Origin of the sequence: Mesorhizobium sp. CA12 (assembly GCF_020165255.1) — a bacterium.
Classification (GTDB): domain Bacteria; phylum Pseudomonadota; class Alphaproteobacteria; order Rhizobiales; family Rhizobiaceae; genus Mesorhizobium.
On record NZ_JAIUHT010000023.1, the window covers coordinates 1 to 57,671 of the forward strand.

The 57,671-nt window shown below is 60.6% G+C and carries 46 protein-coding genes, 1 tRNA gene, 1 rRNA gene and 4 pseudogenes (1 of these 52 running past the window's edge); 26 read left to right on the plus strand and 26 right to left on the minus strand.

What is annotated here, in order from left to right; translation table 11 throughout:
• Positions 1 to 146 precede the first annotated feature (146 nt).
• The 4 genes from rrf to LB520_RS26770 all read left to right on the plus strand — a co-directional run bounded on the left by rrf (position 147) and on the right by LB520_RS26770 (position 1,842).
• Positions 147 to 261 (plus strand): 5S ribosomal RNA (gene rrf / locus LB520_RS26750).
• A gap of 214 nt (positions 262 to 475) precedes the next feature.
• Positions 476 to 552: transfer RNA gene (locus LB520_RS26755), tRNA-Met, on the plus strand.
• A gap of 202 nt (positions 553 to 754) precedes the next feature.
• The gene (locus LB520_RS26760) at positions 755 to 973 is read left to right on the plus strand and encodes a hypothetical protein (protein WP_224582684.1); all 219 of its coding nucleotides are present in this window, start codon (positions 755 to 757) and stop codon (positions 971 to 973) included.
• Positions 974 to 1,626: 653 nt separating this feature from the next.
• On the plus strand, positions 1,627 to 1,842 hold the full coding sequence (locus LB520_RS26770; RefSeq protein ID WP_224639975.1) for a hypothetical protein: 216 nt from the start codon (positions 1,627 to 1,629) through the stop codon (positions 1,840 to 1,842).
• 198 nt (positions 1,843 to 2,040) lie between these two features.
• On the opposite strand, the gene xth is transcribed toward LB520_RS26770, so the two are convergent.
• The 6 genes from xth to LB520_RS26800 form a co-directional block, all read right to left on the minus strand.
• Positions 2,041 to 2,811, minus strand: a complete 771-nt coding sequence (gene xth / locus LB520_RS26775; RefSeq protein WP_224639940.1) for an exodeoxyribonuclease III — start codon at positions 2,809 to 2,811, stop codon at positions 2,041 to 2,043.
• A 123-nt stretch (positions 2,812 to 2,934) separates the two neighbouring features.
• A complete protein-coding gene (locus LB520_RS26780) occupies positions 2,935 to 3,540 on the minus strand; it encodes a general stress protein (protein WP_224611436.1) in 606 nt (201 codons plus the stop codon).
• Between the two features lie 25 nt (positions 3,541 to 3,565).
• Positions 3,566 to 4,321: a DUF4142 domain-containing protein gene (locus LB520_RS26785; protein ID WP_224606049.1), complete on the minus strand. Its 756-nt coding sequence runs from the start codon at positions 4,319 to 4,321 to the stop codon at positions 3,566 to 3,568.
• A gap of 655 nt (positions 4,322 to 4,976) precedes the next feature.
• Positions 4,977 to 5,309, minus strand: a complete 333-nt coding sequence (locus LB520_RS26790; RefSeq protein WP_224639941.1) for a hypothetical protein — start codon at positions 5,307 to 5,309, stop codon at positions 4,977 to 4,979.
• Positions 5,310 to 5,548: 239 nt separating this feature from the next.
• Positions 5,549 to 5,860 (minus strand): MaoC family dehydratase, encoded by a 312-nt coding sequence (locus LB520_RS26795; protein ID WP_224639942.1) that lies wholly within the window; start codon positions 5,858 to 5,860, stop codon positions 5,549 to 5,551.
• Positions 5,861 to 5,992: 132 nt separating this feature from the next.
• The gene (locus tag LB520_RS26800) at positions 5,993 to 7,009 is read right to left on the minus strand and encodes an aldo/keto reductase (RefSeq protein WP_224639943.1); all 1,017 of its coding nucleotides are present in this window, start codon (positions 7,007 to 7,009) and stop codon (positions 5,993 to 5,995) included.
• Between the two features lie 159 nt (positions 7,010 to 7,168).
• On the opposite strand from LB520_RS26800, the gene LB520_RS26805 reads away from it, so the two are divergent.
• From LB520_RS26805 to LB520_RS26820, 4 genes are read left to right on the plus strand one after another with little or no spacing between them, the layout of a single operon-like run.
• On the plus strand, positions 7,169 to 8,314 hold the full coding sequence (locus tag LB520_RS26805) for an acyl-CoA dehydrogenase family protein (RefSeq protein ID WP_224639944.1): 1,146 nt from the start codon (positions 7,169 to 7,171) through the stop codon (positions 8,312 to 8,314).
• Positions 8,311 to 9,093 carry a 3-ketoacyl-ACP reductase gene (locus tag LB520_RS26810; RefSeq protein ID WP_224639945.1) on the plus strand — a complete coding sequence of 261 codons (783 nt, stop codon included), beginning with the start codon at positions 8,311 to 8,313 and terminating at the stop codon, positions 9,091 to 9,093. Before LB520_RS26805 ends, LB520_RS26810 begins: the two co-directional genes overlap by 4 nt.
• A 27-nt stretch (positions 9,094 to 9,120) precedes the next feature.
• Complete coding sequence (locus LB520_RS26815) at positions 9,121 to 10,269, plus strand: dihydrodipicolinate synthase family protein (protein WP_224639946.1); 1,149 nt, start codon at positions 9,121 to 9,123, stop codon at positions 10,267 to 10,269.
• Between the two features lie 8 nt (positions 10,270 to 10,277).
• Positions 10,278 to 11,138, plus strand: a complete 861-nt coding sequence (locus LB520_RS26820; RefSeq protein ID WP_224639947.1) for a sugar phosphate isomerase/epimerase family protein — start codon at positions 10,278 to 10,280, stop codon at positions 11,136 to 11,138.
• A gap of 109 nt (positions 11,139 to 11,247) precedes the next feature.
• Here the strand turns inward: LB520_RS26820 and LB520_RS26825 are convergent, their stop codons facing one another.
• Complete coding sequence (locus LB520_RS26825; protein ID WP_224639948.1) at positions 11,248 to 12,018, minus strand: enoyl-CoA hydratase/isomerase family protein; 771 nt, start codon at positions 12,016 to 12,018, stop codon at positions 11,248 to 11,250.
• Positions 12,015 to 13,586: an acyl CoA:acetate/3-ketoacid CoA transferase gene (locus LB520_RS26830; RefSeq protein WP_224639949.1), complete on the minus strand. Its 1,572-nt coding sequence runs from the start codon at positions 13,584 to 13,586 to the stop codon at positions 12,015 to 12,017. Before LB520_RS26830 ends, LB520_RS26825 begins: the two co-directional genes overlap by 4 nt.
• Before the next feature lie 114 nt (positions 13,587 to 13,700).
• Here LB520_RS26830 and LB520_RS26835 point away from each other — a divergent pair, with 114 nt between their 5' ends.
• Positions 13,701 to 14,522 (plus strand): aldo/keto reductase, encoded by an 822-nt coding sequence (locus LB520_RS26835; RefSeq protein WP_224639950.1) that lies wholly within the window; start codon positions 13,701 to 13,703, stop codon positions 14,520 to 14,522.
• A 41-nt stretch (positions 14,523 to 14,563) separates the two neighbouring features.
• On the opposite strand, the gene LB520_RS26840 is transcribed toward LB520_RS26835, so the two are convergent.
• From LB520_RS26840 to LB520_RS26870, 7 genes are all read right to left on the minus strand, one after another.
• Positions 14,564 to 16,168 carry a GMC family oxidoreductase gene (locus LB520_RS26840; RefSeq protein ID WP_224639951.1) on the minus strand — a complete coding sequence of 535 codons (1,605 nt, stop codon included), beginning with the start codon at positions 16,166 to 16,168 and terminating at the stop codon, positions 14,564 to 14,566.
• Positions 16,168 to 17,664 (minus strand): aldehyde dehydrogenase family protein, encoded by a 1,497-nt coding sequence (locus tag LB520_RS26845; protein ID WP_224639952.1) that lies wholly within the window; start codon positions 17,662 to 17,664, stop codon positions 16,168 to 16,170. Before LB520_RS26845 ends, LB520_RS26840 begins: the two co-directional genes overlap by 1 nt.
• A gap of 66 nt (positions 17,665 to 17,730) precedes the next feature.
• Positions 17,731 to 18,762 carry a zinc-dependent alcohol dehydrogenase gene (locus tag LB520_RS26850; protein ID WP_224639953.1) on the minus strand — a complete coding sequence of 344 codons (1,032 nt, stop codon included), beginning with the start codon at positions 18,760 to 18,762 and terminating at the stop codon, positions 17,731 to 17,733.
• 1 nt (position 18,763) lies between these two features.
• The gene (locus tag LB520_RS26855) at positions 18,764 to 19,705 is read right to left on the minus strand and encodes an ABC transporter permease (RefSeq protein ID WP_224639954.1); all 942 of its coding nucleotides are present in this window, start codon (positions 19,703 to 19,705) and stop codon (positions 18,764 to 18,766) included.
• A 9-nt stretch (positions 19,706 to 19,714) separates the two neighbouring features.
• The gene (locus tag LB520_RS26860; RefSeq protein ID WP_224639955.1) at positions 19,715 to 21,220 is read right to left on the minus strand and encodes a sugar ABC transporter ATP-binding protein; all 1,506 of its coding nucleotides are present in this window, start codon (positions 21,218 to 21,220) and stop codon (positions 19,715 to 19,717) included.
• Positions 21,221 to 21,227: 7 nt separating this feature from the next.
• Positions 21,228 to 22,193 carry an ABC transporter permease gene (locus LB520_RS26865; RefSeq protein ID WP_224639956.1) on the minus strand — a complete coding sequence of 322 codons (966 nt, stop codon included), beginning with the start codon at positions 22,191 to 22,193 and terminating at the stop codon, positions 21,228 to 21,230.
• A gap of 72 nt (positions 22,194 to 22,265) precedes the next feature.
• Positions 22,266 to 23,291: a sugar ABC transporter substrate-binding protein gene (locus LB520_RS26870; RefSeq protein ID WP_224639957.1), complete on the minus strand. Its 1,026-nt coding sequence runs from the start codon at positions 23,289 to 23,291 to the stop codon at positions 22,266 to 22,268.
• A gap of 276 nt (positions 23,292 to 23,567) precedes the next feature.
• On the opposite strand from LB520_RS26870, the gene LB520_RS26875 reads away from it, so the two are divergent.
• On the plus strand, positions 23,568 to 24,278 hold the full coding sequence (locus LB520_RS26875) for a TetR/AcrR family transcriptional regulator (RefSeq protein WP_224639958.1): 711 nt from the start codon (positions 23,568 to 23,570) through the stop codon (positions 24,276 to 24,278).
• A 1,021-nt stretch (positions 24,279 to 25,299) separates the two neighbouring features.
• On the opposite strand, the gene LB520_RS26880 is transcribed toward LB520_RS26875, so the two are convergent.
• Positions 25,300 to 26,748 (minus strand): hypothetical protein, encoded by a 1,449-nt coding sequence (locus LB520_RS26880; RefSeq protein ID WP_224639959.1) that lies wholly within the window; start codon positions 26,746 to 26,748, stop codon positions 25,300 to 25,302.
• 75 nt (positions 26,749 to 26,823) lie between these two features.
• Here LB520_RS26880 and LB520_RS26885 point away from each other — a divergent pair, with 75 nt between their 5' ends.
• On the plus strand, positions 26,824 to 27,696 hold the full coding sequence (locus tag LB520_RS26885; protein WP_224639960.1) for a DUF4238 domain-containing protein: 873 nt from the start codon (positions 26,824 to 26,826) through the stop codon (positions 27,694 to 27,696).
• Between the two features lie 1,161 nt (positions 27,697 to 28,857).
• On the opposite strand, the gene LB520_RS26890 is transcribed toward LB520_RS26885, so the two are convergent.
• The 3 genes from LB520_RS26890 to LB520_RS26900 form a co-directional block, all read right to left on the minus strand.
• Positions 28,858 to 29,316 carry a MucR family transcriptional regulator gene (locus tag LB520_RS26890; RefSeq protein ID WP_224639961.1) on the minus strand — a complete coding sequence of 153 codons (459 nt, stop codon included), beginning with the start codon at positions 29,314 to 29,316 and terminating at the stop codon, positions 28,858 to 28,860.
• A gap of 333 nt (positions 29,317 to 29,649) precedes the next feature.
• Complete coding sequence (locus LB520_RS26895) at positions 29,650 to 31,833, minus strand: P-loop NTPase fold protein (RefSeq protein WP_224639962.1); 2,184 nt, start codon at positions 31,831 to 31,833, stop codon at positions 29,650 to 29,652.
• A 167-nt stretch (positions 31,834 to 32,000) separates the two neighbouring features.
• Positions 32,001 to 36,062 (minus strand): HigA family addiction module antitoxin, encoded by a 4,062-nt coding sequence (locus LB520_RS26900; RefSeq protein WP_224639963.1) that lies wholly within the window; start codon positions 36,060 to 36,062, stop codon positions 32,001 to 32,003.
• A 98-nt stretch (positions 36,063 to 36,160) separates the two neighbouring features.
• Between LB520_RS26900 and LB520_RS26905 the strand changes: the two are divergent.
• A pseudogene (locus LB520_RS26905) lies at positions 36,161 to 36,958 on the plus strand (IS110 family transposase); the annotation flags it as partial.
• 124 nt (positions 36,959 to 37,082) lie between these two features.
• On the opposite strand, the gene LB520_RS26910 reads toward LB520_RS26905, so the two are convergent.
• Both LB520_RS26910 and LB520_RS26915 read right to left on the minus strand, forming a co-directional pair.
• Positions 37,083 to 37,328: a DUF6894 family protein gene (locus LB520_RS26910; RefSeq protein ID WP_224639964.1), complete on the minus strand. Its 246-nt coding sequence runs from the start codon at positions 37,326 to 37,328 to the stop codon at positions 37,083 to 37,085.
• Between the two features lie 59 nt (positions 37,329 to 37,387).
• Positions 37,388 to 37,930, minus strand: coding sequence for a phosphatase PAP2 family protein (locus LB520_RS26915; protein WP_224639965.1), 543 nt, complete (start codon positions 37,928 to 37,930; stop codon positions 37,388 to 37,390).
• 39 nt (positions 37,931 to 37,969) lie between these two features.
• Here LB520_RS26915 and LB520_RS26920 point away from each other — a divergent pair, with 39 nt between their 5' ends.
• Positions 37,970 to 38,452, plus strand: coding sequence for a DUF2127 domain-containing protein (locus LB520_RS26920; RefSeq protein ID WP_224639966.1), 483 nt, complete (start codon positions 37,970 to 37,972; stop codon positions 38,450 to 38,452).
• Positions 38,453 to 38,460: 8 nt separating this feature from the next.
• Here the strand turns inward: LB520_RS26920 and LB520_RS26925 are convergent.
• Positions 38,461 to 38,592: pseudogene (locus tag LB520_RS26925) on the minus strand (phosphatase PAP2 family protein); the annotation flags it as partial.
• Between LB520_RS26925 and LB520_RS26930 the strand changes: the two are divergent.
• From LB520_RS26930 to LB520_RS26965, 8 genes and pseudogenes are all read left to right on the plus strand, one after another.
• A pseudogene (locus LB520_RS26930) lies at positions 38,588 to 38,764 on the plus strand (IS110 family transposase); the annotation flags it as partial. The pseudogenes LB520_RS26925 and LB520_RS26930 overlap by 5 nt on opposite strands.
• 963 nt (positions 38,765 to 39,727) lie before the next feature.
• Entirely contained in the window at positions 39,728 to 40,873 is a 1,146-nt protein-coding gene (locus LB520_RS26935; protein WP_224611180.1) for an ROK family transcriptional regulator, read from the plus strand.
• A gap of 136 nt (positions 40,874 to 41,009) precedes the next feature.
• A complete protein-coding gene (locus tag LB520_RS26940; RefSeq protein ID WP_224530424.1) occupies positions 41,010 to 42,284 on the plus strand; it encodes an ABC transporter substrate-binding protein in 1,275 nt (424 codons plus the stop codon).
• 65 nt (positions 42,285 to 42,349) lie between these two features.
• Positions 42,350 to 43,237: a carbohydrate ABC transporter permease gene (locus tag LB520_RS26945; protein ID WP_224530427.1), complete on the plus strand. Its 888-nt coding sequence runs from the start codon at positions 42,350 to 42,352 to the stop codon at positions 43,235 to 43,237.
• Positions 43,234 to 44,082, plus strand: a complete 849-nt coding sequence (locus LB520_RS26950; RefSeq protein ID WP_224530431.1) for a carbohydrate ABC transporter permease — start codon at positions 43,234 to 43,236, stop codon at positions 44,080 to 44,082. Before LB520_RS26945 ends, LB520_RS26950 begins: the two co-directional genes overlap by 4 nt.
• A gap of 14 nt (positions 44,083 to 44,096) precedes the next feature.
• Entirely contained in the window at positions 44,097 to 45,203 is a 1,107-nt protein-coding gene (locus tag LB520_RS26955) for an ABC transporter ATP-binding protein (RefSeq protein WP_224530434.1), read from the plus strand.
• Positions 45,200 to 46,156: an N-acetylglucosamine kinase gene (locus LB520_RS26960; RefSeq protein WP_224611181.1), complete on the plus strand. Its 957-nt coding sequence runs from the start codon at positions 45,200 to 45,202 to the stop codon at positions 46,154 to 46,156. The genes LB520_RS26955 and LB520_RS26960 overlap by 4 nt, the downstream gene beginning before the upstream one ends.
• A 17-nt stretch (positions 46,157 to 46,173) precedes the next feature.
• Positions 46,174 to 47,172: an SIS domain-containing protein gene (locus LB520_RS26965; protein WP_224611182.1), complete on the plus strand. Its 999-nt coding sequence runs from the start codon at positions 46,174 to 46,176 to the stop codon at positions 47,170 to 47,172.
• Between the two features lie 427 nt (positions 47,173 to 47,599).
• On the opposite strand, the gene LB520_RS26970 is transcribed toward LB520_RS26965, so the two are convergent.
• Positions 47,600 to 48,628, minus strand: a complete 1,029-nt coding sequence (locus LB520_RS26970; RefSeq protein ID WP_224633713.1) for a hypothetical protein — start codon at positions 48,626 to 48,628, stop codon at positions 47,600 to 47,602.
• Positions 48,629 to 49,172: 544 nt separating this feature from the next.
• Positions 49,173 to 49,805 carry a tyrosine-type recombinase/integrase gene (locus LB520_RS26975; protein ID WP_224611184.1) on the minus strand — a complete coding sequence of 211 codons (633 nt, stop codon included), beginning with the start codon at positions 49,803 to 49,805 and terminating at the stop codon, positions 49,173 to 49,175.
• Positions 49,806 to 49,998: 193 nt separating this feature from the next.
• On the opposite strand from LB520_RS26975, the pseudogene LB520_RS26980 reads away from it, so the two are divergent.
• From LB520_RS26980 to LB520_RS27000, 5 genes and pseudogenes are all read left to right on the plus strand, one after another.
• A pseudogene (locus LB520_RS26980) lies at positions 49,999 to 50,894 on the plus strand (tyrosine-type recombinase/integrase).
• A gap of 3 nt (positions 50,895 to 50,897) precedes the next feature.
• Entirely contained in the window at positions 50,898 to 51,302 is a 405-nt protein-coding gene (locus tag LB520_RS26985; RefSeq protein ID WP_224633712.1) for a hypothetical protein, read from the plus strand.
• A gap of 308 nt (positions 51,303 to 51,610) precedes the next feature.
• The gene (locus LB520_RS26990) at positions 51,611 to 52,138 is read left to right on the plus strand and encodes a beta-class carbonic anhydrase (RefSeq protein WP_224530453.1); all 528 of its coding nucleotides are present in this window, start codon (positions 51,611 to 51,613) and stop codon (positions 52,136 to 52,138) included.
• A 441-nt stretch (positions 52,139 to 52,579) separates the two neighbouring features.
• A complete protein-coding gene (locus LB520_RS26995; protein WP_224611186.1) occupies positions 52,580 to 54,988 on the plus strand; it encodes a PAS domain-containing protein in 2,409 nt (802 codons plus the stop codon).
• A gap of 171 nt (positions 54,989 to 55,159) precedes the next feature.
• Positions 55,160 to 55,300, plus strand: coding sequence for a hypothetical protein (locus LB520_RS27000; protein ID WP_263481804.1), 141 nt, complete (start codon positions 55,160 to 55,162; stop codon positions 55,298 to 55,300).
• Between the two features lie 154 nt (positions 55,301 to 55,454).
• Here the strand turns inward: LB520_RS27000 and LB520_RS27005 are convergent, their stop codons facing one another.
• Both LB520_RS27005 and LB520_RS27010 read right to left on the minus strand, forming a co-directional pair.
• Positions 55,455 to 57,074, minus strand: coding sequence for an MFS transporter (locus tag LB520_RS27005; RefSeq protein ID WP_224611188.1), 1,620 nt, complete (start codon positions 57,072 to 57,074; stop codon positions 55,455 to 55,457).
• A protein-coding gene (locus LB520_RS27010) for an HlyD family secretion protein (protein ID WP_224639967.1) crosses the window boundary here: on the minus strand, positions 57,071 to 57,671 show its 3' portion. It continues 494 nt past the right edge of the window; the window shows 601 of its 1,095 coding nt (coding positions 495-1,095); the start codon falls outside the window, past its right edge — the gene reads right to left on this strand; it ends in the stop codon at positions 57,071 to 57,073. Before LB520_RS27010 ends, LB520_RS27005 begins: the two co-directional genes overlap by 4 nt.

Consider the following 57,671-nt stretch of genomic DNA (forward strand, 5'->3'; position numbering starts at 1 on the left):
GGAAGAGCGGCAACGCTTGAAGCTTACCGGTACTAATAGTTCGATAGGCTTGATCGTTCTCATTACTTATATCCATCAAGGCGCAATCCGAAGGATTGTCGCCGGCACAGAAAACAGCTTCTCGATTTGAACATGCGTTTTGCCGACCTGGTGGTTATGGCGGAGCGGCTGCACCCGATCCCATTCCGAACTCGGCCGTGAAACGCTCCAGCGCTGATGGTACTTCGTCTCAAGACGCGGGAGAGTAGGTCGCTGCCAGGTCTGCAAAGCGCACGTTCACCTCACTTCCAGATCCACAGGATCCGGATGAAGACAATCTTCTCTCTACGATCTTAAGGCCCGCCAAACGGGAGCCTGGGCCGCGCAAGCGGCCCTTTCATTTGGCGGCTCTTGAATCAGGTAAGATCAAACTTACCTCCAAGGACGCAAGCAAACGCTTGCTCGTAGTCGCAAGCAAACGCTTGCTCGTGGTTGACGCGGGGTGGAGCAGCCCGGTAGCTCGTCAGGCTCATAACCTGAAGGTCACAGGTTCAAATCCTGTCCCCGCAACCAATTTTATCATAAATCAATTACCGTCCCGGTCTAACCGGGACGGCTTTTTGCGTTTGAAGGGGCAAGCAATTGCCGCGGCGCGCCTGGCGCCGTGTGCTCATTTTTCCATAAGTGGGAGCCGCATATTAGGTTCCGCTGATCTTAATTGGACCTTGAACCTTCTCTTTCGGGGAGCGTTGCCATTGGATTCAGGAGGTTTCCGATGGCGCGCTTTCAAATCGAAGAGATCTATGGCGAACGCATCGTTGCCACGACATCTGCAGAGGCACCTGATGCGCTCAGCGCCGCAGAGACCCTGACGGGAAAGGCGATCTCCACCAAGGCGTTGCAAGAGCACTGGTTTCGGGTTGTCGACGAACGCGAAGGCACCGTCCACGAATTCAGCATTGCGGAGGAGCCGCCAAAGGATTTTGCCAAATGATGAACTGCTTCGGCGCAAAGCCCGGCTCGCAGATCGAGGGTGACACAGGATTATGCGAGCCGGGCCTAGCCGCCGACACCTATTCCGGGGGGACGTGGTTTCAAACTCGGCGGTAAGTAAAAGCTGTTCGATAATCGCTCGTGCTGCAATGAGGACTGAGGTCCCATTATCCTACCTGCTATGGTCCATTCGGAGCTCGCGAATGCGCCTGTCCCGATACGATCGTACGACCGTCTCCGAAGGTGGCGTGGCGTCGCAGCCCACAGGTCTGCCAGTGCGGATATATCCCAGCTTGGGCGCACTGGACCAGGCGATCGCCCAGTCGGCGGGCGATGATCGGACCAAATATCGCCACCATCAGCCGGCGTGCTCCGACACGGGGCAGGTTGCCCCTATGCAACGATGGAGCGGAACCCGCATGGCTCTCGAGCGCAGAATTAGTTGCCGCGAGCCATGACCACATTGAGCGATCAAACGATCAACGTGGTTTTGCGACCGTTTTTGCCCGGAGCGGTGTCGGCGCCCAAGGGCTGCAGCCAAACACCTTCCCCCGGTGGGGCTGCTGTGACCACGGCTGCGCCGGACCGTCGCAGGAACAAAACGCCCTGGCGCCGATTGGTTTTTGAAGGGACCAAACCCGCGGAGGAAACGGGATGACGGTCGAACTTGTGGTTCTCGAAATGGCGGCTGCCCGGCAGCACGCAAAGCGAGCTGACCAGTCGCTGAAGCAAGCGACGGCCATGCTCGACGACAACCATGGAATCGCTGTGGGCATTGCGCTATGCTGCCGCATCCGAAACGGGCAAGCGCGCGCGAAGGCGGCCAAGCGTCGCCTGCTGAAGATCGGCCCACCAACAACCGCGCACTGACGAGCAACAACACTCATGCGGATAAGAGTATCGTTAGTCCGCTGATATCGATGCAATGCGCCCACTACCGCGCCATGGGTGATCTACACGAAGCCCTCTTGAAGGCGGTGAAGGAAATCACCGGGAAGGATGCAGAGTTCATCCGCTGGTTGGGGGCGGGTTCGCGTTAGGCCTTGGGGAACGATTGGGCAAACGGTCTTAACCGACGTCGATCCAGGCGGGTGCGTGATCGCTCGGCTTTTCCCATCCACGGGTCTCGACATCGACACCCGCGGCCAGAATGCTCTCCGCAAGGCATGGGCTTACGAGCAGATGGTCCATCCGCAGGCCTGAGCTTCGGTCGTAGCCGCCGCGATAGAAAAAGTTCCAGTAGGTGTATATGCCCTTGTCTGGATTGATCCGACGGATCGCATCCACCCAGCCCAAGCTCAGCATGCGGGCATAGGCTTTCCTGCTTTCGGGGAAGAAGACGGCGTCGCCCAACCAGCGGCGAGGTACTACGGCGTCTATCTCGGTGGGGACGACGTTGTAGTCACCACAAAGCACCGTGCGCTCGCCTAGTAGCGATTTGCTGTAGTCGACGAGACGCTCGAACCAACGAAGCTTGTAATCGAATTTGGGCCCTGGCGCCGGATTGCCGTTAGGGAGGTATATGCAGCCGACGATGAGACCGTCGATCTCCGCCTCGAGATAGCGGCTGTGGGTATCGTCAGGATCGCCCGGTAAGCCGCGACGGCGCTCGACCGGATCCCTGCCACGCGCCAGTATAGCCACGCCATTGTAGGATTTCTGGCCATGCCAGATCGCACTGTAGCCGAGGTCCCGAATCGCCTCGAAGGGAAATTTGTCGTCCGACGTTTTCAGTTCCTGAAGGCAGACCACGTCATAGTCGGTCTCGCCAAGCCATTTCAAAAGCACCGGCAGGCGGCCATTGACCCTGTTGACGTTGAAGGTCGCGATCCGGGTCATCCCCTCGATTCCTGCTGGCGTCGCCTGAATATTGCTCTAGCCGGTCCGATAATCACAAATGCTTAGGTGCCCGCTCCTGCCGCGAAGAAATGGCCCCGTCGAGACTTCGACGGGGCCGTATCTTTAGAGCGGTGTGGTTCGGCGAACGCGATCGCGTTCCGCTTCGATGTCATCATAGGGCTCTGCGTTGGCGTCGAACCCTGTCCAGCCGCCGGCCTCGTAAGCGCTACGCCTCTCGTCGAGATTGACGGAACGCTCTCCTCGCAGGATCCGTTCAGCCTCGCCGGCAAGCCGATCATCCACTCTGGCAGTCACCAGACTGCCTCCGCGGCGCACGCCCTCGGCGTAGACATGTGCATCACGTTCCGAAACGCCAGATTCAGTCAGCGCCCCTACTATGCCGCCTGCGGCGCCGCCCACCACAGCGCCGCCAACCGCGCCGACAGCCGTAGCAGCGAGCCAGCCTGCGGCCACAACGGGCCCGACACCGGGGATCGCCATGATCCCGAGCCCCGTGAGCAGGCCGCCCGCGCCGCCGACGAGCGCTCCCAGGCCGGCACCAGCGGCGGCATCTTCGCCGGCTTCTGAAGTCTCGTCCTGTCGATACCAATTGTCGGAATTGTTGGCCACGATGCTGATGTCGTCTCGCGGCACGCCAATGGCTTCCAATTCGCTCACGGCGTCGGAGGCGTCCTGATAGTCATCGAAAAGTCCGGTGACAGTGGTCATTGTTTCACTCCATTTCTGAGTTCGGTTATTGAGCGCCGGCAACCACGTTGCCTTGGAAATCGAGCGCTACGGTCACCTGCTTTCCGTCTTTCTGGGCGGTGCCGCGCCAGATGCCTTGGTCGTCCTTCGTCAGCGCGCTGACATTGGAGAAGCCGGCATCCTGAATCCGCGATTTCGCCTGCGCTTCGGTGAAGCTGTTGGCGCCAGGCACGGGCGCGGCCGGATTATTGGTGTCGCTCGTGGACACCGCGGGCGTCGTCGAGCTCGTCGTGGAAGACTTGTCGCTGGTGCCGGATGCGATCTTTTCGATCATTTCCTGATGCATCTTGAGCGTCGGCAACGTCTGCTGCGCGAATGTCTTGAGCTGAGCATTGTCGCCGTCCTTGGCGTAGCCTTCGAACAGCTTCACAGCGTCAGCATGTGCGTCGCGCTGCATCTGCACGTAAGACTTGTCGAATGCGTCCTTGCCGGTGTTCAGGGTGTCGAGTTCGCTCTTGTGCGCGGCGTCCGTCTGGGCAGGCACCTTCAGTTTCTGCTCGCCGGCGATCGTCTCCAGCTTGGCGTTTGCCGCGCCGTGATCGTCGATCATCTTCTGCGCGAAATCTTTGACTGCCTCATCCTGAGCCTTGCCTTGTGCGATCTTGCTCGACTCGACCTCGAACATGCCTCCGGCGGCGGCCTTGTCGACGAAGTCCTGAGCTTTATCGGCGGCATAGGACGGCACGGCAAATGTCAGGACCGCGCAGGTGGACAGCGCTGTCATTAGAAGGCGGTGTTTCATCGATAAGTTCCTTGCTGAATGGGTGTCACTCAACAAGCGCCAGACCCCTTTGTTCCGGCCGCCACACGATTTCGGGTTGGTGGCGAGAGCGCCTCTTTCACCGGCGGCGACATTCGGACCGGCTGTGTGGAAGAGGCAGGTTCCTCGCGGCGGGCCCGTCTGCCGCGCGTCTGAGGAAGCTGCTGCGCTCTGCATCATGCTGTCGCCGGTATCGACAGGCTCTTGCTGATCCGGTGCAACTGCTCGCGATGCTGGCGATCCGATTGCCGGCTGCGGCTCTGGCTTCCCTGATCACGGCCTATTGGTCCGATATCTGGCGCGTGCTGCGGGGCGGCTAAGCACGCCCCGAAGCTAGGTGATCTCGTAATAGAAATCGCAAATCAAATCGGCGACTTTCGCCGCTTCGAAGTCGGTCATGTGCGCCGCGTTCTCTACGGCGACCTGACACTCTGATGACAAGAGCAAGATTCGCGACAGCTGTATGCTTGGTTTTTACATGCCTTGCGCCCGCCTTTGGGGCGGCGGATCTGATGGAAGAATTTAGCTACGAGGCCCAGATCACGGCATGGGAAATGCGAACCGGCGAGGTGGTGGCGCCGTCAGCACGCAAGGCGGTCCTGAGGGCTATCGCGACGAACTTCAGTGCGACAGCGACCTACGCCGGTATGGATGTGAACAGCACTTCGAAGGTCGCGGAAGCAATCCAGAATGCTGGCGACTTTTCCGTAAAGCCGCGGGGAATGATAGCGAAGGCGAAGTGCGATTTGCCTGGTACGATTCCAACCAATTCGCCACTGTCGCCAGCACACTCAAACCAGAGCTCGTCTCGTTGCAGATCGAAAGGATGCCCTCCATAACGATCGTAGTCGACCCGGTTCCACCGGTTGACTACCTTGTCCAGATCAACGGGGACCCCGTTCGGGTCAATAATGAGGGCCGATACAGGGTCGACGCCGGCGACGTGGTCGTTCGGGTAGGTGGCGTGCAAGCTTTGAGTCCGAGCGATGCTCGCGCCGGGTGTGCGTGTCCCCGCAACCAATTCTATCATAAATCTATAACCGTCTAGGTCTAACCCCGGGGCGGTACTTGCGTTTAAGGGCGATCCGGCGTTCAGAATGGCTTAGTTACCGCCCGACCACCCGGCCTCGGCGTGAAAGCAGACAGCGTGCCTCGCCTCTCTGGGAGGCAGGAGCGAATTCTCTCAAGCCATGTCACGTCGATAAATCATTAAATCGTTCTCGCCTTCCTGTACGGTCCGTCCCGCTGATTGCAAACGACGAACCGCAGACGAACAATCGCGCGGGCCGGGTTGCGAATGGTCCGCTTTTCGGCGACCGTCACCTCGGCTTTGATGATGTCACCGGCGAGCACCGGGGCTGAAAACCTCCAGCTCCAGCCGAGCGAGGCCACGACTCGGAATCGGGCGACGGCATTGTTCCCGTCGACAAGAGACAGCACAAGCAGGCCATGCGCCACACGCGCCGGGAAGCCGTGCCGATGTGCCGCCTCGTCGCTCATATGGATTTTCGAACCGGTCACCGGTCATTTCCGCGAACGCTTCTATGACGGCCGCGGTCACTTCTGTGGAAGGCGTTTCGAAATGGTCGCCGATCTCCACGTCCTCGTAGCTCAACCCGAGGCCTGCGAGCGATTTCCCTCGGACGTCGACACTCATGCCGGCACCGGCGCGTCGTCCCGCAACAGCCCGTTCTTCTTCAGGTCTTGCCAGAACTCGCCGGGGATCGGGTAACTGAACCAGGCAAGGTTCTGCTCGAGTTGCTGGACGGTGCGAGTGCCGGCGCAGAAGGACGGGATGGCCGGATGCGCCACCACGAACTGCAAGGCGGCGGCCGGCAGCGGCACGCCATGCGCGCGGCAGACCTCCTCGATCTTCGCCACTTTCTCCATGACGGGCTTTGGCGCCGGTGAATAATTGTACTTGGCGCCGGGAACGGCGCCCGTCGCCAGGATGCCGGAATTGAAGCCCCCGCCGACCAGCACCGCCGCGCCGCGCTCGACGCAAAGCGGCAGGAACTCGTCGAGGGCTTCCTGTTCGAGCAGCGTATAGCGGCCCGCCAGCAGGAAGCAGTCGAAGTCGCGCTGCTTCAGCGCCTCGTGGCAAACCTGCCATTCGTTGACCCCGACGCCGATCGCCTTCACGACGCCTTCGGAGCGCAGTTTCTCCAATGCCCGCCAACAGCCATCCATCGCCTGCCGGAAAATTTCCGGCTGCTCGTCGCCACGGGTGAACCGATCTATGTCATGGATGAACAGCATATCGATGTGTTCAAGCGCCAGGCGCTGCAGCGAATCTTCGAACGACCGCATGGTGCCGTCGTAGGAATAATCGAAATTCATGGTGTTCGGCGCGGCATTCGACCACGGCGCGAAGTCGATCTCGGAGCGCTTCGCGGGCTTCAGCACCCGGCCCACCTTGCTGGCGAGGACGAACTCGTCGCGCTTCTTCCAGCGCAACGAATGCCCGGCCCGCAGTTCCGAAAGGCCGTGGCCGTACATCGGCGCCGTGTCGTAGAAACGTATGCCTGCGTCCCACGCGGTCTGAACCATGGCATCCGCGGTCTGCTCGTCTATGGGCTGAAGGAAATTGCCGATAGGAGCGGTTCCGAACGCGAAGGCCGTAACGTTGAGGCCGGACCGGCCGAATACGCGCTTGTCAGACGGCTTCATGATATCCTCCCTGAGTAACCAACTAGTTATTTATATTTAAGATCATGTGATGCGGCAAGCACTTGTAACGGCAACGCATAGCGCTGCGAAGTCCGCCGCTTGACGCCGCCGACGATTCCAGCGTAGGAGTAACCAGATAGTTACATAGGGAGGTCGGCCGTGCCGCTGAGCGAAACGCAGCAGCAGGTGCGCGAGATGGCGCGCCAGTTTGCCGAGGATGTCATTCGTCCAGTTGCCGAGGCGCTTGATCGAGATGAGCGCTTTCCTGGCGAGATATATGAGCAGATGGGCGAGCTCGGTCTCTTCGGCATCGGCGTTCCGGAGGCCATGGGCGGTCCCGGCTTCGATACGCTTACCTATGCGCTGGTGATGGAAGAACTGTCGCGCGGCTATGCGTCCGTCGCCGATCAATGCGGCCTTGTCGAGCTGATCAGCACCTTGCTTGTTCAGCATGGCAGCGAGGCGCAGCGGCAGCAGTGGCTGGGCCCGGCCATGCGCGCCGAGAAGAAGGCGGCCTACTGCATCACCGAGCCGGAAGCTGGGACCGACGTTTCCGGGATACGCACCACCGCGACGCGCGACGGGAATGGATGGCGGCTGAACGGCGGCAAGATCTGGATCCACAACGCGCCGGTTGCCGACGTCGGTTTCGTGCTGGCGCGCACCGACAAGGATGCGGGCAATCGCGGCATGTCGATCTTCATCGTCGACCTGCACGCCAGGGGAATAGAGCGCGGGCCGAAGGAACATAAGATGGGGCAGCGGGCCAGCCAGGTGGGTGCGCTCAATTTCAACGATGTCGTCCTGGGTCCCGACGCGCTGCTGGGCGAAGAGGGGCGCGGCTTCCACATGATGATGAGTGTGCTCGACAAGGGGCGTGTCGGTATCGCCTCGCTGGCCGTCGGCATCGCGCAGGCGGGGCTCGAGGCGGCGGTCGACTATGCCCAGCAGCGGCGTCAGTTCGGAAAGCCGATTGTCGATTTCCAAGGCGTGCAATGGCTGCTTGCCGACATGGCGAAGGACATCGAAGCGGCCCGCCTGCTCGTGCGCAGCGCCGCCGAGAAGATCGACGCGGGGGAGAATGCAACCAAGGCTTGCTCGATCGCCAAATGCTTCGCGGGAGACATAGCCGTGGCGCGCACCGCCGATGCCGTGCAGGTCTTCGGCGGTTCCGGCTACATACGCGGCTTCGAAGTCGAGCGCCTCTATCGGGACGCCAAGATCACCCAGATCTATGAAGGCACCAACCAGATCCAGCGCATGATCATCGCGCGCGAGCTCCTCAAGCATGGAGCCCGGGCGTGAGTGCCGGATCGCGTCATGCGGCCTTCGTCACCGGATCGAGCCGCGGCATCGGGCTTGCGGTGGCATTGGAGCTCGCCCGGCGCGGGTTCGGCGTGGCGCTCAACGGCCCGGCCGACGATGAGGAATTGAAAGTCGCCGGAGCCGCCGTCGCTGCGCTCGGCGTTCCGGTCGCGCGTGTCGCGGGCGACGTTGCCGATCTCGGCGGCCACGAAAGCATGCTCGAAGCCGCCGAGACCGCCATCGGTCCTCTGTCGACGTTGATCAATAATGCCGGCGTGTCGGTCATCTCGCGCGGCGACCCGCTCGACGTCACGGAGGAGAGCTACGACCGCTGCCAGGCAATCAACACGAAGGCGCAGTTCTTCCTGTCGCAGCGTTGGGCCAGGCGGCTGCTCGCCCGCAAGCGCGATGACGGCCGCTTCTACAGCCTGATCAATGTCTCTTCCTCCAATGCCACCGCGGTGGCGGAGCCGCGCGCCGAATATTGCGTGTCCAAGGCCGGGTCCGCGATGGTCAGCCAGGTCTTCGCCGTCCGCCTCGGCCGCGAGAACATCGCCGTCTACGACATCAGGCCTGGCCTGATCGAAACGGCCATGACCAAACCGGTCAGCGAGACTTACCAGCGCCGCATCGACGAGGAGGGGCTGACATTGATCCGCCGCCTCGGCAAGCCGGAAGATGTCGGCCGCGTCATGGCGACGCTCGCCACTGGCGAGCTGCCCTATACGACCGGCCATGTCATTGCCGTCGACGCGGGCATGCTGGTGCCGCGGTTCTGACCGCGGGCGTATCGTCAGGAGAACGCCATGATCATCCAACTGCCGGATAACACGGGCAGACTTTCCGACTACCGGCTTCAGGGCAAGACGATTCCGGCCGCGCGATTGTCCCTCGATGCGCCACGTACCGTGCTGTCGGCCGCCCATGTTGTGGCGGATCCTTTCAGCTTCAGCGATCCCGGCGGCCCCGCCACCATCGACTGGAAGGCCACGATGGCATTCAGACGTCACCTCAACGGCCTCGGCCTTGGCATCGCCGAGGCGATGGACACCGCGCAGCGTGGCATGGCCCTTGACTGGCCTTCGGCCTTGGAGCTGATCCGCAGGACCAGGAGCGAGCTGCCCGACGCGCTCGTCTTCAACGGCGCCGGCACCGATCAGCTCGGACCGGCCGATGCACGCACGCTCGACGATGTTCGCCGAGCCTATTTCGAGCAGATCGAGGCCATCCAGAAGGTCGGCGGCAGATTGATCGTCATGGCCAGCCGGGCATTGGCGGCAGTGGCGCGTTCGCCCGAGGACTATGTTTCGGTCTATGGCGATGTGCTCGCGCGCTGCGACAGGCCGGTGATCCTGCACTGGCTGGGAGAGATGTTCGATCCGGCGCTCAAGGGTTATTGGGGAGCCGACCGGTTCGAGGACGCGCTCGAGACGGTCTTGGCTATTATCGGAAACAACACCGCTAGGATCGACGGCATCAAGATTTCGCTCCTCGACAACGAGAAGGAAATCGCAATGCGCCGCCGTCTGCCCGCCGGCGTGAAGATGTATACCGGCGACGACTTCAATTATCCGGAGCTGATCGCGGGCGACGGGCAGGGGTTCTCGCACGCTCTGCTTGGTATCTTCGATCCCTTGGCGCCGGCCGCCGCCTACGCCATCGATCGGCTCGGCCGAGGCGATACCCAAGGCTTCCACGCCGCGCTGGATCCAACCGTGCCGCTCGCGCGCCTAATCTTTCGTGCGCCCACCCAATATTACAAGACGGGAGTCGTATTCCTCGCCTGGCTGAACGGGTTCCAGGATCATTTCATCATGCTGGGAGGCGCCCAGTCGATGCGGCCGCTGCCCTATTTCGTGGAGGTGTTCAAGCTGGCCGACGGATGCGGCCTCCTGGCGAATCCCGAGCTGGCGGCCGCACGCATGCGCAAGCTGCTTGCCCTTTATGGGCTCTGACCGGAAACATGCGCGACTTCACGACGAACCATTCCGCGCTGGCGCTCAATACGGCGACGCTCGGCCATAATCTGGACGGGCACGGGGCGGGCTGGCCTATCGAGCGAGTCGTCGATGCATGCGCGGAGCGCGGCATACGCGGCATTGTCTTTTGGCGTCGCGAAATCGGCGGCCGTGCCGTCGAAATCGGCGAGCGGGTTCGCGCGGCCGGCCTGAGTGTCGTCGGCCTGTGCCGCGCGCCTTACCTCACCGGCCCGCTGGCGCTGCCTGGCCGCGCGGCGATCATGGACGATTTCCGCGACGCAATCGACATGGCCGCCGGTCTCGGCGCGCCTGTCCTGACCATCGTTTGCGGCGGGGTCGAGCCGGGAACGAAAGGCATCGGCGAGAGCCTCAAGCTGGTCGCGGATCGTGTCGCCGAAGCCGCCGCGTACGCGGCGGCCAGCAACGTTCGCCTGGCTCTCGAGCCGCTGCATCCGGTTTATGGTGGCGACCGCTCCTGCCTGGTGACGATGCGCGACGCAGTCGATCTTTGCCTTGCCATTGATGCGCCCAATGTTGGCGTCGCCGTCGACGTCTACCATGTCTGGTGGGATCGCACTCTGGCCGGCGAACTGCTGCGGGCCGGGCCGAAACGCATTTTCGGCTGTCACCTGTGCGACTGGCTGGCGCAGACACGAGACGTGCTGCTCGACCGCGGCATGATGGGAGATGGCGTGGCCGACCTAAAGGCGATCCGCGCGGCGGTGGAAGCGGCCGGCTACGACGGGCCGTGCGAGGTGGAGGTGTTCTCGGCGCAGAACTGGTGGAAGCGTGACCCCGGGGACGTGCTGGACGCCTGCGTGGAGCGCTTCCGCTCCGTTTGGTGAAGACAGAAGCTGGACAGCCGGGTAGCGCTCGCAGCCATGCGGGATCCCCTGTTCAGCGGTCAGCCACCCTGCGAAACAGACTGCTACCGCGTTCAGATCGGTCCCGGGATCAGTCTCTCGACCGGAGGCCCTTTTCCCGGAAGGCAGCCAGGCCCGCCCGTAGGTCGTCGCTGCCGGCGGCGATACGTCCGGCAAACGCATCCAGGACACGCTCCCGTTCCTCGCCTTCGGCAGCGTTGATGAGCATCTTGGCGAGCTCCGTGGCGGTAGCGGACCGGCCTGCGACGATAGCTGCAAGTTCCTCGGCCGCCGCGAGGCCGTCACCCTTGCCGACGACCTTGTCGACAAGCGACAATCTCAAGGCCTCGTCGGCGGAATAGACCTCGCCGAAGAGCGACATGCGGCGGATCAACTGGGTGCTGAAACGGCGAACCGTGCGCTGGGTGCCCGACCAACCCGGTATCATCCCGAGACCGGTTTCAGGCAGGCCGATGCGGGCGTGGCTCTCGGCGATCCGATAGTCAGCGCAGGCCGCGAGCTCCAGGCCTCCGCCAAGGCAATGGCCGTTGAGGACGGCAATGACCGGTTGGGAGAGCCTGGCAAGAGCGTCGAAGCCGGCATGGCCGTCGCGGATCCAGTGGCGCGCGAACTCCGCCGGGTCGAGCGCGCTCCAGGCGGCGACGTCGCCGCCCGCGCAGAACGACTTCTCGCCCTCGCCGGTCAGGATCAGCACCTTGGCCGCGGAACGCTCCACCGCCCTGCACAGCGGCACGAGCGCATCGACCATCGCGGCATCGAGGGCGTTGAGCTTCTCAGGCCGGCGGATGGTCACTCGCGCGACCGCTCCGTCGAAGCTGAGGTCGAGACGGGGATCGCTCACAGCCGCAATCCTATCGGCTGTTCGAGGAACAACGCTGCGTCCATCAGCTTCAGTTCGGGCGAGACCGCCAGAGGAGCCGCCGCCTGCCGCAGGATGTCGCGTTCCAGGTCGAGCCCGGGGGCTATCTCGGTGACGACCAGGCCGTCGGCGGTCAGGCGGATGACGCATCTTTCCGTGACATAGGTGACGTCCTGGCCCTGGCTGACGGCGCGCGCGCCTGAGAAGCTGACCTGGTCCACCTTCGGGACGATCTTGGCGACCTTACCTTCCTTGTCGATGACCAGCTTGCCATTCTCCAGCCGCATCTTCGCGCCGGCGTTGAAGTTGCCGGAGAACACGATCTTGCGCGCTCGCGAGGTGATGTCCACGAAGCCGCCTGCGCCGGCGGTGCGATGCGGCGTCGAGGAAAGACGCGAGACGTTGACGGATCCGTCGGAGTCGATCTCGAGGAACGACAGCAAGGAGCAGTCGAAGCCTCCGGCCTGGAAGTAGGCAAAAAGGTGCGGGGAGGCGACAAAGGCTTCCGCGTTCGAGGCGCAGCCGAACTTGAAATCGAGCAGAGGCACGCCGCCCACCGGCCCTTGTTCGATCACCCAGGTGACGGCGCCGTGCAGGCCCTCTTCGATCAGGATGCGAGGCACGTTGGCCGAGATTCCGAAGCCGATATTGACTGCCCAGCCCGCTCGAAGCTCCTGCGCGACGCGACGCGCGATGACCTTGGAGACATTGTATTCCGGGGTACGGAATGTGTGCAGCGGCCGGAACAGTTCTCCCGATATGGCCGGGTCATAAGCGGTCGCCGTGGTCTGCAGCTGGTCCGGCGCCGCGACGATGAAATCCACCAGGATACCGGGCACATGCACATCATGCGGCCGCAGCGTGCCCTGAGCCGCGACGCGCTTGACCTGGGCAATGACGATGCCGCCGCAGTTGCGCGCCGCAAGCGCCATTTCCATGGCGCCAAGCGTCGCGCCTTCCTGCTCGAAGGTGAGGTTTCCCTTCTCGTCGGCGGTAGTCGCGCGGATGATCGCCACATCCGGCCGGAGGGGAGGGAAGTGAAGCCAGGTCTCGCCGTTGAATTCGACGCGCCGCACGATCGGCGCCTTCCGGGCCGAAGCGTTCATGGCTCCGCCCTCGAGCATCGGATCGACAAATGTCTCCATGCCGACCTTGGTCAACACACCCGGACGCTGCGCCGCGCCCTCACGCAGCATGTCGAACACGATCCCGGAGGGGAAGTTCCAGGCCGCCACATCCTCGGCAAGGATACGCTGCCAGATCAGCGGGGACTCGGCGTTGGTCGGTCCTGAGGGATACGAGCCGCCGATGATGCGGCCGATCAAGCCCGGCAGGGCGATGTGATCGACCCCCTTGGTGCCGAACATGTCGCCGGCGGCAATCGGATGGATGGTGGTGATGTTGCGCGGCGCCCCTTCGGCCGCGAAACGTTTGCCAAGGGCTTCCAGCACGGCATCCGGGCAAAGCAGACCGGACGACGAATTGACCGCTACCACCGCTCCGTCGCCTATCGCGGTGACAGCCTCCGCTGCGGACCTGACCTTGCTCACGCTTCCTCTCCATAAGGCTTGGCAATAAGTAACTAGATAGTTATAAACGTGATATAGCCGCCTGCGGCTTGCAAGGCAAGCACGGCGCCGGCGGCAATCAGCGGGAGGATTTCGATGAACATCATGTTTCAGAAGACGAACCAGCGGATGTTTGGAACTTTCCCTCTTAAGGGGGATACGCTGCGCGCTGCTATCGCGGCTGCGATCGATGCGGGTTACCGTGCGTTCGACACGGCTCAGGCCTATGGCAATGAAGTCGACACGGGACTGGCCTTGGCCGAGAGCGGCATAGCCAGGGGCGAGCTCTGCATCACGACAAAGGTCAACGTGGAGAACTTCTCGCCGGAACGGTTCATGCCGTCGGTCGAACAGTCCTTGCGGGATCTGAGGTTGGATCGTGTCGATATCCTTTTGCTTCACTGGCCGACGCCGGGAGGCGACATCAGGCTCTCACTGGAACTGCTTCAGGAAGCGCAGGAGCGGGGTTTCGCCAGCACCATCGGCGTTTCGAACTACACAGCGGCGATGATGCGCCAGGCGAGGCAGATCACCAGCGTGCCGCTCGTGACCAATCAGGTGGAATTCCATCCGCTTCTCGACCAGCGCAAGCTGCTGGCGGCCGCGAGTGAAACGGGAATCCCGCTGTCATCCTACTGCTCGGTCGCGCGCGGCGAGGTCTTCAAGCATCCGCTTTTCGCCGATATCGGCGCCACATACGGCAAGTCCGCCGCCCAGGTCGTGCTGCGCTGGATCCTGCAGAAGGGTTTGCCGATCAACACGATGTCCACCAAGCCGGACAACATCCGCTCCAATTTCGAGGTGATGGACTTCACCTTGTCGAGTATCGACATGGGCCGCATCGACGCCATGAATGCCGTCGGTTATCGCGTTGTCGGCAAGCGGCTGATCCCCTATGCGCCGGATTTCGACGCCTGAGCGCGCGATCACCAAGAGTGATCCGAGGTGACCGGCAAATGCTAGCGGTTGCCTCGGATCAGGTCCGACGCATGCTCGCCGACCATGATAGTCGCCGCATTGGTATTTGAGCCGACCAGGGACGGCATCGCCGAGCTATCGCAGATGCGGATGCCATCCAACCCGTGCACGCGCAGTTGGGGGTCGACCACGGACATCGCATCCTTCCCCATCTTGCAGGTGCAGGTCGGGTGATACGAGGTGCGGCCGTAACGTCGCGCATAGGCTTCATAGTCGGACTGCGAACTCACATTTGTGTCAGGGAAACGGAGTTCCTTGATGAATTTTCCCAGCGAAGGCTGATTGAATATCTCCCGGCTGATCTTGATGCCTTCGACCGACACTCTGAGGTCGTCCGGGTCCGCCAGGAAATTGGGATCGACGACCGGATTGTCGCGCGGATCCGGCGAACGGAGCGTCACGCTCCCACGCGATTTCGGGCGCAGCGTGTAGCTGTTCAACGTGATGCCGGACGATCCCTTCGGGACCGACGGCACGCCCGCTTCCGCGCCGGCTCCCGCCAGGAAGTGGAACTGCAGATCGGGAACCGCTCCGGCATGGTTCCCCGAGGAATGCCAGAAGGCGCCGCCCTCGACCACATTCGACGTTATCGGTCCGGTCTTGAACAGCATGTATTGGATGCCGGCCCACAGCATCCAGTGGGTCTTGTTGTACTTGTCGAGTGAATCGTGGCCTTTCAGCTCGGCCACGATGTCGATGCCGAAATGATCCTGGAGGTTCTGCCCGACGCCCGGGAGATCCTGGATCGTCTCGATGGCATGATGGCGCAGGTGCTCGGCAGGGCCGATGCCGGACAGCATCAACAGCTTCGGTGTGCCGATCGCCCCCGAGGTGACCAGCACTTCGCTGTCTGCGTTCATGACCTTCAGCGAGCCGCCGACCGAGCATTCGACGCCAACGGCCCGGCGGCCCTTGAAGACGATGCGATGGACCAGCGCTCCTGTAATCAGCGTGAGGTTCGGGCGCGCCAGGGCGGGCTTGAGGTAGCCCACCGCCGCCGAACAGCGGCGGGCGTTGCGCGTCGTGGTCTGGTAGATGCCGGCGCCTTCCTGCTTCGCGCCGTTGAAGTCCGGATTGTAGGGCAGCCCGTATTCCTGGCAGCTCTGGACGAACGCGCGCGAGACGATGTTCGGATCGGGTATGTTCGAGACGCCGAGCGGTCCGTCGGTGCCGTGGAGCCTGCCGGAGAATATGCTGTTGCCCTCGGAACGGAGGAAATACTTCCGTACATCCTTGAACGCCCAGCCGTCCGCGCCTTCCTCGTTCGCCCACCGGTCGTAGTCGGTCTCGTGCCCCCGGGTATAGACCTCGGCATTGATTGAGGAACCTCCGCCCAGCACCTTTGCCTGCGCGTAGAGGATCTCGCGATTGTTTGCGTGTTTCTGCGGCGCCGTGACCAGCCCCCAGGTGAGCGGTCCGGTGGTCATCTTGGCGAAGCCGACCGGCATATGGATGTAGGGATGGCTGTCCTTGCCGCCGGCCTCGATGAGGCAGACCCTGACAGCCGGATTCTCGGACAGGCGCGCGGCAAGCACGCAGCCTGAAGAGCCTGCCCCCACAATCACATAGTCGAAACCTGTCGTCATCACTTGATCCAATGCGCACGCTTGCCGACCTCTATGTGGACGGACTTGACCTGTGTGTACTCTTCCACGCCGTACATTCCCGCTTCTCGTCCCCAACCGGACTGCTTGAACCCGCCGAGCGGCATCTCCGGGCCGCCGGCCATGATCGTGTTCACCCAGAAGCGGCCGGCGCGCACGCGCCGCGTCACGACCAGCGCCTTGTCGATGTTCTTGGTCCACACGCTGGCGGCCAGGCCATAGACGGTATCGTTCGCGAGGCTGATTGCCTCCTCGACAGTGTCGAAATGGAAGGACGACAGGACGGGCCCGAAGATTTCGTCGCGGGCAATCGACATTGCGGGCGTGACCCCGGAAAACAGTGTCGGCGCGATATACTGACCGCCGCCGAGATCCAGGGCGTGCCCGCCGGCGACAAGCGTTGCCCCTTCGGCCTTGCCCTTGTCGATATAGCTCAGGATGGTCGAATTCTGCGCATCGGTGGTGATGGCTCCCACCTGCGTCTTCGGCTGCAGCGGATCGCCGACCACGATCTTGGCCATCTTGGCGGCGAGGATTTCCTCGAACTCGCGAGCGACCGAGCGCTCGACGATGACGCGGCTCGACGACACGCAGCACTGGCCCGTGTTGAAGCTTATGCCGAAGGCTGCGCCGTCCGCCGCGTCTTCGAGGTCGCTGTCCGCAAAGACGATGATCGGATTCTTGCCGCCCAGTTCCAAGCCGAGTTTCTTGAAGTTCGAATCGGCCGCCGCATGGACGCATGAGCGTCCGACGGATGTCGAACCGGTAAAGGACAGCATGTCGACATCGGGATGTTCGCTCAGGGCTTGGCCAATGGTCCGGCCCGATCCGGTGACGACGTTGTAGACGCCGTCCGGCGCGCCGGCTTCGGAAAGCATCTCACCGAGCAGCAGCGTGGTCGCCGACGTGACCTCCGAAGGCTTGACGACCACGGTGCATCCGCTGGCCAGGATGAAGGGAATGCGCTCGCACAGGATCAGGAACGGGAAATTCCAGGGCGTGATGAGCCCGACTACGCCGACCGGCTCGCGCAGCACCATGCCGAAAAGGCCGTCGCCGAGACTGTTGAAGCTGTCGCCATGCAACAGCCTCGCGGCGCCCGCCCCGACCTCGAAGCAGGCAATGCAATGATCGATCTCGCCGCGCGCCTGGGAGATCGGCTTGCCATTCTCGAGGACCTCCCAATAGGCGATTTCGTCGCGGCGGCGGCGCAGGATTTCGGCTGTCCTCAGAAGCACTGCCGCGCGGTCGGCGCCTGAGAGTCCGGCCCAGCGGCGATCCTCGAATGCGCGGCGCGCAGCTACGACGGCGGCATTGAGGTCGTCCACCGTGCATCTGGGCGTGAGCGTCACCGGCACGCCGTGGCCCGGCGACCGGCGCTCGAACAAAGCGCTGCCCTTGCGCCAGGATCCGTCCGACCAGAACCCGAATTCGCGTGGTGCATCCGGCAGGGGTGCGCGGTCGGTGAAATCGAGCATGGAATGCCTCCGTTCTGGCGGTGCGCCGGTCGCCCGCCGCTCGCGGCAGGCGGGTCGCGCCGGCGCCTAGTTCAATATGATCTGCGTCTTGAGATCCCGGGGCCGCTCGGCCAGGGTCTCGAAGGCGCGCTGGATGTCGTCGAGCGGAAAGGTCGCGCGTGTGAACGCCTCGGTTCGGAAGCGGCCATGCGACAAGAGCGTCAGCGCATCGTGCATGTCTTCGCCCATGCCGGCGACCGAGCCCTTGAGACTGTTCTCCTCAAGGATGGTACGAAGGATATCGACCGGCACCGTGTCGTTGGGTCCGGTGAGGCCGAAGAAAGCGACATGACCGCCCTTGCGGATGAGCTCGAAAGCGAGCGCGTAAAGCCGCGGCGAACCGACGCTCTCGATCACGAGATCCGCGCCGCGCCCGCCGGTCCTTTTCAGGACCTCCGCCTTAAGCTGGGCGGGATCGGCGACGGCTGCATCCGCACCGTCTTCAAGGGCAAGGCGGCAACGGTCTTTCGACAGGTCGGCGACGATGATTGGCGCGGCCCCGCACAGGCGCATCATCTGGACATGCAGATTGCCGATTGGTCCGGCGCCGAGGATCACCACGGACTGGCCGAAACTCGCCTGCGCCTTGCGCGCGGCGCGCACCACGCAGGACACCGGCTCCGTCAGGGCAAGCACCTCGACCGGCACATCGTCCGGAGCCGGTATGACAAGCCTAGCCGGCAGGCAGACATATTCGGCGAAGGCACCGTCGCGCCCGATGCCCACCTGCGTCATCGACGGGCAGTTGAGGATCTCGTTGCGGCGACACCAATAGCATTGGCCGCAGCCGATATTGATGTCCGCGACGCAGGTCGTGCCCGGCTTGATATGCTTCACACGCTCGCCTGTTGCGGCGACTGTCCCGGCAAACTCGTGGCCCGGCACCAACGGCAGCCGGTCGGCCGCATAGTGACCGTTGAACATATGAATATCGGTGCCGCAAATTCCGGTCCTTGAGACGCGGATCAACGCGTCGTCGGGTCCCACCTCCGGAACGGCGACCTCGCGCAGATCGAAACGGTGCGGAGCGGTCAGGACGGCGGCGCGCATTGTTGCCATCTCACTTCACCGTGCGAAGCTTGGAGCGGTCGATGGTCAAGGCGATGGCTGCGATCAGCACCAGGCCGAAGACCATCTGCTGCTGCGTCGCCGCGATGCCGAAATAGAGCATCGACGCGCGAATGACCGCCACGATCAGCGCGCCGATCGCGGTATTGAGCACACCGCCGACGCCGCCCGTCAGCGGTGTTCCGCCGACAAGCACCGCGACGATGGCAGGCAGCAGGAAGCCGTTGGCGATCGTCGGCGCGCCGCCCGACAGCTTGACGGAGAACAGCAGTCCGGCCACTGCGGCCAGCCCTCCGGATATCGCAAAGGCGAGGATTTTGTAGCGCGCGACATTGAGACCGGACGCGGCCGCGGCCAGTTCGCCGGCGCCCACGGCCTTCAGCGCGCGGCCGAGGACTGTGCGCCGTTCTATGAGCAGGCAGATCGCCAGCAGGCCGATGGCGATGAAGAGCTCGTGCGGCACGATACCGGTTCGACCGATCATCCAGCCGAACGTCTCGTTGCGCTGGGTGGCGTCCATGTTCAGGGCGCGGTTGCCGGAAAGCCATTGCGCCACCGAAAAGCAGATGCCGCCGACGGCCAGCGTGGAGATGAAGGATGGGACGTACATGCGGGTGGTCAGATAGCCGGAGAGTGTTCCCAGCGTGAAGCCGGCAAGGATGCAGAGCGCCGCGACCCAGATCCCCAGCGGCGCCAGATAGACGGAGGCGACGACGGTGATCATGTTCGCCATTGACTGCGCCGACAGGTCGATGCCGCCGACGTAGATCGCGAAGGTCAGTCCCAGCGCCATGATGAACAGCGGCACGATATCGCCTGCAAGGCTCAGCAGATTGGCGGGCTTGAGGAAGCTCGGATCGGCGATGCCGACGATCGTGACCAAGACCAGGAGGGTGATCCAGGGGAAGTGCGGCTTGAGGCGTTGGATGTCCATGGAGGCCCCTCAGATCATATAGTGCAGAAGGTCGTAGAGCGTCGGCTTGGAACCGGGCACGCAGTCGAAGCGCTTCTGGATCTCACCGTCCTTGATGACGACGATGGTGTGGGAGAGGCCGATCGCCTCTTCAAGCGTGTCGGCGACCAGGACAACGCCGACCCCGTCGTCGCACATCTCCCTGATCATGTCGTACACATCCTCCTTGGCGCCGATGTCCAGGCCTCGGGTCGGATGATCGAGCAGCATGATGTCGGAGCCGCCCGACCGCCATTTGGCAAGCACGACCTTCTGCTGGTTGCCGCCGGAAAGGTTGCCGCAGTCGGCGTATTCGGAGCTTGCCTTGATGGCGAGCTTGCCGATCCATTTCCTGGCAAGGGCACGCTCGTCGGCCACGTCGAGCCAGCCCAGCCGCGCATAGTGCGGCATTTGCGAGAGCGTCATGTTCTCGTAGACATTCATGCCGGCCACGATGCCCTCGATCTTGCGCTCGCGCGGCACATAGCCGACGCCGCGCTCCACCGCTCCCCGTGCGGTCAGCCTGGAGACGGTCTCGCCCTTGATCTTCAGCGTGCCCTTGGTGGGCGTGCGCATGCCGTAGATTGTCCGAAGGATCGCTTCGCGGCCGGAGCCTTCGGTGCCGACCAGGCACAGGACCTCGCCGGCATGCAGCGTCAGCGAGATATCGTGAACCCGTCCCGGCAGGTCCACGCCCGACAGCTCCACCAGCGGCCTCGTCGCGTCGTAGGGCTTTTGCCGCTGCTCACGGTAATATTCCTTGTCGACATGGCGGCCGACCATCTTGTGCTGGATCGCCTCCGGCGTCGCCGCGCCGCGCGCGACGACATCGACCACCTGGCCGTCCTTCATCACATAGATGCGGTCCGAGAGCTCCATCACCTCGTCCATGCGATGGGACACGAAGATGAATGAAGCGCGCGTCGTCAGTTCCCGCACGAGCTTGAACAACAGCTTCACCTCTTCCTCGGCGAGCACTGAGGTCGGCTCGTCGAGCAGGACGATCAGATGGCCCTGCACCCGTTCCTCCAGCGTCAGCACCTTGGCCAGTTCCACAAGCTGGCGCTGCGCGAAGGAAAGGCTTGAGGTGATCGTGCGCGGATCGATGTCGAGCTTGACCTTTGCAAGCTGCTTCCTGGCGGCTTTGGCCACCGCCTTCCAGTTGACCACGCCGAAGCGCGAGAATTGGTCTTCATAGCCCAGGAAGATGTTTTCCATCACGGACAGGTTGGTGATCAGCGATTGCTCCTGAAACACCATGCCGATGCCTCGCTCCATGGCGTCGCGCGGGCCGCCGAACCGGACAGGCTTGCCATCGATGAGCATCTCGCCGCCGTCGGGCTGGTAGGCGCCGTAGATCACCTTCATGAGCGTGGATTTGCCGGCGCCATTCTCGCCCACCAGCCCGACGATCTCGCCCCGGCTGATGGAAAAGTCGACCGATTTCAGCGCATGGACGCCCGGAAACCTCTTTTCGACGGCTTTCAATTCATACATTGCGGCCTCACTTGACGAACGCGACCGCGCGCCGGTCCGTCGACAGGATGACCGCGATGATGACCAGCAGCCCGAGAACGGCGGCCTGCAGGAAATCGGGCAGGCCGATGACCACCATGCCGTTGTTGATGACGGCGACGATCAGGACGCCGACGAGCGTGTTCCATACGCCGCCGATGCCACCCCAGAGCGCCACGCCGCCGACCACCACCGAAGTGATGGACATGAACATGAAGTTGGATCCGGTGACGGATTCGGCTTGGCCGAGCTTCGCCACCTGCAGGATCGCCGCGATCGCGTAAAAGAAGCCGGCAAGCGAGAAGCCGGCCATCCTCACATGCTGCACCCGCACGCCCGAGGCATGGGCGAGTTCCTCGCCGCCGCCGACCGCATAAAAGTAACGCCCAAGGCGGGTGTGGGACTGGATGAACCAGGCGAGGACGAGGCAGAGGCCCGCGACATAGACCATCAGCGGAAAGCCAAGGATGCGCCAGGTCAGCAGGGCGCGGAACGTCGGATCGTTGAATTTGACGATGTCGCCGCCGGTCAGCAGGATCGCGGCGCCCGTGCCGACGAATCCGAGCGCGAGGCTCGCCATGAAGGATGGTATCTTCAGCTTGACGTGGATGAACCCGTTCACCAGGCCGATCGCGGCCCCGACGGCGAGAATGACCGGAATTGCGATCCAGCCGCCCGACGCGAGCGTTCCGCCGAGCGCCAGCATCAGGAAGCAAAAAAGAACGGCCGTCAGGGAAACGACGCCCTCCATGGAGAGGTCGATGGAACCCATCACGATGATGAAGGTCACGCCTACCGCCACCATGAGCGCAGGCGCCGCCACGATCGCGATGCGCGCGAAGTTGCGTTGCGACAGGAATGAGGGGTTTATCGCCGTGAACAGCACTATGAGCGCGAGAAGCACCATGAAGGGCGCCCAGCGGATCGCGTTCTCCCGCGTGAGGATGCGTGGCAACTCCGGCCTCCCGTCCAAACGTGCCGTGTAGGGGGAGCGGCCCGTTTCAGGGCCGCTCGATCGAGCTTCGTATCACTTGTACTTGATCTGGCCGTTGCTCGGTCCCCAGAAATCCTTCCAATTGTAGGAAGGAACGGCGTCCAGATATTTGGCCTTGAAATCCGCGGCGTCCTTCTTGGTGACGAGGACCGTCGGGCCGTAGAATTCGCGGTGCTCCTTCGGTTCCTCCGAGGGCTTGAAGGCGCCGGTCGCGGCGTAATAGGCGAGCGCCGCCGTGATGCCGCCGCCCCAATGCGGATTGGTGAAGACGGTCGCCAGGAGCTTGCCCTCCATCACCAGCTTCACGGCCTCCGGATTTCCGTCATAGGCGACGATCGGCATGTCCTCGATGCCTTCGGCGCGCAACGCCTCGATAACGCCATAGGCGATGTTGTCGTTGGCGCAGTGAACGCCTTTGATCTTGTCGCCGAAGCGCGTCAGGAAAGACGCCATCAGTTCCGTGCCCTTGGTCGTGTCCCAATCGGCGGGCTGGGCGTCGAGAAGCTCGATGTTGGGGAAATCCTTCAGGGCGTTCTTCAGGCCGTTGAGGCGCTCGATGGCCGGATTGTTGGCCGCAATACCTCCCAGGTGCACGACGCCGCCCTTGCCGCCCATAGCCTCAAACAGGATGCGCGCCGTCTGTTCGGCGGGCTTCTCGTCCGACCAGGTCATGTGCGAGACGTAATTGTCGCCGATATCCCACGGATGCAGGTCGTCGGTCTTGTTCCAGATCGTGGAAATGTAGGCGCCGGCATCCCGCACCGCTTCGACCACGGGACGGGCGTTGGGGCTGTCGTTGGCGTCGCAGGCGATCGCGCACTTGCCGTTGGTCTTGGCCAGAAACGCCTTGATGTCGGCTAGCGACTTTTCGGAGGACCCTTCGTTGATCAGCGAGACGAGGGAATCCTTGGACTTGCCGAGGGATTCCACGAATGCCTCGCCGCCTGACACGATCGAGTTCCAGTAAGCCGAGGCGCGGTCGCGATACGACCACGCGATCGCCGGGTCAATGATCGCCGCGTCGGCAGCGCCGCCGCCGAAGGCGAATGGCACGGCCATCGCCCCCATGCCAGCAGCCGTGGCGAGCAGGAAATTGCGCCGGTTACGGTCTCGCGTTCGATGAAATCCTTGATGAAAGTCGACATGTTACCTCCCATTTGGCGACAGCCCGCAAGGGCGGGCCGTCTATTTAGCAACCTCGAGAAGGCAGGCCGTCCAAACCACTCTTCGGTTGCTGAATGCACCATCTAGTTACTTCCTGAATGTGCGAGAGTCAAGCGGCGGCACGGTGCGCGGCCTGTTGACTTCTTGGACAATTGAAATGACTTTCAGCGCATGACCGATCGTCGACAGCACGCTGGAACTGGAACCAAGGGAGCGGCCAACGTGGACGCAACGTCCGGAAAATCAGGCAATGTCGCCAAGAAGAAGCGGCTTCGGGATGCCGAAGCGACCAAGCTTCGTATTCTGGAAGCGGCGAAGAGCGACTTCGCCAAGAATGGCCTCGGCGGCGCGCGTGTCGATGTTATCGCGGCCAAGGCCAATGCCAACAAGCGTATGATTTATCATTATTTCGGCAGCAAGGACGGTCTCTTCCAGACTGTGGTGGAAAATGCCTATCTGGACATCCGCACGGCCGAGCAGAAACTTCATCTCGACGACCTGGAACCGAGGGATGCCCTTGAACGCCTCGTGCGGTTTACATGGCAGTATTATCTGAAGAATCCGGAGTTCATTACCCTGGTCAACAGCGAGAATCTTCACCGCGGCAAGCATGTGAAGAAGTCTGAGCTGATCAAGACCGCCAGCCGCAAATTCGTCGCCATGGTGTCGGGCATACTTGAGCGGGGCGTCAGCAGCGGCGACTTCCGCGCCGGTATCGACCCTGTGCAGCTCAACATCACGATCGCCGCGATCGGATACTACTATCTGACCAACAGGTTCACAGGCTCGATTATTTTCGAGCGCGACCTCATGGAGAAGGACGCTCTGAATGAGCGTCTGGAATTCAATATCGACACGATTATGAGGCTTGTGAGCGCATGATGCTTGCCTCGGAATGCTGACGTCCCCACGGCTCTGTCACCTGCATTTTGGCCCCCCGCGTCACCCTTTTCAGAACCTGCTTTTCCCATGTCGCCGATTTTTGGTGGACTAGCGGGAGTTCGCGGCCGCGCGCAGATCCGGAGTATCCCGGCATGCCGCGCAGGCGTTCCAGCAAGAACAGACGATGCGTCGGCAGGTCCGGTGGTTCCTCGGCTGATGCCAAAGGTCGGCTTCCTTACCCCGCCATCCAAAAACTGTCCTTCCGCTTCCGACCCCAAAGCCGTCCTCAGACCGCTTCACAATCAGAGATCGACTTGGGGTTCTCGCAAGTTTTCGTACCCTTCTGCATTGCGACCTCCGGTCGAATTGCGCGTGCACAATAAGGACGCCGGGTGTCTCGATCTGCAATAGCGCAAACGTGATCGAAGTTCCATTCTGGGGGGCGAGTCGCTAGATCGCTACCGCCAATACACCTCTGCAACTGAGTTCGTCTGCTGACCGGACTTCGCAAGCAGGCTCGACAGGCTCAGAATCCTGTCCCCGCAACCAGTTTTATCATAAATCAATTACCGTCCCGGTCTAACCGGGGCGGTTTTTTCGTTTCGAGAGGCGCGAGTGACCTTTGGTCCACATGAAGCTGGTGAGGCGGGTGGCAAAGACTGTGCTGCACTGGGTAGTCGTGCCCCGTCATAGAGGCCGCTCAGGGAAGTGTCGCGGTACGCTAGTTTAGAACCGGTCACGCCATCGGCCGCTTTGCGCCTCAAGCCGGGCGTTCAGGCGAACTCTGCCTTCGCCCAAAAGCGGAAGGTGCGTTAGCCAAACTAGGTGGCAGCGATGCGCCTCCACGCGGCTTCGAAGGATCGAGAGCATTTTCCCGGAAGCTCATAGTCGTCACTTAGACAGGCTTAAGCGGGCACGCCGCGCATGGGGCGGCGGCTGCTAGAAATGAAGGGTCGTCGGATAGCAATCGGCTCGGTCGAAGGTCTCGCGACCCGAGTGGATAGGCTGTGACCCAACGAGGTCACTCCGCCTGTGCTCCAGGCTTAACCGTCCAAACCGCATGCGTCTTGTCGCCGACCTGGCGCAACACCTCGTCCACATCGACTGGATAATAATGTTTTGTGACAGACGATATCGGGTGAAACTCCGGCGTGTGGCTCGTGACCTGTCCCGCGTCGTCGCAGAAATGATGAGCGGCGCCCGGGAACATCTCCACCGGCAGCGGGATCTCTGCGTTGGGATTGTGATATACGTTCAGACCTTCGATCCAATCCTCCTCATAGCCGGCCGAATTGACGATCACGCGAAACATTTTCGGCTCGGTGGCATCGGGATTGTGGTCGACCATCAGCCCTTCCCGCATGACTAGCACTTGCTTTGATCCGAATTTGCCCAGAATGCCCATGCGGTTGAATTTGGCTATCGTCCCGCCGTTGCTTGAAATCACCGCGCTCACATGCACGGCCTGTGGTAACCGAAAGAAGCCGGACGGAATTGGCGCCTTGTCACCCCATTGGTGCGTTTCGACCCGCGCCGGGGAGATCACTAACTTGCCATGCTCATCGAACTCGCCGGTGTGCTCATAGCCAAAAAGGTAGCGCTCTAGCGCCGGCTGCGAGTGCACCATCGACATCGGTGCGGAGAAGTCCGCAATGGCGAAGACGAACGGCTTTCCGGCTACGTGCGGCTGTTTCCAGTATTGCTTTTTGAGCTTGGAGAAGAGGGCGCTGCCGAACTTGATCGGCATATACTCCTTCACGTAGGACTCCAAATCCTCCGGTGTATTGATCGGCGGCGGAGGGACGATCTCGCCGGCCTTAACGGTAGGCCCAACCGTCACGGCCTCGATGTAGAGCTCCCCAAACATGCCGGAACAGCAGAAATCAGGTACATTGCGTTCGCGTGAAAGGTCAAAGCTGACCTCGATTAGCGTGGCGAACAAATAGAGTTCCCAGATCCGCTGGTCGAAGCCGGTGGTCTGAAACTGCTCGACGAAGTTGCCGTCGACATCCTCGTACCAGCGCATCATCGGCTCTATGATTTCTCGCGCCGGCGAGTATCCTTCGTTCGTGGTCAGTTTGACAAAGGCCGGATCCAAGCGTTTCTCCTCATGCAAATGGGTGAAGAAATCAACCGGAGCGCCCTTTTCATCGCCCTGATGGTGTTCTTCAGCATTTGCCTGGGCAGCCCTGGCCATCCCTGCGAAAAGCGCTTTCCGTGCCTCCTCAGGCGTCTCGCAGAATTCAGTAACGTCCACGCAACGGAAGCGGAGCTTGCTGTCCCTGGCCATGACCAGTCCCCCGAAATCCCGATCCGTGATGTCCAGGGTCGCGATACCGATCACGTTACCCCTTTGGGCTTCGAAAAATCCGAGTTCGTCGAAGACAATGAATGACCCCGGCTGGCGCGCATATCCGCCCAAAGCGTTGAAGCGGGTTCGTGAAATCGGTACTATCTCGACGTTGTCCATCGCCCCTCTGGTCGTTCATCTCTGAAATGCGGTATTCTGCCAATTTCCGCACGCAGCAGTGAAGGCCAATTCTACATGACGGCCCCGAAATTCGAGAAGCAAAACCACCACTACGTCCCTCAATTCTGGCAGCGGGGGTTTAGAGCTACCAACGGTCATTTGTTTGCTCGCATTGGAAACAAGGTGAAGATCGTATCGACGAAGTCGACGATGCAAGTTGATTGGCTCTATACGATTTTCGACAACCAATGGCGCCCTTCCGATGCGCTGGAAGATGCCTTCTCTGCGATCGAGGGCCACGATGCCCAGTTGCTGCAGCGCTTGCACACGCCAGGCTATATCACGACGTCGGACGACGAAGCGCAATTGTGCGCCCTTCTCGGACTACAGGCCAGCCGGCATCCCGATGTGCTTCAGCGTGGACATAACCTTAGCCGCGAATTCGGCAAGCTTCTCGCGAGCGTTCATGACGTTTCTCTCGAAGAATTTCTGGCTCTCGTTGGGAGCTACGGCATCGACCCATCCGACGGTCACGATCTTTACATCAGTTTGAAAAGCCGCACGAAGGCGCAACTGGCTGAGGAGTTGGCAGCTATGCTGCAGCTCTCCCCCCAGTCTGGGCAGCTTCCACTACAGGACGCGATTCGGGCAGCTCCGAAAATCGAGGCGACTATTGCCGGCATGCAGCTGCGCCTTCTAGACGCTGTACCGCCATTGGCGTTCGTCCTAGGTGACACGCCCATACCCCAGTCGAACCTCATCCTTGGGTTCTCGGTGCCCTTGTCCAAATCGCTTGCGGTGATCGCCACTTCGGCTGGACCCGGAAAATCGCCGATGACCCGACGGGTGGCCACGCGGCAAGAGGTCGGCGGGATCAACCGAATTCAATTCGAGAACGCGCTGGAAACGGTCATTGGCCCCTCGGCTGATCTGCTCAAGAGCCTTTGAGCTTAGGCTGGGGTCAGGGGCCTGGCCGCGCAAAGATAGACCTGTCGCGTGATGCTTGGGGGACGCTTCCCTCAGGCTGTCATTTCCGACTTTTCATCGCGCGGCGCGTACCTGAGATAACCGATTTCAGCATGTTCTTCGACGACATCGAAAGACTTGGGCGAAAGGCTTTGTTCATCTGGCTTTCTAATACTCCGAGTCGGCGCCAATGATCTGCATTAGAGTTGGAAGCCAGACGCCCGCAGAAAGCCCGGTTCACGCAGGCCAGATGTCTTTCGCGAGGCGTGGAGTTCCCGCCAGTTCGGGACGTGCCGGTGGTGATGGCGGGCTCGTCCGGGATTGTCACGAATCCAGCCTGGGCCGGCAAGTGAGCGGGCTGAAGCCAGGTTCCCGCGCTCCAAGACCGATGCGGCCAGGGGGAGGGAGCGATGCGCCTCACTGGATGCAGGAGCTTCCGAAAACGGGTAAGAGGAAGGAGGATTTCCTAATTGGGTAAAATGGCGGGGACGAGCATGTTGCCACTGGAGAAGCTGACATCGAGTTTCCGCGAAGCGCAATCAAAGCTGGTTGTGCAAACCGCAGACCTACCCTTAGCGACACTCGCGCAAATGGTTGAAGACAATGCAATCGACCTGCAACCCGGCTTCCAGCGACGTGAGCGATGGTCGCCTGACAAGCAGTCAGCATTGATTGAGTCGTTTCTGCTGAACGTTCCCGTCCCGGCCGGTCAAAGCAAACGACTTACGGCAGCCACTGGGCCAATGGTAGCTATCCTCCGAACTATCCTAATTTCGGACCGGCGGCTAACGGGCCGAAGCCGTCGCCGGACCGTTCCACAATCAGAGACCGACTCTTGGTTCATGGAAGTTTTCATACTTTCTGCATTGCGCCGGGTCCAACTGCGCGTGCACATATGGACGCTGTGTGTCTCGTCCGCAGTGGTGCAAACTTGATCGGAGTTCTCATTCTGGGATTCGATTCGGTAGATCGCTACATCGCGAGACCACTATCGAAGAAGCGCTCTTCTGCTACCGCAGACGCTCTGCATAGCGCTTAACGTGGCCGAGATCGCTCGAAATGGGCCGCCATGGCCCACGGTCTCGATAGGCTAACTGCCCCTCGCGGCGCGCCCGAGATTTTGACGCACAGACTGCCCGGCCTTTACGAAGCCCTAGGCTTTCGTTTCGCAGGCGCCTTTCGGGTCGGGGTAGGTTGCGCCTTGCGTCCGAGCCCCGCCGCCTTGGCCAGCGTAGATCTTTGGGCCGCGTAGTTCGGCGCAACCATCGGGTAGTCTGGCTTCAATCCCCACTTTTCGCGGTATTCGCTTGGCGTTAGCCCGTAATGAACCGCAAGATGACGTTTCAGCGATATGAATTTCTTGCCGTCTTCCAGGCAGATGATGTAGTCCGGCATTACCGACCTTTTCGGATTGACGGCGGGTTCCTGCTGAGACTGATCGGGCACATTCTGCTGACCAAGGCCTGTCAGCGACGAATGGACCGACGCGATGAGGTCTGGCAACCCAGCGACGGGCAGGGGGTTTTGGCTGACATAGGCGGAGACAATGTCTGCCGTCAGCCCGACCAGATCGGCCGTCACGACTTCGTTTTGATCACTCAACTATTTGCTCCTGGTGTGGTGCCAAAATCCGCTTCGCCCATTTGTCGTATATCGCAATTTTGAGCGATGCCGAGAAATAGCGCTGCTGAAGCTGTCATAATGAGATTTAGCAAGTGGCCAACTCCACAAAGCATCTAATCCCCTTGGGTTCTTGGAACATTTCGAGCTGTTAGGGTCGCGCCTCAGCCCGAATTGCGGGGCTGATCGAGAAAGCACAGTAGTTTGATTTTAGGGCAATTTGGGAGGCGTTGAGTGTAGGCGGCCGCGTTCGCTTCACGCAGGTGATAGGCCCACGCCTGTAGCCACCTAAAGAGAAGCCACCCAGATTACCAGCTAGAACGAGCGTGCGAGTTCAATTGCATCCTGCAACTCGCGAGCCGGCTGAGAGATCGCTGTATCTTCCACACCCACCAATGTTCTGATGCGTTCCGCAGCTTTTTCGAAACTCATAAATGCTGAGACACTATCTGCTTTTAGAATGCGGTATTCACGATCGCTGAATACCGCCCCACGGAGTTCGGATAGCAGACGCACGAACCCCAGATCGTCTTGGATGATGGCTGATACCCATGCGCGTACGGCCTCCTCTCCTTTTAAGTCGCGCCACCCCCACAGGAAACGTGATGGCTTGGGAAGGTCGAGTACATTGCCCCCAGAAACGACTTCCTCGATGCGAATCCCCAGTGTGGATCGCGCACGATCGATTTCATCATTTGCAAGCGCTGGGTCGTGGGAACTGTGTCTGCCGTCTCCTGCCTCACCCCGTGCGAAGAGCTCGGTACGAATAAACTCTCCCACGAGCCAATTGATTGCTCGCCCATTTTCGAGTGCCTCCGAGAGCACGACACTAGCATCTTCGGGATCGGCACTCCTCAGGCGACGAACGATCGCCCACGCAATCGAAGCTGCTCGCTGGTCGTCTGAACCGACGAACGGTATCCATGGACGCCCAAAATGCAGAATGTCGTCCATTACGTTTGCGAAGGCTAAGAGCAACCCTTTAAGTTGAGCAGAGTTCATGCGCTCAATTGCGCTGTCGTCCATTCGATCAAGAATGTGACGGAGCCAACTGCCCCCTACAGGCCGCTGCGTCTCCGCATAGTATAAGATCAATCGCTCTAACTCGTTGCTGTCGGAGCCGGCAGCTTCGAGAAACGCATTCCAGTCCCGGTCGCTCATGACGGTTTTGGGGATAGCGAAGGCAAAGTACGCGCGAGAGTGAATAGGACTCCCCAACCGCTTGCGATCAATCATCGCGTTTACTTCGCGAGCATACGAGCCCCCGAACACGCGTTTCTCAGCGTTCTCGTTCCTCGATAGTCCGGGCACGATGCCAGTGAGCGTATAGAGCGAGTTTGAGGAAGTGTCGTCGTCAGGAAGAACCTCATATAGCTTTGTCCCGAACCGCGAACGCTCCGCCGTGCTGAGCCGACCAGCATTCGTCACAAGTATCGAACGAATACCAAGATACTCCTCAAGCCAATCATACAGATCGCGCCGTACAATCTTGTAGATTTGAACCCGACAGACATCCGGGTAGTACGTATCGAGCCGTGAGGCGTGCCAGGCGAAGCGTACTGCGTTGGTGACGAGGGTGACCTCCCGCGGCGTGTTGAGGAACGCTCCCGCGCTGTCGATCGCGCGTTCAAGGTCTTCTTGAACCACATTGTTGGGGGAACCTCCTTCAAATTCGTCGTAGAGGGAGAGCAATCCCTCGCGGAGCTGGAGGCGAAGATCGAACGGCTCGAAAGCTGGCATTGGTAGGGAGAGCTGAACGACTTTTTGTAGGTACCGCGCGCCGTCCTTAACGCCGAGACTTTGCTCAAGGGCATGGGCGAGAACGTCCCTGTCGTAGCTGAGGACGTAAACGACGCGAGGAAAGTCAGCGACTGACCTTACGACCCTCACAACCTCCGCCGCCTGCGATGGCTCCAATCGGTCGAGGTCATCAATAACAACGACAAATCGCAGTCCGCTCTCGGAGATGCGCTTCCGGATCGCGGCTTTCAGCTCAAGAAGAGTCCCCCCTCCAATCACGCTTTCAAGTGCATCGGTCGCGAGCTCCGTTGCCTTTTTGGCTATGTTGCCGCCGGGGAGGAGATCGCCAGCAACATCGAGCACCGCGGCACTTCCCCGTCCAGCGAGGATAGCGTACCGCCCGATCGCCTTTCTAAATTCCTTCTGCTTTGCCTTCTCCTGGGTTTCTTTGCTCTCGGCATCAAGTGCCTCGCTGAGTTTAGCTAGCAACTCGGTTGAAAGTCCGACGCGGTCCCCCTGTAGCCAAGGTGCAAGCGTGATCGTGCGCAAACCTTCGATCTTCGTATGACGAAGAGTATGATGGAGAAACTCCAGAAGGGTCGTCTTACCAACTCCCCACTGCCCTTCAATTCCGACGACCAACCCTTCGCCGGTTGTCGCGTGAACAATCGGACCCGCCAGACGACTGGAAAGCTCCACGAACCCATACTTGTCGTCGTCAGGATTAGAGAGGGGGCGGTCTGAATTGGGCAGGTGCATCTGACTACTTAGATCGTCGCGGTTGAGAAAATGCCAATGATTTCGCGATCCGCCGACAGCCAGACATCACTGAAATATCCTGAGTTTTGGTTGCAAAGGCGTTGAGCATTGAAGGACGCACCACAGTTATTTTGTTCCCAGTCCGTGACCGCCGCTGTTTTGCATTTTCAGTGTCGAAGTCTCTTTGTGATAGTCGCTTCGGAATCCTGCCACCCTGCTTCACGCTCATAAGACGCGGCTATCTCTTCAAGCACCGCACCGACATAAGGGTAATCAAAGTGCAAGCGCTCGGCCCAGCAACGGTATTTGGCAGCCAATTCGCGTTCCTGTTCGCCTCCCTCGCCGCGCCAATGAGCGCCGCGAGAATTGTGAACTCCGATGTAGAACCCTCTGCCGATCTCGGGGGATGCGATCTTTTCCAACACCTCACAGACCGCTTCACATGGCCATCTACCGTCCTCATCCGCTGGCGCTTTTGCGAGAAGCTGGCCGAGGCAGTGATCACCAATCTCGGCTCGGCCGTATTCACGGCACAAGCGCCGAACCTCACCGAGCCATGTCGAAAGCACCGCAGTGTCGATCCTTCCGCTTTCGTTCGTGCCGGGAATCGCCTTGATTTGGTCAAGAAACCGGTAGGCAGCTGACGCGACTGCTGCGCGCTGCTCAGGATTCTCGACCTTCCATTCCGGTGGATCCTCGCCCTGATCGCGTCGCTTAAATGCCAGCGCCAAGGCTTGAACGAATAGCACAGGCGACGCCGCGATCTGGCTTTCGAGATTTGGAATTCCGTGCTTGCTGTGATCGAGGACGTCGACGAAGAGGAATTCAAGTTGGGCCATTTCGTCTCGGGTGACCCCTGCACGACCGTCGAGAGAATCCAGAGCCTCAGAAATGTGATGCCGGTCGAGCTTGAAGTGGCCCTGAGGTTCGGCGTTTATCGTGGCGACACTCCGCAGGAGCCGCTTAAGGCGAGACGTTTCGATCTGTTTGAAATCCATCTGGACGGCGTGAAAAGCGGCACGCGGCCTCCTAGCCTCCAGAAGACGATCAATCAATTCGGTGAGCTCGGTCGGCGTATGCCGGTTCCAGGACGGGAACACGTTGTTCCAATATCCGTTGCGGATTTCTTCGCCATAACCGTCCAGAAGACGCCAGGTAGACTCCTGGAATGGTGCACACACCAATAGCCGCCTGCGCTCAATTGCAGCCAATTCATCGGCTGCAGCCTGTAGAACCTCAGTGCGTTCCCCCTCAATCCCCCAAAGGAACCCCTGTAGGCACCATTCGGCCTTGCTCCGAAGATCTCCTTCAAGAAAAAGGCAGCAGCGGATGAAATCAACCCTCGGTTTGAAACCTGTGACACACGACGCAACATACCGGCCAACAATTCCGGCGGCGCCGCTGCTGGCAAGCAATTCCTTAACGCCGTCGAAACCCCGCTCCACCCATATCTCGGTCATCGCTTCGCGACGCAGCTTGTCGATCCGCTCGTCACGCTTCCGATAATCGAAATCCTCGTCTTCAAATTCGTCAGCCGATTCCGGAACCCACTGATCGGCAAATAGCCAGCCGTGACGGATGACTGGATCGGTGGGCCGAAGCCGGTCGTACGCCTCACGAGCCTGGTCCCGCATCGCTGCCTCAAGTTTCAGGCGACGACCTCGGCGTGTGAGGGCAAATCGTCGGACCCGTTCGCGCAGCGCAGCTTTAGCCGAATCACCGGCTTTTGCGGACCATCGCTCGACCAATTCCCAGACCTTGGTTTGGTCTTCTTCGGGCATGCCCTCAAGGGACTCCACGAGGTCGCCAAGCGTCTTCTCGTCATGGGTCGGCCAGGCAATCAACAAATCCAGAGCTTTTCGATTGAATTCGTAGATTTCATTGTTCGTGACGACCTGTCCAGCGCCAGAAGCGTCGCTGCGCCAGCGGGGCCGATAACTGTAATTGCCGATTCGTGAGCCCGGTTTTATCTGCTCAACGCAAACCTCCCAGCCCACCTCTGGAAATCGTTTTGTGAGCATCTCCAACACCTTTACCCTTTGCTCAACCGAGGCCGCGGTCTGCGGCATCCATGAACTGAAGATGGCCTGAAGACTGGCATCCGGTTTATTTGCCCAGTTGTCCTCGATCGTCGGACGCGACAGTTGGGCGAGAATCGTCGAGACACGCGACAGGTTCTGCGGTTTCCAAGCAAGGCACTCCAATGCCCACAAAAGGCCAGTGCGTGACGGGAAGGCCCAAAACGAACCGCTATCGACCGGTTTGAGGAGACCGAAAATCGCGGGTTCATCGCGCCGGAGGTCTTCCTCGATGATCTTGAGGAATTCGTCGGGCGCTCCTTCGGCGTAACGAGGAAGATCTTGATCGTGCGAGAGTAGCTTTTCAATCGTCAATGGCGTCAGGAGTTTCCGGATGAGAGCAGCCACGCGGCTTTCGACATCGATTCCGAGGTGACTCAGAAACAAGTCATTGCCATGGACCGAGAGAATTACGAGCGTCTCGCAGATGCCCTCGCGCAACGCACCTGAATGGTCTCGCGTCTTGTCATACAGAGCGGCAGCCCATCTTTTCTCCTCCGGCAGTTCGAGCGCCGGATCAGTTTCAGAAAGGACGTATTCGGCGGCCAGGAAGAACCGATCGAGCTCTGCGGCCGTGACCATTTCTGCTATCGCAAATAAGGCGTCGATCTTCGAGGTAACGCCCCTATATCTTCCCGCAGACCACACGGGGCTATCATCGAACCGAAGCAGGCGCACAACATCGTCCTCGACCGCCTCGTACGTCCGATCGGCCACATAGGATAGTATCTCGCGATCCGCCTCTGGCTCGGCGTGCCAAGCGCCGATCAGGGTCAAGGGGACGAGCGTCTTTGCCGTTTTATCGTCGCTGGCCCATTTAGGCTTCTTGATAGCGGCATTCTTCGAAAGGCGCCGGCGCAGGATTGTGGGCGAGCGCCCTGACTCTCGTGCGAGCCGGTCGACAACACCTTCGTCGACTCCCATGGCGGCGAGAGCCTTCTCAAAAGTGTCATGGGTGAGAAGGTCAAGGGCAATGTCCGCCTCTGTATCGACGGCATTGCGGGGCCGGAAAACGATACAATGGAGCCGTCGATGGACGTCCCCTAGTTCACGTTCAACTTCTGTGGAATGAACAATTGGAATGAAAGGCACCGAGGATGCGACGAGTGTCCTGAGCGTTCTCGGAGACGTGAAGACCGCGGCAAGATCTTTGAAGTGTTGGAATTCCTCGTGACCGAAGAGACAGGCAAGGAAGGCGAGCGCCTCGTCTTGCGAGTCGGCGGCAATTACAAAGGGCTGTTCACTCGGCTTTTCGAGCCACGTCTTGAACGTTCCCCGGTACGCCGCGATAGAAGGTGCGAAGATTTCGGGCGTTAAGTGGGGGTCGCTGGCATTCGCCCAGCGATCCCATGCCTGCTCTAGGGTCTCAAAGCCAGTAACAGGTATTGCGAGTTGTTCGGCAAGCCAGATCTGCGCCGGCACGGATTGCTCCAGCCACTGCTCTAGATCGCTCGCATCGAAAGCTTTAACCGCCTTCCAGTCACCGGTCTGGTTCTTCTGCCTCTCCCACGCGGTCTTGCCGGACCAGTTACGTGGCGTAACAAAAACGAAAGTACTCTTCGCTCTCTCGACCACATCAACCGAACTCAGCCGTGCCGCGTAGTCGCTCTCCGCCTTGGCGGCCGGCCTTTGATCTGTCCCAAATTCCCAATAGGAGTGTCCCTCGGGAATCCAGGGCGTCGCGGCGCCTGCTTCGACGAATCCGTCTGAGCCTTTCCGCTGAGCGTTGTCGTAACCGGGGAAGTCGACCTGGCGAAGGTCGATACCAGTCGAGTGCACCAGTTTGCGCAGAAGGACGGGAAGGTGCATGCGAGAGTTGATCTGGTCTGCCCAGCCCTCGATCTGCGTTGCTTTTATAGTCAGGAAATTAGGGACGAACGCGCGAACCGCAATGGCCCTTTCATCAGCGCCCCGCTCATGCCGCTCGTAGGCGCTTTGCATGTCAAGCAACCGCTGCCGGTCCGCACCGAACGTCTTCTCCAGCCTGACCGCCATTTCCGGAGACAGGGCCGAATTCCCGTTCAAGAAATTGGATAGCGCTGGCCTGCCGATGCCGAGGCGGTTGGCGGCATCTTTCACGGACATCCCGGTGGGGATGACGTTCTGGCGCACATAGGGACCGGGGTGCGGTGGGCGTCTTATGGGTTCCATGCGGCATCCTATCATGCTTTGTGTTGCAATATGTAATGTGTAGCGCGACGCGCTACAGATTGGCATGTAGTGTGTTGCGCTACACACTGCAAGGCTCGATGCCGATGGTGGCTCCGATGGCTAGACATGTCGACGACCAGCGGCGGGGGCATCTGCAGACGGCGATATAGTGACCGATCCCGAGGCGTTTCTCGAGATGCTGAATCCTTTCCTCGGACGACTTCGCCGCGTCGGCCACGAGGCGGGATCGCTGTGGCCGTGGCTGCACCCGGAACTCAAGAAACTCGGCCTGCTGCCGTCTGCCTGGATACGCAGCACGTCCGCGGCGTGATGTCGGCGCAGCGCAACAAGACCGACAAGGCCGATGCGCTGGGCATTGCGCACCTGATGCGCACCGGCTGGTTCCCGCCAGGCCTATATCCAAGTCGGAAAGCTGCTACCGGACGAAGCTTCTTCTGACGCACCGGCGCAACCTGAAGGCCAAGTTCCTCGACCTGGAGAACGCCATCCGGCAGTCGCTGAAGTCGTTCGGCATCCGCCTGACGAAGGTCGGCCGCCGGGCGTTCGAGCAGGCGGTGCGCACCGCCGTTGCGGATGATCCGCTGTCGGCCGAGCTGATGGACGTCATGCTGACGGCGCGCGCCGCGCTATGGAAACAGTATTGCCGGCTGCACGATGTGGTCGTGAGGATCGTCGCACGCAATGAAACCTGCCGGTGCTTCATGGCCATCCCCGGCGTCGGCCCGGTGACGGCGCTGTCGTTCATGACGGCGATGGACGATCCGTCGCGCTTCCGCCGCTCGCGCGACGTCGCCGCCTACTTCGGGCTGACGTCGCGGCGCTGGCAGTCGGGCTCCACGATCGACGTCCAGGGCCGCATCTCGAAGGCCGGCGACGCCTGGCCCGGCCATCATGACCAGGCGGTCGGAATGCGGAACTTCAGCATGGCAGAGGTCAGGGACTAGGGACCAAGGTTGGCCCTGCATCTGCGACAAGCCGCGTGACGATAGGGAGCGACGGTTAAGTGCGGACAACAGGCGTTCCAGATATAAGTGCGATCTGCATGATCTGGTGGCCCGTTATGTCGCGGATGGTGCAAACTACATCATCACCCTCGGTGCGGCCCTTTTGGACCATGAGTTTGCTGACTATTGCGAAGCCCTTGATCTTGGCCGCCTCTTCGCTTGGGAGGTTGGTTCCCCGTGCATCGTGATAGACGTCCCCGGCATCGGAAACGTCAAAGAAAATCTTGGCATAGTGGCTCATTTTCTCGCAGTTTTGAGAAAGGTCCACCGGACAAATAATACCTTTCCGTAAGGTCGGCTCTAAAGGATGTTGGTAACGAGCCGATCCAGCCGAGAGTTCTCGCGATAGACCGCACGGACCACAATGGCAGCTACGATACCAGTGACGGCACCACCAATCACGTCAGTGAGATAGTGGGTGCCAATGAAAATCCTCGACCAGCAGACCAGAAACGCCAGGGCAGCGAAGGCAACGGTTCGGCGCGGCAGACCTTGCATCGCAAACGCTGCAACAATCGCAACCGTCGCGGTCGCATGATCCGAGGGGAACGACCAGTCTGTGCTGGGGGCGATCAGCAAATGCGTGACGCCGGCATCATAGGGCCTTACGCGATGGACGAACAAAAGGATGAACTGATTGATCGCGAGCCCGATCAGGAACGCCAGCCCCGAAGAGAGCGCCGCGTGTCTAATGTGGTAGCGATCGGCCTTCACCCACCATTGCAGCACCACGGTCAGAACCATCAAGGGAACGCCAATTTGCGAGATGCCGATCATTGCCTTGTCGAACACGGGATGAAGCCCCGCCAACGCATTGATCCAATGAGTGAGAGTTGCATCCATTCGTTCTTGCTTCCGTTGTTGTGGACCACGAGGTGATTTGTGAGAGAAGTCGACGAACGCCGGATCCATCAGATTTTTGAAGTCAGCGTCTGGCTGAAGGGCGCGCACGCGTTGATCGAATGTCTGGGTGGTATTCTGCTCTATTTCGTGACCACGGGCGCGATTGCTTCGTGGGTCAATTCCTTCACCCAGGACGAGTTGATCGAAGATCCGAACGATTTCATAGCAGGCCATCTGTCGCAGATGGCGAGCCATTTCTCGGTCGCCAACAAGGAGTTCTACGCCTTCTATCTCCTCAGCCACGGCCTTATAAAACTGCTGCTGGTTGTCGGGCTTCTGCGAGGCAAGTTGTGGTCCTATCCTGCCTCGCTCGTGGCGCTTGGAGCGTTCATGGCCTACCAAGTGTACCGTTGGTCTTACACCCACTCCCCCGGACTTTTGGTCCTGACCGTCTTTGACGCCGTGGTGATGGTGCTGATCTGGCACGAATGGCGGGTAGTGCGGCGGCACAGGCCAGCATGATCGCCGAGCTATCTGCTTCGCCTTAGCTCAACCCATCTGATGACGCACCAGCACAGAATTGCCCAAGCAGAACCAACGCACCAGCCTGCGAGGACATTGGTCGGGTAGTGGACGCCGAGATACAACCGGCTCAACGCCAAGCGCTCCTGCCACCGCAAGGCCTGCGTCGCGGTGGCGCCCAAGCTGGCGGTGATCATGCACGCGATCTGGAGCGACGGCACGTTCTACGTCGGCGATCCGGCCGCGAGCAAGACGGACGTCGCCCAACGCAGACACGTGAAGGCCCGCAAGCCGCTCGGAGCGCATCGATGAACGGTGCGGCGGCAGTTCAAACGCATGGCGCCCGCACGTTGACGGACGCCAACTGAGACAAAGGAGATCCGCTGCGGCGGATGAGGACCGATGCAGACCAAGAACGACGGAACACACGTTTTCCTGCTGCGGCCGCGCCGATCGAAAGACGGCCGGACCGCGCTCGATTGCCTGTGACGCTGCTCCGTCAGACGGATGGCAAATTGCGCCACGACGGCTCGAGCGCTGCATTCGTGCAGCCACAACACCCCGTCGCAGAGCGCGGAAGACTGCACGGCGGACCGGAACTCGACGCCGGAACGCTGGACCGTGACCTAGAGAATAGATGCGTGTATTATCGCAATTTTGAAGAGGAAGTACGGTGTTGCAGAGTTCACGCAAAGCACAACCGATTAAGACGGCAAGATAAAAGGGTGCACATTGTGCTGCGGTCGGTTGGTTGTTTTTCCTACGATTTTACTCGGTTTCCGCACATTGTGAGTGCTTTATGCAATGTGTGGTTTTACACCAAGTAATTTGGCTTGCTTGGGAATTTGCACGTTGCGAGGCATGTCGATTTAACTCGCGGACTGCGATCGCTCAAGGGTTGTGGATGTCAGCACGACCCAAATGGCACCGCCGCCGCTTGCTCTCCAAATCTCCACAATGGGGCCGATAGCGGTCAGGCCACTCTCGTCCCGATCCAACCGTTCTCGCATTGAAGTTCTGTATTGAAACTGAAGGGCCAACGAGGCACAGGGCGTCAGTCCAATACCATTCCGCAGTTCGGCATCTAGCCCCTGTACCCGCGTTGGCAGAGAGGATTGCCGAGCCTGTCTGTGAGGTTCTAAGAAAATTAATCTCAGAAGATGGCTCCGAGATGATCGATTGCATCAAGTACGAATGTGCCAAATGAGCACCCCACTCGATTTGAATCGTGCAAACTCGTATCAAACGACGAGGATCCATCCCTCGGAGCAAACAGTGTCCGACAAAAACGGACCGTTCTTGACAGGAAGCGCTCGAGCGGTGTTCCGACGCCTGGTGGAGGACGGCCCTTCGACCAGGCCGCAGATCGGAATGGCGCTTGGCCTCTCGCGGCCGACAATGTCGGCTGCGATTGCTGAACTCGAGCGACTCGGCTACGTCGAAATGGTCGGCGCGATCAAGGGGCCACTGGGGCGCAGCGCGGCCCAATACAAAGTCGGGCCTGGTGCCGGGCATGTCATCGCGGTTGATGCAGGTGCGACACATGTGCGGCTTCGTGTCTCCACGCTCGACCGCAGGCAACTGGCGAACCGCATTCTGCGCTATCCTGAGAGCCAGCTGACGATCAACGAAGAGGTCAGCCGCGCCGTCGCATCCGAATTCACTGCCATTCGGGCTTCGACCAAACGAAATTGGGGACCGCTGCGCGCGCTCGGGCTCGCGGTGCCTACGCGTGTCGTGGGCCCGGACGGCGACGTCGAGGCCAGCCGGCAAGACGTCGTGTTTCGTGCATTCAACCCTCCCGCCGGTGTAGCGCTCGTCTTAGAAAACAACGTCAACTGTGCCGCAGTGGCCGAGCAGCATTATGGGGCTGCGCGCGGCATTGCCAACTTTGCCTATGTGCAGATCGGATTGAAGATCGGCATGGGCCTCATCCTGAACGATCAACTGATACGGGGGCGCAATGGCGCCGCAGGGGAGATCGGCCATCTGAGTTTCCCTTTTGCACCGGGCGCGGAGCCGCTGCCGGGCGAGGTCGAGCACTATCTCGGTACCCAGGCCTTCATCTCGCGCGTACAGTCGGACTGGACCACAGCGGCTGGACCGTCTCCGCGAGACACCGAGGAATTGCTCAAGCTTGCCGAAGCGGGCCACCCGGACGCACAGCGTCACGTTGCCCGCCACGCCTCGGATATAGGGGCGCTGGTCGCCGCCTGCGTCAGCGTGGTCGATCCCGGTCTGGTGGTCCTGGGTGGCGGCCTTGGAGCGTCGCCCCTTCTCTTGCCGGAGGTGCGCGAAACGGCGAACCGCCTTTCCTACCCGGTCGAAATCCGCAGCACGCATCTGGCCGCAGACGCGACGGTTCTGGGCATCGAACGCCTAGCCATCGAGACCGCCTTGCCTCTGGTCCTGGGCGAATAGCCAACACGGCCGCTATTTCATTCGCGCTGTCGCAATAAAAGGCTTGACGGCGGCTCTTCCTTTTTTGTTAGTTAAGGTGCCTAACAAAGCAGGGACTGTCCGTTTTGCAGTTGTGAGGCATCAACGGGAGGAAACATTGAGCACGCTGAGCAAATTTCGGTTCGGCCTTGCCGGACTGGCGGCGCTGGCCGCGATCGGAACCGCCGGTGGAGCGGCGGCGGAGGACGTTACGCTTCAGTACTGGGTCTATTCCGACTTTGGGGAAGGCGAGGCACTGGCGCTCCAGCAGGAGTTCATCAAGGAATTCACTGCCAGGCATCCCGGTGTGACAATCAATATCGTCGCCAAGGGCGACGACGATCTGACGGCGGGCCAGGTCGCCGGTGCCGCGAGCGGAAACTTGCCGGATGTGTTCATGAACGCTCAGTCGGTGGGCGCTCAGCTGGTAGAAGTGCATGCCCTGGAGAACATCTATTCGAAATGGATGGCTATGCCCGAGAGCTTCCGGGCTCAATTCGATCGGGATGCGTTGAAGGGCTGCATGCCAAAGCCGGACGAGCTTTACTGCCTTCCTTATACGGGCTTCGGTTCTCTGTTGTTTCGCAACCTGACGGTCTTGGAAAAAGCTGGCGTCGACACGAGCAAGCCTCCGGCTACCTGGGACGAATGGTTCGCCCAGATGAAAAAAGTCAAGGATGCTGGAATGTATGCCATTCCGGACGAAACGCTGGTCTTCAATTCGATCGCCGAAATCTATGCGACTTCAGGTTCAACAGAGAGCTGGGGATTTGACTGGGCGAACAAGAAGACCAAGATAGATCCGGCGATCATGGCCAAGGTCTTGAAGAAATTTGTCGACATGAAGCCGCTCAGCAGCGGAACCAGCCGCAACGACCAGGCTACGAAGGACCTGTTCATCTCGAACCAAATCGCGTTTCATACCGTCGGGCCGTGGGTAAACCCGACTTATGAGCAGGCAGCCAAGGCCAGCGGGCTTAAATACGACTTCACGCTGATTCCTGGTGACGAACCTGGCAAGACCGGCGGCATCCGCAGCTACGAGATGGTCGGCGTCGCACCAGGCCCTCACGCGGACCTAGCTTTTGAATTCGCCGCCTATCTCACGGAGAAGGCGCAGATGGCCCGCTGGGCGAAGCTTCTGTCACGCTATAACGCCAACGCGGCCGCAATGGCCGATCCAGAGGTCGCGGCACTCCCGCTGATCAAAGTTTCGGTCGATGCCGCCCACGGCGCGATGGATGTGGCGGCGCCCTATTTCGTCGGCTCGGTCCCGAGCTGCTACAACTCGGAGGTGATCGACATGGCCTCCGCCACGGCGGACGGCCAGTACACTCCGGAGGAGGGCGCGAAAGAGCTGGTCTCGCAGTTGAACGACTGTCTGGCCCAGTAAAAGCGCCTCACGCGTAAAGCGCCTGCGGCTGGATCGGTCCGGCTGCAGGCTCAAACGGAGCGCCCATGTCCCTTCGCCGCCTCCTGCCGCACTACCTCATGATCGCGCCATTCATGATCCTATTTGCGGTGTTCTTCCTTTATCCGATCCTCAGCGGCCTCTACTACAGTTTTCACGCCTGGAACGGGGTGGCGAAGCCGGAGTATCTCGGCTTCGCCAACTACCAGAAGATCGTACTCTCACGCGATTTCGCAACGGCGATGCGCAACCTCCTGACCTATGTCGCCATCACCGTCCCGCTGGGCGTTTTGGTGGCGCTAGGCCTTGCGCTTCTGGTGGACAGTTTCGTCGGACGCTGGGCCAATTTCTTCCGCAACGCCTTTTTCATGCCGGTGGTGCTGCCAGCGTTCTTGGCCGCCACTATCTGGCGCTGGATCTATGCGCCGAACTTCGGGCTGCTCAACATGATCGTCGGCTGGTTTGGCGGGCAATCAGTCAACTTCCTCAATGACACCAGCACCATGCTTTACGCCCTGATTGCCGTGGATGTTTGGGTATCGGCGGGCTTCAATATGGTCATCATCCTGGCCGGACTAAAGGAAATCCCAGCCGAGCTCTACGAGGCCGCACGCCTCGACGGTGCCAACAAACGCCAACAGATCGTCCACATCACCATTCCGATGCTGAGACCGGTGCTGTTCTTCGTCGTGACCTACGGCCTGATCTCAGCCATGCAGGTCTTCGACAAGCCGTGGCTGCTGACGGGATCGTCCTTCACCAGCTATGGCGGGCGTCGCAACGCGCTGCTCTTTCCGGTGATGGACATGATGGGCCGCGCTTTCGGGGGCGTTCGCTTTGGCGAAGCCGCGGCCTACGGTTTCCTGCTGACCCTCGCCATTGTCTTGGTGACGGCCGCCATGTTCGGTCTGCGCCGCTTGAAGGGGTGGGCATGACCGCTCTGTTCAACCGCCACATCTCGGTCTGGACCGTTTTGAAATGGGCGCTCGCCCTGGTCGTGACTGCCATAGCGCTATTTCCGATCTGGTGGATGATCAATGTGGTCTTTGCCCTGCCGGGCGAGCCGGTATCGATCAATCCGCGCCTGTGGCCGACCTCGATTCCGGCCGGCGTCGAGAAGATAAGGCTGATTTTCACCGAGACGGACTACCTCCACGCCTATTGCATCTCGCTGTTATACGCGCTGCTGACGATTGCGGGCGTGCTGCTTATCGGCTCGTTGGCCGCGTTCGAGTTTGCGTTGTTCGAATTTCCGGGGCGCGGCCTTTTGTTCGGCGTCGTCATGCTGTCGCTTATGGTGCCGACCGCGGTCACAATCATCCCGACCTATCTGCTGACCTCGCAGCTCGGATGGCTGAACACGATGCGGGGTCTGGTGGTACCTGGCCTTGCCTCGGCATTCGGCTTGTTCATGCTTGTGCAGTTCATGCGCGCCGTCCCCAAGGACATGATCGAAGCGGCGCGGCTCGACGGCGCCAGCCATGTTCAGATCTATTGGCACGTCGCGTTGCCCTTGTGCCGCAATGCCCTCGTCACCCTGGCGATCCTCACCTTCATGCAGACCTGGGGAAACTATATGTGGCCCCTGATCGTCGGGACGAAGCCGGAAATTTACACGGTGGGCCAGGTGGTGGGCCTGTTCAACTCGCCACTGTCGCACCAGACGGTCGACATGGTGATGACCGCGAATCTTCTTGCCGCAATCCCGCCGCTGCTCTTCTTCCTGATCTTCCAGCGCAAGATCGTCGAAGGAATCGCGATGTCAGGAACCAAGGGCTGAGCGGAGAACGACCCATGGCATTTTTGGATATCTCCTCGGTCTCGAAGTCGTTCGACGCGCACAGTGTCCTGGAGGACGTGAACCTTTCGATAGAACGCGGGGAGTTCGTGGTTTTCGTGGGGCCTTCGGGCTGTGGAAAGTCGACGCTTCTGCGCATGATCTCCGGGCTGGAGACGGTGACATCCGGCACGATCTCGATCGAAGGCGAGATCATCAACGATGTGGAGCCCGCGCAGCGCGGCGCGGCGATGGTGTTCCAGTCCTATGCGCTCTACCCGCATATGACGGTCTTCCAGAATATTTCGTTCGGTTTGCGCATGGCCCATCGACCGCGCGACGAGATCGCAGCGAAGGTACGCCGTGCGGCGGCGATTCTGCGCCTGGACACGCTTCTGGAGCGCAAGCCTGCGCAGCTGTCGGGCGGCCAGAAGCAGCGCGTCGCCATCGGCCGCGCTATCGTCCGCGAACCGCGGGTGTTCCTGTTCGATGAACCGCTGTCCAACCTCGACGCCGAATTGCGCGTGCAGATGCGCGCGGAACTGATGGATCTGCACAAGCGCCTCGGCACGACGATGATCTATGTCACGCACGATCAGGTGGAGGCCATGACGCTGGCCGACAGGATGGTGGTGATGAATGGCGGCCGAGTCCAGCAGGCGGGCAAGCCGCTTGACCTCTATGACGACCCGGACAACCGGTTCGTCGCTGGTTTCATCGGCTCGCCCAAAATGAACTTTCTGCCCGCCCGCGTTGTCGACGCGGCACCCGGCAGCTTGCGCCTTGCCGTTACCAACTCGATTGAGGTGATTCTTCCCCTTTCGGTGCCTGAGCTCGCGGGCCGGGTCGAACTGGGCTTGCGCCCCGAGCATTTCTTGGCCGTGCCTGAGCGCGCCGATGAAGGCGGTCTTGAGCTGGAAGGCAAGGTCAAGCTGGTCGAGGAAGTCGGTTCGGAGAGCTACGTCCACATGGACTTGGGCGATGGAACCCCGGTGGTCGTGCGGGCTGCACGGGGCAGCGCGTCGATCAACGGAACCTTGCGGGCCAAAGCCGACCTTCGTCATGCACTTGTCTTCACGTCGGACGGCCGACGCATTCGGGGTGGGAATGGATCTCGCGGATGAACCGGTCCAAGGATGAGACTGCCGTGATCGTCGGAATCGATATTGGGGGCACCAAGACCCATCTGCGGGTCAAATCCACGGCAGGCGGCGCGGCACGCGACATGGTGCTGCCGACCGGCGACTGGCGGGTGCGCAACTGGGATCGCGATGCCGAGCGGCTACTGGATTTGGCGGCGGGTCTGGCCGAGGGCACTCCGCTTGGCGCGATAGGCATTGGCGCCCATGGCTGCGACGACGCGGCGGAATGCCAGGCGTTTCATGCAGCCTTGTCGACGCGCACCAACACCCCGGTCGCAGTGGTCAACGACGCCGAGCTGATGCCCCTTGCGCTCGGCCTCACCGGGCAGATCGGCGTGGTGGCTGGCACAGGTTCGATCGCGGTTTGTCGGCCCGCGCCCGATCGCATGTTGGTTGCCGGAGGGTGGGGCTGGATCGTCGGTGATGAGGGCAGCGCCGCCGGTCTTGTGCGGGAGGCCGTGCGCGCCGTTGCACACCATTTCGATGCTGGCGGCGGCCGCGGTGAGCCTCTGGTCGAGGCAATTTTCGACGCGTTGCGGGTTCCTTCGCTTCCGCGTCTGGGCAGCTCTCTGTCGGAAATGCGGTCGGCGACGGCAGTGGGAAGCCATGCCGCAGTAATCTTCCAGGCGGCGGAAGCGGGATCGGCCCTTGCCGCGGGCGTCATCCGCGAAGGTGGGCGGGCTCTCGCTCATATGGCCGCGCTACTGGATGTTCGCGGCGCGGGTGCCGTTCATGCGGTGGCCGGAGGTAGCGTTATCGCGGGGCAGCCCCTGTTGTGGAATGCCTTCGCGGAAGGATTGGCCGAGGCTTCCGCAGGGCGCATAGCGCCGCATCTGTTCACCGGGCAACCCGTCGAGGGCGCCTGTCGTCTCGCCAGCTGCCTGATCGAGATACCTTCCGCGCGCGGAATAGCCTCCGCACCGGTATTTTTGTGACCAAGAAAGGAAAAACTGTGAGTTATCGTTCCACCATCGCTCGCCAGCCCGAAGCCCTTGCCGATACTTATGCCGCCGTGCGCGACGAGCTAGCAGAGATAGACATGTCGTCCTTGGATCGGACGGTCATCGGCGTGACCGGCATAGGCGCAAGCTATGCTGCGGCCGTCGTCGTGGCAGCCGAGCTTCAGACACGCAACCGACGCGCATTCGCGATTCGCTCGGTGGACATGGCCAAAGGCAACGACCTTTGTGATGCGTTGATCGGCCTGTCCCATCGTGGCCGCAGCGTCGAGACGGTCGCCGCGCTGGAAAAGCTGCCAGGGGCCCGCCGCCTGGCCATCACCAACAATCCCGAGAGTCCCCTGGCGCGCGCAGCGAACCTGCATTTACGGCTGGCGAACGGCTCTGATGCCACACCATCGAGCACCGGCTACACCGCCACGTTGCTGGCCGCTGGTATGGCAGTGCAGAAACTCATGGGCGTGCGTGATGACGCCTTCGCTGAGATTCCGTCCCTTGTCGGCCAGCTTTTGAGCGCCGCGGCCGCGAAGATGGATCGACTGGGGAAGCTGTTGTCTGCCCGTCGCGCCATTGACTGCGTCGGCGCCGGTGCCTCGCTCGGCACGGCCGATGAGGCTTCGCTTTTGATTCGCGAGGCATCGCGGATCCCAGCCTCGGCCTACGATACCCGCCACTACCTGCATGGACCGATGGAGTCGATGGACGAGACCACTGCGGTGGTTCTGTTTGGTGGGGGGCGCGAGGTCGAATTGGCGCAATATCTGGAAAGCATCGGCTGCCCCGCGCTTCTCGTCACGACGGCAGAGGGAATCGATGACGGCAGGCTTTTGACGGTCATCAAGGTGCCGCGATGCGACAATCTGATAGCGCAGGCGATCGTGGATATCATCATCGCCCAACTTCTTGCAGCAACGCTTTCGGATGCGGCCGGACTCACGGACACCAAGTTTCGCTATCGCATGTCCGACACCAAGGTGCCTGAAGCGGCTTGACTCTCGTTAATTCACGAGATCGAGGCACCCACTGTTTTTTGCCTTCGCCCGAAAGGGCGGGGCAAGCATCAAAGGAACCACAGCCAGTCTAGTGCAAGGCGCAGCGACCGATGCTGAGCGCAATCCGGTCGCCTACGGGTGAGCCACCGGAATGTCGGCAAGGGTCATCAACACATTGGAAGCAAGCCGTGGAGATCCGGACCGCGGCTTGATCGTCGTCGCAGCCGCGATCATAGTGCCGCCTCGATGGCGTGACTGGGGCCGCTTGCCGACAGTCCGGTTTTGGCCGAGGAATCCGGTAAAGCGGTCATTCGACTGACGACCCCATTGCGGTCGTTCCAAGGTCATCGACGGTTTCGCGAAAGCCGCCGTTCCCGATACGCCCGACTGTCGGCGTAATCGGGTGACCGGCCACAACTATTTGCCGTCAAGTGACCACACCCTCAGTTCGCCTCCCTGCCTTCTCGATGGCGTGAGCGGCGACGAGAGCCTGACGCTGTGCTTCCATGTCCGCCGACAGCTTGCGCCCTTCAGCGAGTTGCTCCTCAGGCATGTCGGCATCCATAATTTTGCCGAGCTCGGCTTCAACCTGCCTACCGACGCCTTCGAACGAGAAATCGTTCTGGTAAGCGCGCTGCATAACCCAGTTCACCAGTTTTGCAGTGTCCTGTCCGATTTCCTTTCCGCTAAAGACGCGCTTGAAGCACCACAGAACGACATCGACCACCTGCAGACCTGCACTCTCCTCTTCAGTGGCCGTCCGGAACGTGCTCCCGGTCACCTTCTGGACCATCAACGGCTTGCTTTCGCCTGGCCATAAAAGTCCCTCTGTATTCGCAAGCTCGGGCTTGGAGACGGTCGCATGCCAGGTCGCAAACACCTCTTCGACCTCAGCCTGCTTGTCGTGGACGATCTCGCGAACAGGCCGCTTCCAACGCTCCGACGCATTCTGCAGACCCTCCAGCAGGCTCGTGAACGCTACGAAATTCGGCGAATGCTGATACCGCCGAGCCTTCTCTGACATACGGGTCGAGAACTCCTCCGGATTGGCGATCGCCCACTCAAGCGCGTCAGTGATGATCTCGCGGCTGCGGGCATCAGGTACGAACTGAACATTATCCAGCATAGCTTCTGCGCCCTGAACGAAGTGCTTCTTCGAGGTAAACTCACTTTTGGCCGTCACGCAGTCCCAAACGATCGACGCGATTTCCGGCGTAATGACGAAGCTCGCCATCTTGAACGTAAGCAGAAGGCGCAGATGGCGGAGCCAGTAAGCCGACCACGGCACCGCCTTGTTCTCACCCTGATCGAAATAGACGTCGATCACCTTGCAGGCGGCGAGGTACTTCTTCTCGACGCGGGAGACGAAGAAGCGGCAGTCCGTCTTTTTCAGGAGCTTCAGGAGGTCGGGCGCGATCTGTTCGATCTTGGCTACACCGAGGACGTTCGCATGCAAGGCGTTCGTACCAACCTTCTTGGCAATGGCAGCGATGCTCGCCTTCGCAAGAGATCGAAATTTGTCTTCGTCATGAAGGCTGCGGTGATAAACAACGGCTGCTCTTCGTCGAAGAGGTTATTCAGCGTGTTGCCTGTCTCATCTACGTACGCCCACATTCCTTTTCTCCAGTCAGAGGGGCACGGCTTGTAGCATAACATGAGGCAGATTCACCAACTCTTTTCATGATACACTTCCGTACATCGCCCATGTACCGCAAGCGACCACCGTCGGTTGTGCAAAACGAGGCGCGCTTGCCATTCTGTGGCGCAGTGCGTGCGCATTGGCTTGGCGCCGCAGAACATCTGTTTCTGGCGCGATTAGGATTGCTTGTACGGCCGATAGGGCTGTTGCCGTCGATGTACGACGGTCACCTGAATGGCCGCTTCCCAATACTGATGGCCAAAAGCGGTCGGTCAGCAATCCACCCCGGGACAGCCAGAACAAGAACGTATCCGGGAGGCTGAAGCGGTCATCCGTGGTGCATCGGGTGACCGCCCAAATGTCAGATTTCAGTTCGCTCTGCTAAGAGCAGTGCGTCTTCCACATCTACGCCAAGGTACCGAACGGTGTTCTCGAGCTTGGAATGCCCAAGCAGGATTTGGATGGCTCGAAGATTTCCTGTCGCCTTGTAGATCATAGATGCCTTCGTGCGACGCAGTGAGTGGGTGCCATACTCCTCTGGACGCAGACCGATCGCCGTCACCCACTCGTCAACCAAGCGGGCATACTGCCTCGTGCTCATGTGGCGGGCGTGATTGATCCGGCTCGGGAATGCATAGTCGTCGATCTTGCCGCCACGCCTTTCAAGCCAAGCCAGAAGGCTGGCTCGCACGTCGCCGGTAATCTCGAACTGGACTGGACGGCCCGTCTTTTGCTGAACTACTATCGCGCGGGTCCTAATTTCCGGCCCCGCGACCAGATCACGAATCCTGATCTTGACCAGGTCGCAGCCGCGAAGCTTGCTGTCGATCGCAAGATCGAACAGCGCACGGTCACGAATGCGGCGCTCGCGATCGAGGAAGAAGCGGACGGCCCAGATCTGTTTCTGCGTGAGCGGACGCTTGGTTCCCACCTTCTTTCCAGTATTCCAAGCTGCGCGCTCGCGGCTAGCATCATCGAACTGAGAATGGCCCATTTGAGTTCTCCTCGGCCTTGATTGGCCGAAGGAGAAACGGTGCGGGTCACCGCTCTGGGGCCGGAGAACGAACCCGCTGCGCGGGAGGGCGCCTACGCTTGAGGTAGCGGTTACGGGCCGGGCGTCGCGCTCGCATTGAGCGTCGTCCGGCAGCGGCAGAGCATGACGGGCTTCTTCAACAAGGAGCCTGACCATGACCCACCCCGCTCTCGATGCACCGATCAGCCCACTGCGCCAGCGGCTGATCGACGACATGAACATGCGGCGTTTCTCGCGGGAGAAGCAGCGCAACATCGGACGCCCGGCGACATTCCTCGGGCGTTCACCGGGCACGGCGACGCCGACGACCTGCGCCGGTTCCAGATCGAGCAGCAGGAGGATGGCGTCCCCGTGCCGACGATGAACAGCATTGTGTCGGCGCTACGCTTCTTCTTCACCCAGACGCTCGACCGCCCAGACCTGGCGCGCAGGCTCGTCCGGCTTGCGCATCCGCGTAACCTGCCCGTGGTGCTGAGCCGCGATGAGGTTGCCCGGCTGCTCAACGCCACCACCTGCCTCAAGCACCAGGCGGCGCTCTCGGTCGCCTATGGCGCCGGCCTACGTGTAGCGGAGGTGTCGATGCTGAAGGTCGCCGACGTCGACAGCGAGCGCATGCTGCTGCGCGTCGAGCGCGGCAAGGGCGGGCGGTATCGCAACGCCATGCTGTCGGAGGATCTGCTCACGCTTCTGCATGAGTGGTGGAAGGTTGGGCGGCAGCAGGGCGTGACGCACCGCGACGGCTGGCTGTTCCCGGGGCAGCACGCGATGAAGCCGATCAGCACGCGTCAGCCCTATCGCATCGTCGTCGAGGCGGCACATGCCGCCGACATGGCCAAGCGGGTCGGGCCGCACACGCTGCGCCACAGCTTCGCCACCCACCTGCTGGAGGACGGCACCGACATCCGTATCATTCAGGTCCTGCTCGGGCACGCCAAGCTTAACAACACCGCCCTCTACGCTAAGGTCGCGACCCGGACGGTGCGCACGGTCACGAGCCCGCTTGACAAGCTTGGGCTGTTCAAACCGGGAGAGACCTCGCCCGATGGCTGAGCCGTGCGCAACCTCGATCATGCGTCCGCCGCAGCAAGGGCACGGCGGGCGGAAGTTGCGAAGCTCTTTCGGGATGGCGACTATCCTGTGCTGCGTGGGACCGCCCTCCTGCTCGATGATCAGACGGCCTATCTCTGGACGACGGGCTACGTACCGCAGCTCGACACCTATATCGGGCCGGAAACACCCAATCCGCTGCACATCACAGTGATGCGCAACAAGAACGAGAAGTCCGAGATCCGCGCGGTCTTGGGAGACATTATGGGTCTCACCAAGATCAACTACAACTCGTGCAACTTCAATGATGGCCTGCCCGTCACCGTGCGATTCGCACGGATTGTTGGAGACGTCCTCACGATGGGCTCGGCGAAGGGAGAGGAACGCCAACCGTTCAAGTTCTACGTGTGAGTTCGAATTCCCACGTGTGAGTTCGAACGTTCTTCACGTGGCGCCGAAGTACGAGCCGTGAAAAGGCACCAAAACTCCGCCGGTACGCTTCAGCGGCCCAAAGGAAAGAGGAGTTGCTGCCGACTCGGCCTGTGTCGTTGTCGGCCGGCGATGTCCGCTTCCTGGCTTCTGCCCGTTGGTCGGAAATGGCCGACATTCAGTCGGCAATTTGTCGGTCCACCCGACACCTTGGTCTCATCGACAGCGGCAGCTCTCCAGCGGACTATGACTGCCGCAATTGAAGCGGATTGCTAAACAAGGAGAAGATCATGAGTCTCATCGATAAGGCTCTAGAGGCCAATGAGCGGTATGCTCAGGGGTATGATTCAAAGCTGGGGGCGCACCCTCGGCCCAAGATTGCCGTCGTAACCTGCATGGATCCGCGGCTCTCTGATCTAGAGGGAATCTTAGGTTTGAACAATGCCGACATGGACGTAATTCGCACTGGCGGTCCGGCTGTAACAGATGATGTGATGGGGGAACTTATTGTGTCCACCCGGGTACTGGGCTCAGCAGAGATTATGCTGCTCAACCACACCGGCTGTGGATTCACGAGCTTTACAGACGAGGATTTGAACACAAAGTTCAGCGCGCAGACTGGCGACGCAACGCCGGCCCCTATGCGATTCTTCTCATATAAAGATCCTGAAAACCACACGAAAGAGCAAATAACGAAAATTAGGTCGCACCCATGGATTGCTAAAGACGTTCCCGTGCGCGGCTTTATTTTTGATGTCGACACCGGTGGTTTGACGGAAGTGACGGTGGAAAGCGAGGAGTTGTCAGAGCGGAAATGAATATATTCGCCAGCGGTGGTGGAGAGGGCCCATCCCGTCCGAGTGTGGAGTAAATGGTGCCGCAGGTCGCGGCTAGTGTGGATTTGACTTGCGCCGCATCCCCGCCGTCCGATCCGTTCAAGCGCCGCGTGAGAGCGGTCGTTGGTGAGCCGGGCCCGCGGAGGAAGCAGTAGTCTTGCGCTCTGCTAACTCTGCCGTGCCGGTTGGGCCATACCGTGTTCGAGCACCTCGGGTCCAGCGACCGACGGTCGTGCGACGAGTGCCACCAATGTAATTTGATTTGGTCTGCTCAAGGCGGGAGCTTCCTGAAGTTGCCTAGCGCTGCTGGCGGGTGTACCGAATTGGCCGGTCATGCCGGGGTCGGCATTTGTGGCGACTGCCGCCCAGGAGCAGCCTGGAATCCTACGCGGCCGAAGGCTTCGACGGGAGACAGGCGGCCAAATGGAAATGGACATACCTCAACTTACGGCGGAGCTCGCTCGCGCTAACGAAGCACTCCATCGCGAAGTGGCCAAGCGACGGTTTGCGGAGGACGCGCTTCGGGCCAGTGAAAGTGAGCTGCGCCTGACGCTCGACACCCTTCCAGCGGGCATTATCGTAGTCTCTCCAGAGACCGGAATCACGGACGCAAACAAACGGCTTCTGGGATATCTCGGGCGCACGCTTGAGATACTGAAGCAATGGACGACGACCGATATGGTCCATCCCGACGACTTCGGTGGGACGTTGAAGTACTTCCGAACGTTCATGACCCTGGATCGAGAAAGCCGGTTCGAAACTCGGATACGACGGTTCGATGGCGTCTATCGATGGTTCCAGGTCCGCAACAATCCGTTGCGAGACGCCGATGGCCGCATCCTCCGCTGGTATGGGGTGCTGACCGACATCGATGATCAGAAAAAGGCGGAGCTAGCGCTGCGCGAAAGCGAGGGTCAACTCCGGCTAGTGGTGAACACCACCCCCGGCCTGATCGCCACCTTCGCGCCGAGCGGTGCCGCCGAAGACGTCAATGCTCAGTTCCTTGAATATCTCGGCCAGACGCTCGAGGAATTTTCGAATTGGCCGACGAACGGCACGGTCCATCCCGCCGATGTCGAACACCACGTCGAAGTCCTGAGGGGATCTTTCCATTCAGGACGTCCGATCGACACGGAAACGCGACTGCGGCGCTTCGACGGGGCGTATCGCTGGTTCCAGGTCCGTGGTCTCCCAGCCAAAGATGCCGATGGACGCATCATCCGCTGGTACTGCCTGATGAATGACATCGACGATCGCAAGCATGCTGAGCAAGCCCTCGCGGCCAGCGAGCGCAACCTGCAAGTCACCGTCGATGCCATCCCGGCATTGGCCTGGTCAGCACATCCAGACGGCGCGGCCGACTTCTTCAATCAGCACTATCTCGACTATGTTGGGCGATCGCTCGACGACTTAGCGGACTGGGGCTGGACGTCGGGAGTGCATCCAGAGGATTTGCAGCGATTGGGTGCCGCATGGGAGAAAGCCCGGGAGACCGGCTCGAGCGCCGAGTGCGAGACGCGGCTATGCGGTGCCGACGCCAAATACAGGTGGTTCATCTTCCGAGCGAGCCCACTACGCGACGAAACCGGAGCCGTCGTCAGGTGGTACGGCATCAATACTGACATCGAGGATCGCAAACGCGCCGAAGACGAGTTGGTGAAAAGCGAAGCCTCGCTCGCGCATGCGCAGCGCGTGAGCTCCACCGGAAGTTTCGTGTGGATCTTAGCGACAAGGGAGATCACGTTCTTTTCGGAAGAACTCTACCGGATTTTCGAGCTCGATTCGAGCGTGCCGATTACGGTTGAGCAGATCGCCACCCGGGTCCATCCCGACGACATCCCGCTGCTGACGACTAAGCTTGCAGAGGCGCAGGCCGGTATTGTGGATCACGATTACGACATTCGACTCCGCATGCCCGACGGCCGCGTCAAATACCTGCGCACAGAATCGCGCCCGGACACTCAAGTTGACGGGCAGAAGATCTTCGTTGGCACCATGCAGGACATTACAGAGCGGAGATTGGCCGAGGAGGCTGTCAACGAGCTGCGCACAGAATTGGCGTACGTCTCGAGGGTCAGCACCCTTGGGGCGATGACGGCGTCGATCGCTCATGAAGTTAACCAGCCGCTTTCGGGTATCATTACTAACGCCAGCACCGGACTGCGCATGCTCGCGTCCAATCCGCCAGACATCGAGGGCGCGCGCGAAACCGCGCGGCGCACAATTCGCGATGGCAATCGCGCCGCCGAAGTCGTCAGCAAGCTGCGCGCCTTGTTCAGCAAAAAAAGTGAGACCACCGAGTCAGTCGACCTCAACGAGGCTGTGCGAGATTTGCTCGCCCTGACGACCATAGAGTTGCGGCGAGGACGGGTGGACCTCGAGGTTGATCTCGCGCCTGACCTGCCGAAGATCGTTGGCGACCGTGTGCAGCTTCAGCAGGTCGTGTTGAACCTTCTTCTTAACGCGGCTGATGCTGTGAGCGAGATCGAGGATCTACCGAGGCGCGTCACACTCAGCACGGGAATGGACGAAGACGGTCAAGTGAAACTGACGGTAAAGGACAACGGCGTAGGTATCGACCCGGAGAGTATCAATAGACTCTTTGACGCGTTCTATACGACCAAGCCGACCGGCATGGGCATCGGTCTATCTGTCAGTCGGTCAATCATCGAGCATCACCGCGGCCGCATCTGGGCAAGCCGAAACGCCGACACTGGGGCGAGCTTCTCGTTCGCGATCCCGCAGCCTGCGGTGCAGGTTGTTCCAACCGAGCCCGCGGGGCACACGCCACAAGGTGCGAAGGCATCCCACGAAGGAAGCCCCAATGCCTAAGCGCCCCCTCGTGACAATCATCGACGATGACGAGTCTGTGCGCGAGTCTTTGCCTGATCTGCTGAAAGTGCTCGGTTACCCCGTTCAGGCCTTTCCCTCCGCACAGGCATTTCTCCGCTCGAAAGACCTCGAAAGACGCGATGCCTAATCCTCGACATCGCAATGCCCGATATGACGGGGCCCGAACTGAGAACCGAGCTCAGGCGTCACTGCCACGACATTTCGGTGGTGTTCATTACGGCACATCGCGACGAGTCGATCCGCCCGTTAGGGTGGTCGGGACGCGGTTGCATGTCTATTCAAGCCGATTAGCGAAGCCGCTCTCGGTAGAGGCGCTCGATAGAGTAAAGCTAATTTAGAAGACGCCGTGTCTCGCCGGAGGTGGAGCGGAAAGGATCGCAAAACTCTGAGTTTCGCTCGGGATGCCATGAATGTGTGAAACCGGAATTTCGCAGTAGATATGGCATCACCGAAGCATGGCTTGCTTATGCGCGGCTGTCCGGTTGCGCCTGACGGCTCCGAGGCTGAGCAATCGCTTGGCCAGAATGAGAAACGGCGCCACGACCGCGAACAGCAGGACGAAAGCAAAGAAAGCTTCATCGAAAGAGATAACGGCGGCCTGCTTGTCGAGCGCGTGCTGCAACAATAAGACCGCGGCCTTTGTCGCTGCAGTGCTGTCGATACCGTTTGACGCCAAAGCGCTCGCAGCAGCCCTCAAGCGCTGGTCAGCCGCGGGATCGCCACTGACAACGTGGGCAGCCAGTATCGTTCGGTTATAGGCATTCTGGTGATCAATATATGTTTGCAGAAGGGCCGTGCCGGCCAAACCACCAACCTGCTTGCCAAAATTGAACAGGCCAATGCCGAACGGAAGCGCGCCGGCCGCAAGCCCCTGGAGGGTGATCAGCGTCAACGCCATGAACAGAAGACCAAGACCGAATCCGCGCAGGAGCAACGGAACGGCCAGGTCCGCCGAACCGCTGCCGCTCGTCGAACCAGACAGCAGCCACATGGCTCCGGCGAAGAGCAAAATTCCGAATGGAGCAAGCATGATCGCACGTATCCCCGCCTTTTCGATGAGAAGGCCCGACAGCAGAAGTGCCAGCGCAAGCGCGGCTCCGCTAGGCAGGAGAAGCACTCCCGCGCCCGTGGCGGTGAAATCGAGGACGGTCAGGGCAAAAGTGGGAATGAGATAGGCGCTGCCAGAAAGGGCAAAGCCAGCAAGCAGGCTGGCGAGAAGTCCGAAGCGGAAGTCCGGATCGCCAAGTGGCGAGATCGGCAACAAAGAGCCTCGTGGACGGAACCCGATTTCGCAGATAGCCAGAAGGCCGACAGACATGACACCGAGCGCGGCAAGGACAGCAATGTCGGTGTCATCGAACCAATTGAACCTGCTGCCCTGCAGCAGGACGTAGGTCAAAAGCGTGGTACCGATACCAAGTAAAATTACCCTGCGGATAGGAAGCTTGGCATCTCGCCAAAATGTCGCGTCACCCTCCGCTGCCAGCAGGATAAGGGAGGCGAGGCCCAGCGGAATGTTGGCAAGAAATATCCAGTCCCAGGTGAGATGGTCGACGAGCCAACCCTGGAGAGCAGGCGTGACTGTCGTCGGAGCCATCACGGCACCTGTAGCAAAAACAGCCTGAACGACCGGCTGGTGTCGATGCGGAAACCGGAAAAACAATAAGGTCTGGCCGGCGACCAGGATTGTGCCACCGGCCAGCCCCTGGGCAACGCGGCAGACGCAAATCCAGACGAGATCGGCCGACAATGTCATTGCAGCCGAGGCCAGAAGAAGGATGACAGCCCCCGCGCGCAAGCAGGCAGTAGGCCTGACCGCTCTGACAAGGAGTGGAGCGACAAGGAAGGAAGTCAGCTTAGCGGCGATGAAAACAATATCGATCATCGCCAGTCCGTCCGGCGTTGCGTGGATGTCGCCAAGCAGGCCGATCCGACCGATGGACAGAGCAGTGGATGCGACCGCATCCATGAGCGCGGCCAGTACAACAGCGCCTGTTACGAATAAAGCGCGCAGCCGCGCGTCGAAAAGGTGCTGCGCCGACCGCTTTTCGACAGGGTGGGTCACTGTATTGGTTGTCCGTTCGCGATTCCGCCGGTCTGTGGTTTCAGCGCCGCCGCCCAAGCGTCTCCGGCGCTGACGGCGATAGCAACACGAGCCGAAAGGCCAGGAACCAGGCGGCCGGGCAAGGGGTTGCGCATTATCCTGATCTTGACCGGCACGCGCTGAACGACGCGGATAAAATTTCCCGTGGCGTTGTCTGGCGGGAGCAGGCTAAATGCCGCACCACTGCCGGGAGAGAAGCTGTCGACGACGCCGTCAATTTCGAGGTCTGGATACTCGTCGACAGTCACACGTACCCGCTGCCCTATGTTTACCTGCTCTAGCTGCGTTTCCTTGAAATTCGCGACAATCCAAACGTCTTTTACAGGAACAATATCCAACGCCGCAGTACCCGCAGTGACATACCGCCCGACACGTATCTGACGATTGCCAACAATTCCGTCGATCGGGGCCTTCACCACCGTGTTGGACAGGTCGAGCATAGCTAGGTCGAGCGCAGCCTGCGCCTGTGATTGGGCTGCTTCCGCGCTGGCCAACTGTGCACCCAGTACGTCTAACTTCAGCCCTTGAGCCAAAACATTGGCGTCTGCGCCATCCACC

What these genes read in the sequence shown, in the direction of transcription:
- LB520_RS26885 (WP_224639960.1), top strand. Translation starts at nt 26,824, where the DNA reads ATGACGGCCCCGAAATTCGAGAAGCAAAACCACCACTACGTCCCTCAA.
- LB520_RS26785 (WP_224606049.1), bottom strand. Translation starts at nt 4,321, where the DNA reads ATGAAACACCGCCTTCTAATGACAGCGCTGTCCACCTGCGCGGTCCTG.
- LB520_RS26870 (WP_224639957.1), bottom strand. Translation starts at nt 23,291, where the DNA reads ATGGCCGTGCCATTCGCCTTCGGCGGCGGCGCTGCCGACGCGGCGATC.
- LB520_RS26915 (WP_224639965.1), bottom strand. Translation starts at nt 37,930, where the DNA reads ATGGATGCAACTCTCACTCATTGGATCAATGCGTTGGCGGGGCTTCAT.
- LB520_RS26835 (WP_224639950.1), top strand. Translation starts at nt 13,701, where the DNA reads ATGAACATCATGTTTCAGAAGACGAACCAGCGGATGTTTGGAACTTTC.
- LB520_RS26900 (WP_224639963.1), bottom strand. Translation starts at nt 36,062, where the DNA reads ATGGAACCCATAAGACGCCCACCGCACCCCGGTCCCTATGTGCGCCAG.
- LB520_RS26880 (WP_224639959.1), bottom strand. Translation starts at nt 26,748, where the DNA reads ATGGACAACGTCGAGATAGTACCGATTTCACGAACCCGCTTCAACGCT.
- LB520_RS26760 (WP_224582684.1), top strand. Translation starts at nt 755, where the DNA reads ATGGCGCGCTTTCAAATCGAAGAGATCTATGGCGAACGCATCGTTGCC.
- LB520_RS26975 (WP_224611184.1), bottom strand. Translation starts at nt 49,805, where the DNA reads ATGGGCCATTCTCAGTTCGATGATGCTAGCCGCGAGCGCGCAGCTTGG.
- LB520_RS26950 (WP_224530431.1), top strand. Translation starts at nt 43,234, where the DNA reads ATGACCGCTCTGTTCAACCGCCACATCTCGGTCTGGACCGTTTTGAAA.
- LB520_RS26780 (WP_224611436.1), bottom strand. Translation starts at nt 3,540, where the DNA reads ATGACCACTGTCACCGGACTTTTCGATGACTATCAGGACGCCTCCGAC.
- LB520_RS26960 (WP_224611181.1), top strand. Translation starts at nt 45,200, where the DNA reads ATGAACCGGTCCAAGGATGAGACTGCCGTGATCGTCGGAATCGATATT.
- LB520_RS26770 (WP_224639975.1), top strand. Translation starts at nt 1,627, where the DNA reads ATGACGGTCGAACTTGTGGTTCTCGAAATGGCGGCTGCCCGGCAGCAC.
- LB520_RS26910 (WP_224639964.1), bottom strand. Translation starts at nt 37,328, where the DNA reads ATGAGCCACTATGCCAAGATTTTCTTTGACGTTTCCGATGCCGGGGAC.
- LB520_RS26820 (WP_224639947.1), top strand. Translation starts at nt 10,278, where the DNA reads ATGCGCGACTTCACGACGAACCATTCCGCGCTGGCGCTCAATACGGCG.
- LB520_RS26800 (WP_224639943.1), bottom strand. Translation starts at nt 7,009, where the DNA reads ATGAAGCCGTCTGACAAGCGCGTATTCGGCCGGTCCGGCCTCAACGTT.
- LB520_RS26815 (WP_224639946.1), top strand. Translation starts at nt 9,121, where the DNA reads ATGATCATCCAACTGCCGGATAACACGGGCAGACTTTCCGACTACCGG.
- LB520_RS26855 (WP_224639954.1), bottom strand. Translation starts at nt 19,705, where the DNA reads ATGGACATCCAACGCCTCAAGCCGCACTTCCCCTGGATCACCCTCCTG.
- LB520_RS26995 (WP_224611186.1), top strand. Translation starts at nt 52,580, where the DNA reads ATGGAAATGGACATACCTCAACTTACGGCGGAGCTCGCTCGCGCTAAC.
- xth (WP_224639940.1), bottom strand. Translation starts at nt 2,811, where the DNA reads ATGACCCGGATCGCGACCTTCAACGTCAACAGGGTCAATGGCCGCCTG.
- LB520_RS26945 (WP_224530427.1), top strand. Translation starts at nt 42,350, where the DNA reads ATGTCCCTTCGCCGCCTCCTGCCGCACTACCTCATGATCGCGCCATTC.
- LB520_RS27000 (WP_263481804.1), top strand. Translation starts at nt 55,160, where the DNA reads ATGACGGGGCCCGAACTGAGAACCGAGCTCAGGCGTCACTGCCACGAC.
- LB520_RS26875 (WP_224639958.1), top strand. Translation starts at nt 23,568, where the DNA reads ATGACCGATCGTCGACAGCACGCTGGAACTGGAACCAAGGGAGCGGCC.
- LB520_RS26955 (WP_224530434.1), top strand. Translation starts at nt 44,097, where the DNA reads ATGGCATTTTTGGATATCTCCTCGGTCTCGAAGTCGTTCGACGCGCAC.
- LB520_RS26845 (WP_224639952.1), bottom strand. Translation starts at nt 17,664, where the DNA reads ATGCTCGATTTCACCGACCGCGCACCCCTGCCGGATGCACCACGCGAA.
- LB520_RS26850 (WP_224639953.1), bottom strand. Translation starts at nt 18,762, where the DNA reads ATGGCAACAATGCGCGCCGCCGTCCTGACCGCTCCGCACCGTTTCGAT.
- LB520_RS26860 (WP_224639955.1), bottom strand. Translation starts at nt 21,220, where the DNA reads ATGTATGAATTGAAAGCCGTCGAAAAGAGGTTTCCGGGCGTCCATGCG.
- LB520_RS26895 (WP_224639962.1), bottom strand. Translation starts at nt 31,833, where the DNA reads ATGCACCTGCCCAATTCAGACCGCCCCCTCTCTAATCCTGACGACGAC.
- LB520_RS26990 (WP_224530453.1), top strand. Translation starts at nt 51,611, where the DNA reads ATGAGTCTCATCGATAAGGCTCTAGAGGCCAATGAGCGGTATGCTCAG.
- LB520_RS26840 (WP_224639951.1), bottom strand. Translation starts at nt 16,168, where the DNA reads ATGACGACAGGTTTCGACTATGTGATTGTGGGGGCAGGCTCTTCAGGC.